Annotated in this window: 49 protein-coding genes (1 of these 49 running past the window's edge); 27 read left to right on the forward strand and 22 right to left on the reverse strand. The window is 70.9% G+C overall.

Features of this window, described 5'->3' with window-relative positions:
• Positions 1-61: 61 nt before the first annotated feature.
• The 3 genes from ACFWBT_RS08335 to ACFWBT_RS08345 all read right to left on the reverse strand — a co-directional run bounded on the left by ACFWBT_RS08335 (position 62) and on the right by ACFWBT_RS08345 (position 2,465).
• Positions 62-280 carry a hypothetical protein gene (locus ACFWBT_RS08335; RefSeq protein ID WP_266757244.1) on the reverse strand — a complete coding sequence of 73 codons (219 nt, stop codon included), beginning with the start codon at positions 278-280 and terminating at the stop codon, positions 62-64.
• A gap of 20 nt (positions 281-300) precedes the next feature.
• The gene (locus tag ACFWBT_RS08340) at positions 301-1,542 is read right to left on the reverse strand and encodes an anion permease (RefSeq protein ID WP_385697334.1); all 1,242 of its coding nucleotides are present in this window, start codon (positions 1,540-1,542) and stop codon (positions 301-303) included.
• 80 nt (positions 1,543-1,622) lie between these two features.
• Entirely contained in the window at positions 1,623-2,465 is an 843-nt protein-coding gene (locus ACFWBT_RS08345; protein ID WP_385697336.1) for a lysozyme, read from the reverse strand.
• Between the two features lie 197 nt (positions 2,466-2,662).
• Here ACFWBT_RS08345 and ACFWBT_RS08350 point away from each other — a divergent pair, with 197 nt between their 5' ends.
• The 3 genes from ACFWBT_RS08350 (at position 2,663) to ACFWBT_RS08360 (ending at position 6,342) form a co-directional block, all read left to right on the forward strand.
• Positions 2,663-3,403 (forward strand): class II aldolase/adducin family protein, encoded by a 741-nt coding sequence (locus ACFWBT_RS08350; RefSeq protein WP_385697337.1) that lies wholly within the window; start codon positions 2,663-2,665, stop codon positions 3,401-3,403.
• A 165-nt stretch (positions 3,404-3,568) separates the two neighbouring features.
• Complete coding sequence (locus tag ACFWBT_RS08355) at positions 3,569-4,696, forward strand: alpha/beta hydrolase family protein (protein WP_385697339.1); 1,128 nt, start codon at positions 3,569-3,571, stop codon at positions 4,694-4,696.
• A 242-nt stretch (positions 4,697-4,938) separates the two neighbouring features.
• Entirely contained in the window at positions 4,939-6,342 is a 1,404-nt protein-coding gene (locus ACFWBT_RS08360; protein WP_385697341.1) for a hypothetical protein, read from the forward strand.
• A gap of 86 nt (positions 6,343-6,428) precedes the next feature.
• On the opposite strand, the gene ACFWBT_RS08365 is transcribed toward ACFWBT_RS08360, so the two are convergent.
• The gene (locus ACFWBT_RS08365) at positions 6,429-6,842 is read right to left on the reverse strand and encodes a VOC family protein (RefSeq protein WP_385697343.1); all 414 of its coding nucleotides are present in this window, start codon (positions 6,840-6,842) and stop codon (positions 6,429-6,431) included.
• 142 nt (positions 6,843-6,984) lie between these two features.
• Positions 6,985-7,875 carry a neutral zinc metallopeptidase gene (locus ACFWBT_RS08370; protein ID WP_385697345.1) on the reverse strand — a complete coding sequence of 297 codons (891 nt, stop codon included), beginning with the start codon at positions 7,873-7,875 and terminating at the stop codon, positions 6,985-6,987.
• A gap of 497 nt (positions 7,876-8,372) precedes the next feature.
• Between ACFWBT_RS08370 and ACFWBT_RS08375 the strand changes: the two genes are divergently transcribed.
• The 3 genes from ACFWBT_RS08375 to ACFWBT_RS08385 all read left to right on the forward strand — a co-directional run bounded on the left by ACFWBT_RS08375 (position 8,373) and on the right by ACFWBT_RS08385 (position 11,515).
• On the forward strand, positions 8,373-9,971 hold the full coding sequence (locus ACFWBT_RS08375) for an ABC-F family ATP-binding cassette domain-containing protein (protein ID WP_385697347.1): 1,599 nt from the start codon (positions 8,373-8,375) through the stop codon (positions 9,969-9,971).
• A gap of 373 nt (positions 9,972-10,344) precedes the next feature.
• On the forward strand, positions 10,345-10,566 hold the full coding sequence (locus ACFWBT_RS08380; protein ID WP_006123601.1) for a helix-turn-helix domain-containing protein: 222 nt from the start codon (positions 10,345-10,347) through the stop codon (positions 10,564-10,566).
• 145 nt (positions 10,567-10,711) lie between these two features.
• A complete protein-coding gene (locus ACFWBT_RS08385) occupies positions 10,712-11,515 on the forward strand; it encodes an enoyl-CoA hydratase/isomerase family protein (protein ID WP_385697349.1) in 804 nt (267 codons plus the stop codon).
• 93 nt (positions 11,516-11,608) lie between these two features.
• Here ACFWBT_RS08385 and ACFWBT_RS08390 read toward each other — a convergent pair whose 3' ends face one another.
• Positions 11,609-12,427, reverse strand: coding sequence for a nucleopolyhedrovirus P10 family protein (locus ACFWBT_RS08390; protein ID WP_385697351.1), 819 nt, complete (start codon positions 12,425-12,427; stop codon positions 11,609-11,611).
• An 87-nt stretch (positions 12,428-12,514) separates the two neighbouring features.
• Here ACFWBT_RS08390 and ACFWBT_RS08395 point away from each other — a divergent pair, with 87 nt between their 5' ends.
• The 5 genes from ACFWBT_RS08395 to amaP all read left to right on the forward strand — a co-directional run bounded on the left by ACFWBT_RS08395 (position 12,515) and on the right by amaP (position 14,942).
• Entirely contained in the window at positions 12,515-12,997 is a 483-nt protein-coding gene (locus ACFWBT_RS08395; RefSeq protein ID WP_385697352.1) for an Asp23/Gls24 family envelope stress response protein, read from the forward strand.
• Positions 12,998-13,072: 75 nt separating this feature from the next.
• On the forward strand, positions 13,073-13,258 hold the full coding sequence (locus ACFWBT_RS08400) for a hypothetical protein (RefSeq protein WP_266757222.1): 186 nt from the start codon (positions 13,073-13,075) through the stop codon (positions 13,256-13,258).
• A 3-nt stretch (positions 13,259-13,261) separates the two neighbouring features.
• Complete coding sequence (locus tag ACFWBT_RS08405) at positions 13,262-13,684, forward strand: hypothetical protein (protein ID WP_385697354.1); 423 nt, start codon at positions 13,262-13,264, stop codon at positions 13,682-13,684.
• Positions 13,681-14,358 (forward strand): DUF6286 domain-containing protein, encoded by a 678-nt coding sequence (locus tag ACFWBT_RS08410; protein ID WP_385697356.1) that lies wholly within the window; start codon positions 13,681-13,683, stop codon positions 14,356-14,358. The genes ACFWBT_RS08405 and ACFWBT_RS08410 overlap by 4 nt, the downstream gene beginning before the upstream one ends.
• Positions 14,355-14,942 carry an alkaline shock response membrane anchor protein AmaP gene (amaP, locus tag ACFWBT_RS08415; protein ID WP_385697358.1) on the forward strand — a complete coding sequence of 196 codons (588 nt, stop codon included), beginning with the start codon at positions 14,355-14,357 and terminating at the stop codon, positions 14,940-14,942. The genes ACFWBT_RS08410 and amaP overlap by 4 nt, the downstream gene beginning before the upstream one ends.
• 85 nt (positions 14,943-15,027) lie before the next feature.
• Here amaP and ACFWBT_RS08420 read toward each other — a convergent pair whose 3' ends face one another.
• The 6 genes from ACFWBT_RS08420 to ACFWBT_RS08445 form a co-directional block, all read right to left on the reverse strand.
• Complete coding sequence (locus ACFWBT_RS08420) at positions 15,028-15,783, reverse strand: SDR family oxidoreductase (RefSeq protein WP_385697360.1); 756 nt, start codon at positions 15,781-15,783, stop codon at positions 15,028-15,030.
• A 15-nt stretch (positions 15,784-15,798) separates the two neighbouring features.
• Positions 15,799-17,613, reverse strand: coding sequence for a glycoside hydrolase family 15 protein (locus ACFWBT_RS08425; protein ID WP_385697362.1), 1,815 nt, complete (start codon positions 17,611-17,613; stop codon positions 15,799-15,801).
• A 102-nt stretch (positions 17,614-17,715) separates the two neighbouring features.
• Positions 17,716-18,507, reverse strand: a complete 792-nt coding sequence (locus ACFWBT_RS08430) for an SURF1 family protein (RefSeq protein ID WP_385697364.1) — start codon at positions 18,505-18,507, stop codon at positions 17,716-17,718.
• A gap of 94 nt (positions 18,508-18,601) precedes the next feature.
• Complete coding sequence (locus ACFWBT_RS08435; RefSeq protein WP_365877592.1) at positions 18,602-18,835, reverse strand: hypothetical protein; 234 nt, start codon at positions 18,833-18,835, stop codon at positions 18,602-18,604.
• Between the two features lie 78 nt (positions 18,836-18,913).
• Entirely contained in the window at positions 18,914-19,915 is a 1,002-nt protein-coding gene (locus tag ACFWBT_RS08440) for a DEDDh family exonuclease (RefSeq protein WP_385697366.1), read from the reverse strand.
• Between the two features lie 227 nt (positions 19,916-20,142).
• Entirely contained in the window at positions 20,143-20,760 is a 618-nt protein-coding gene (locus ACFWBT_RS08445) for a TetR/AcrR family transcriptional regulator (protein WP_385697368.1), read from the reverse strand.
• A 123-nt stretch (positions 20,761-20,883) separates the two neighbouring features.
• On the opposite strand from ACFWBT_RS08445, the gene ACFWBT_RS08450 reads away from it, so the two are divergent.
• The 7 genes from ACFWBT_RS08450 to ACFWBT_RS08480 all read left to right on the forward strand — a co-directional run bounded on the left by ACFWBT_RS08450 (position 20,884) and on the right by ACFWBT_RS08480 (position 28,178).
• Positions 20,884-21,681: an acetoacetate decarboxylase family protein gene (locus tag ACFWBT_RS08450; protein WP_385697370.1), complete on the forward strand. Its 798-nt coding sequence runs from the start codon at positions 20,884-20,886 to the stop codon at positions 21,679-21,681.
• A complete protein-coding gene (locus ACFWBT_RS08455; protein WP_385697372.1) occupies positions 21,681-22,565 on the forward strand; it encodes an SDR family NAD(P)-dependent oxidoreductase in 885 nt (294 codons plus the stop codon). The genes ACFWBT_RS08450 and ACFWBT_RS08455 overlap by 1 nt, the downstream gene beginning before the upstream one ends.
• A 9-nt stretch (positions 22,566-22,574) precedes the next feature.
• Positions 22,575-23,858 carry an amidohydrolase family protein gene (locus ACFWBT_RS08460; protein WP_385697374.1) on the forward strand — a complete coding sequence of 428 codons (1,284 nt, stop codon included), beginning with the start codon at positions 22,575-22,577 and terminating at the stop codon, positions 23,856-23,858.
• The gene (locus ACFWBT_RS08465) at positions 23,855-25,087 is read left to right on the forward strand and encodes an amidohydrolase family protein (protein WP_385697376.1); all 1,233 of its coding nucleotides are present in this window, start codon (positions 23,855-23,857) and stop codon (positions 25,085-25,087) included. Before ACFWBT_RS08460 ends, ACFWBT_RS08465 begins: the two co-directional genes overlap by 4 nt.
• 304 nt (positions 25,088-25,391) lie before the next feature.
• The gene (locus ACFWBT_RS08470; RefSeq protein ID WP_385697377.1) at positions 25,392-26,426 is read left to right on the forward strand and encodes a sterol desaturase family protein; all 1,035 of its coding nucleotides are present in this window, start codon (positions 25,392-25,394) and stop codon (positions 26,424-26,426) included.
• Positions 26,423-27,094 (forward strand): lysoplasmalogenase, encoded by a 672-nt coding sequence (locus ACFWBT_RS08475; protein ID WP_385697379.1) that lies wholly within the window; start codon positions 26,423-26,425, stop codon positions 27,092-27,094. Before ACFWBT_RS08470 ends, ACFWBT_RS08475 begins: the two co-directional genes overlap by 4 nt.
• Positions 27,095-27,134: 40 nt before the next feature.
• Entirely contained in the window at positions 27,135-28,178 is a 1,044-nt protein-coding gene (locus ACFWBT_RS08480; RefSeq protein WP_385697380.1) for a zinc-dependent alcohol dehydrogenase family protein, read from the forward strand.
• 123 nt (positions 28,179-28,301) lie between these two features.
• Here the strand turns inward: ACFWBT_RS08480 and ACFWBT_RS08485 are convergent, their stop codons facing one another.
• From ACFWBT_RS08485 to ACFWBT_RS08495, 3 genes are all read right to left on the reverse strand, one after another.
• Positions 28,302-29,351 (reverse strand): CopD family protein, encoded by a 1,050-nt coding sequence (locus ACFWBT_RS08485; protein ID WP_385697382.1) that lies wholly within the window; start codon positions 29,349-29,351, stop codon positions 28,302-28,304.
• A 252-nt stretch (positions 29,352-29,603) separates the two neighbouring features.
• A complete protein-coding gene (locus tag ACFWBT_RS08490) occupies positions 29,604-31,139 on the reverse strand; it encodes a CoA transferase (RefSeq protein WP_385697384.1) in 1,536 nt (511 codons plus the stop codon).
• 105 nt (positions 31,140-31,244) lie between these two features.
• The gene (locus tag ACFWBT_RS08495) at positions 31,245-32,771 is read right to left on the reverse strand and encodes a S8 family serine peptidase (RefSeq protein WP_385697386.1); all 1,527 of its coding nucleotides are present in this window, start codon (positions 32,769-32,771) and stop codon (positions 31,245-31,247) included.
• Positions 32,772-33,153: 382 nt separating this feature from the next.
• Here ACFWBT_RS08495 and ACFWBT_RS08500 point away from each other — a divergent pair, with 382 nt between their 5' ends.
• The 3 genes from ACFWBT_RS08500 (at position 33,154) to moaA (ending at position 36,306) form a co-directional block, all read left to right on the forward strand.
• Entirely contained in the window at positions 33,154-33,510 is a 357-nt protein-coding gene (locus ACFWBT_RS08500) for a DUF485 domain-containing protein (protein ID WP_266757188.1), read from the forward strand.
• Complete coding sequence (locus ACFWBT_RS08505) at positions 33,507-35,144, forward strand: cation acetate symporter (protein WP_385697388.1); 1,638 nt, start codon at positions 33,507-33,509, stop codon at positions 35,142-35,144. Before ACFWBT_RS08500 ends, ACFWBT_RS08505 begins: the two co-directional genes overlap by 4 nt.
• Positions 35,145-35,316: 172 nt before the next feature.
• Positions 35,317-36,306 carry a GTP 3',8-cyclase MoaA gene (gene moaA, locus ACFWBT_RS08510; protein WP_385697389.1) on the forward strand — a complete coding sequence of 330 codons (990 nt, stop codon included), beginning with the start codon at positions 35,317-35,319 and terminating at the stop codon, positions 36,304-36,306.
• A gap of 13 nt (positions 36,307-36,319) precedes the next feature.
• On the opposite strand, the gene ACFWBT_RS08515 is transcribed toward moaA, so the two are convergent.
• Positions 36,320-36,574: a hypothetical protein gene (locus ACFWBT_RS08515; RefSeq protein WP_356471754.1), complete on the reverse strand. Its 255-nt coding sequence runs from the start codon at positions 36,572-36,574 to the stop codon at positions 36,320-36,322.
• A gap of 336 nt (positions 36,575-36,910) precedes the next feature.
• On the reverse strand, positions 36,911-37,297 hold the full coding sequence (locus ACFWBT_RS08520) for a DUF3099 domain-containing protein (protein WP_385697422.1): 387 nt from the start codon (positions 37,295-37,297) through the stop codon (positions 36,911-36,913).
• A 243-nt stretch (positions 37,298-37,540) separates the two neighbouring features.
• Between ACFWBT_RS08520 and ACFWBT_RS08525 the strand changes: the two genes are divergently transcribed.
• The gene (locus ACFWBT_RS08525; RefSeq protein ID WP_385697391.1) at positions 37,541-37,840 is read left to right on the forward strand and encodes a GlsB/YeaQ/YmgE family stress response membrane protein; all 300 of its coding nucleotides are present in this window, start codon (positions 37,541-37,543) and stop codon (positions 37,838-37,840) included.
• Positions 37,841-37,969: 129 nt separating this feature from the next.
• Here ACFWBT_RS08525 and tyrS read toward each other — a convergent pair whose 3' ends face one another.
• From tyrS to ACFWBT_RS08540, 3 genes are read right to left on the reverse strand one after another with little or no spacing between them, the layout of a single operon-like run.
• On the reverse strand, positions 37,970-39,238 hold the full coding sequence (tyrS, locus tag ACFWBT_RS08530) for a tyrosine--tRNA ligase (RefSeq protein WP_385697393.1): 1,269 nt from the start codon (positions 39,236-39,238) through the stop codon (positions 37,970-37,972).
• 44 nt (positions 39,239-39,282) lie between these two features.
• Complete coding sequence (locus ACFWBT_RS08535) at positions 39,283-40,686, reverse strand: metallopeptidase TldD-related protein (RefSeq protein ID WP_385697395.1); 1,404 nt, start codon at positions 40,684-40,686, stop codon at positions 39,283-39,285.
• Positions 40,683-42,206 (reverse strand): TldD/PmbA family protein, encoded by a 1,524-nt coding sequence (locus tag ACFWBT_RS08540; RefSeq protein ID WP_385697397.1) that lies wholly within the window; start codon positions 42,204-42,206, stop codon positions 40,683-40,685. Before ACFWBT_RS08540 ends, ACFWBT_RS08535 begins: the two co-directional genes overlap by 4 nt.
• Before the next feature lie 244 nt (positions 42,207-42,450).
• Here ACFWBT_RS08540 and ACFWBT_RS08545 point away from each other — a divergent pair, with 244 nt between their 5' ends.
• Genes ACFWBT_RS08545 through ACFWBT_RS08555 form a run of 3 tightly spaced genes read left to right on the forward strand, consistent with a single transcriptional unit; the run spans position 42,451 to position 55,129 of the window.
• Positions 42,451-47,697 carry a DEAD/DEAH box helicase gene (locus ACFWBT_RS08545; protein ID WP_385697398.1) on the forward strand — a complete coding sequence of 1,749 codons (5,247 nt, stop codon included), beginning with the start codon at positions 42,451-42,453 and terminating at the stop codon, positions 47,695-47,697.
• A complete protein-coding gene (locus tag ACFWBT_RS08550) occupies positions 47,694-50,729 on the forward strand; it encodes a helicase-related protein (protein WP_385697400.1) in 3,036 nt (1,011 codons plus the stop codon). The genes ACFWBT_RS08545 and ACFWBT_RS08550 overlap by 4 nt, the downstream gene beginning before the upstream one ends.
• Positions 50,726-55,129, forward strand: a complete 4,404-nt coding sequence (locus ACFWBT_RS08555) for an Eco57I restriction-modification methylase domain-containing protein (RefSeq protein WP_385697402.1) — start codon at positions 50,726-50,728, stop codon at positions 55,127-55,129. The genes ACFWBT_RS08550 and ACFWBT_RS08555 overlap by 4 nt, the downstream gene beginning before the upstream one ends.
• A 77-nt stretch (positions 55,130-55,206) precedes the next feature.
• Here the strand turns inward: ACFWBT_RS08555 and ACFWBT_RS08560 are convergent, their stop codons facing one another.
• On the reverse strand, positions 55,207-55,407 hold the full coding sequence (locus ACFWBT_RS08560) for a DUF397 domain-containing protein (protein ID WP_385697404.1): 201 nt from the start codon (positions 55,405-55,407) through the stop codon (positions 55,207-55,209).
• Positions 55,404-56,252 carry a helix-turn-helix domain-containing protein gene (locus ACFWBT_RS08565; RefSeq protein ID WP_385697405.1) on the reverse strand — a complete coding sequence of 283 codons (849 nt, stop codon included), beginning with the start codon at positions 56,250-56,252 and terminating at the stop codon, positions 55,404-55,406. Before ACFWBT_RS08565 ends, ACFWBT_RS08560 begins: the two co-directional genes overlap by 4 nt.
• Before the next feature lie 168 nt (positions 56,253-56,420).
• Here ACFWBT_RS08565 and ACFWBT_RS08570 point away from each other — a divergent pair, with 168 nt between their 5' ends.
• Both ACFWBT_RS08570 and ACFWBT_RS08575 read left to right on the forward strand, forming a co-directional pair.
• Positions 56,421-56,921, forward strand: coding sequence for an ATP-binding protein (locus tag ACFWBT_RS08570; protein ID WP_385697407.1), 501 nt, complete (start codon positions 56,421-56,423; stop codon positions 56,919-56,921).
• Positions 56,922-57,118: 197 nt separating this feature from the next.
• On the forward strand, positions 57,119-57,671 hold the 5' portion of the coding sequence (locus tag ACFWBT_RS08575) for an McrB family protein (RefSeq protein WP_385697408.1). 1,655 nt of this gene lie beyond the right edge of the window; the window shows 553 of its 2,208 coding nt (coding positions 1-553); its start codon is at positions 57,119-57,121; its stop codon lies off the right edge, out of view.

Raw genomic sequence — 57,671 nt, forward strand, 5'->3', positions numbered from 1 at the left:
GTCCCGCACCCCACGCGAAGTGCAGCCCGCCGCGGCCCTGTTCCGGGCCGCTCGTTCCGGGTTACTTGGTCATGATCAGGGAGATGCCGTACACCACCGCCGCGGCGCAGGCCGCGAAGCAGACGTACGCGCCCGTGGCGGCCGCGACCGCGGAACCGCCCTGGGCCGACTCCTTCTTGGAGAGGCCGGCGACGCCCAGGGTGAAGAGGGCGACGAGGGCCACGGTCACTCCGAGGCTGACCCCGAAGACGGACCCGAGGGCTGACCAGTCGATGTGCATGCTGTTTCTTCCTTCGGTTCTCAGGCCACGGGGGACGGCGCCGACGGGGCCGCCGTGGGCTCGGCGGGAGCCGGGATGGTGGCCGTGAGGTCCTCGGCCACGGTGCCGGCCGGGGGCGGGGTGACGGCGGCGATGGCCGTGGTCACCACACCGGCGGGCTCGTCGTCGTCGTTCACGTTGGTGTGGTCGATCACCTCGCGGCGCGAGCGGCGCCAGATCGCGAAGCTGGACCCGACCAGGAAGACCGCGACGAGCGTGGTGCCCCAGGCGCCGAAACCGGTGACCCACTCGGCGAGCGCGCCGACCAGGGCGGCGGCGGGCAGGGTGAGGACCCAGGCGACGATCATCCGGGTGGCGGTGGACCAGCGGACCACACCGCCCTTGCGGCCGAGACCCGCGCCCATCACGGAACCGGAGACCGAGTGCGTGGTGGAGAGGGAGAAGCCGATGTGCGAGGAGGCCAGGATGACCGTGGCCGCGCTGGTCTGGGCGGCGAAGCCCTGCTGCGGCTGAAGGTCGGTCAGGCCCTTGCCCATCGTGCGGATGATGCGCCAGCCGCCCAGGTAGGTGCCGAGCGCGATGGCGAGACCGGCGCAGAGGATGACCCAGACCGGCGGGTCGGAGTCGGGAGCGACGGCGCCACCGGCGACCAGGGCCAGGGTGATGATGCCCATCGTCTTCTGCGCGTCGTTGGTGCCGTGGGCCAGCGAGACCAGGCCCGCGGAGGCTATCTGGCCGGCGCGGTACCCCTTCTTGGTGGCCTTGGTGTCGGCGTTGCCACTGAGCTTGTACGACAGCCGGGTGGCGAACATCGCGGCCAGACCGGCGACGATCGGGGCCGCGACGGCGGGGAGGAGAACCTTGCCGACCAGGACGTCCCCGTGCACCGCGCCGGTACCGGCGGAGGCGATGGTGGCGCCGACCAGGCCGCCCATGAGGGCGTGCGAGGAGCTGGAGGGGAGTCCGACCAGCCACGTCACCAGGTTCCAGAGGATCGCGCCGACGAGGGCGGCGAAGATCACTTCTGGCTGGATGCCGGATTCATCGACGAGGCCTTTGGAGATCGTGTTGGCGACCTCCACCGAGAGGAAGGCGCCGACAAGGTTCAGAGCGGCGGACATGGCCACCGCGACCTTGGGCTTGAGTGCGCCGGTCGAGATGGTGGTGGCCATCGCGTTGGCGGTGTCGTGGAAACCGTTCGTGAAATCGAACACGAGAGCGGTGACGATCACGATTCCGAGGAGGAGCGTGATGTGTTCCATTTACCCAGGCTTCTGTTGGACGTCAGTGGCAGGGGGACCGTAAGCAACCTGGATGAACGGAAGATGAACTGGGGCGGGCTTCACGGTGACCCGAACGGCGAATCGTTCCTCCGCTTGTGCCGAAGGGGCGATGCCGCGGGTCGAACGGATGCGGAATTCCGGGCTCCGGTCCGGGTCCTACCCCGGGCGAGCCGCTCGAGCTGAGCCCGGGATCCATGGAAGAGATTCTGGTCACCCGGCAGGCTGCCGCCGTTGTCGTACTGCCAGAAGGTCCACACGGACCAGCCGGCGGGCAGTTCGCCGGGGTCCGCCGAGCCGTAACGGGCCAGCCACAGGGCGTGATTCGCGGCAAAAGCCCTGCTGGAGCCGGTGCAGGCGTTCCACCAATGCGTTGTGGTGTAAATCACAGGGCGGCGACCGGTTTCCCGGCGGACCTCGTCGCTGAAAGCCTTGATCCAGTTCACCATCGCGGTCTTGCTCAGGCCGTAGCACGTGCGCTTGCCGTACGGGTTGTACTCGATGTCGAGCGCGGGTGGCAGTGTCCGGCCGTCCGCGCGCCAGGCTCCGCCGTTGTGTACGAAATGGGCGGCCTGGGCGGTGCCGGACGACCTGTCCGGCACCGCGAAGTGATAGGCGCCGTGGAGGATGCCCTCCTTGCGTGCGCCGTCGTACTGCCGGTCGAAGTAGGGGTTGCGGTAGGCGGTGGCCTCGGTCGCCTTCACGTAGACGAACCGCGCGCCCTTCGCCCTCGCGCTCCGCCAGTCCACGTTCTTCTGGTGAGAGGAGACGTCGTGCCCCTGGGTGTTGCCCGCGGCCTCCGCCGGGAGCGCGGCGAGTGGGCTGCCGCCCAGGGCGACCGCCGCCGCGACGGTGATCGCGGCGACGCGGGCGCGACGACGGAACGGTTTGTGGTCACGGGCCATGTATCCCCCCGGAAATGGCTACGTGTGCGACAAATCCCCCAGAGGCTACGGGAAGATCGGGCGCCGTCCGTCGATTCCCGGCCCTTCGTCGCCAGGGGGTGAAGTGGGCGCATATGTGCCCTTTCGGAGGCCTCGCTTCCGCACTACAGTGCGCCCGCCCGAGGTGCGCCACACGGCATGCCTGGCAGGATCGCGGCATGGCTGAGCAGCACCGGGACGCACGGGACGGGCGGGGGGATCCAGGGATGACGGACGAGCACGACGAGCGGGACGCGTCGGCCGCGAGGGACACACGGGACGCGGTCCGGCGGGCCTGGGACGAGCTCGTCGCGACGGCCCGCCGGACCGTGACCGACGGGCTGGTCGTCGGAACGTCGGGCAACGTCTCCGTCCGCGTCGGCGACACCGTCCTGGTGACACCCACGGGCGTGCCCTACGACCGGCTGACGCACGACGACATCGTCGGCGTCGGGCTCGACGGACGGCAGGTGCTCGGTTCGCTCCGTCCGACCAGCGAACTGCCGATGCACCTCGCCGTCTACCGCGAGACCGACGCCCGGGCCGTCGTCCACACCCACGCCCCCCACGCGACGGCCGTCTCGACCCTCGTCCCCGGCCTCCCGCCGATCCACTACATGACCGGCGCCCTCGGCGGCCCGGTCCGCGTCGCCCCCTACGCGACGTACGGCACGCCGGAGTTGGCCGAGAACATGCTGCGCGCGCTGACCGACCGCAGCGCCTGCCTCCTCCAGAACCACGGCACCGTCGCCCACGGGGCCTCACTGGACCAGGCGTACGACCGCACGGCCCAGCTCGAATGGATGTGCCGCGTCTGGCTCCTGGCCTCCTCGGTCCCGGGCCTGACGCCCGCCCTGCTCTCACCGGACCGGCTCCAGGAGGCGGCGGAGAGCCTGCGCGGGTACGGCCAGAAGGGATAGGCCCCGGAAGGGGGTGTGGCCCGGCTGTCGTCGGCTGTCGTGCTCCGGCTGTCGTGCTCCGGCCGCCGGATTCACGCCGCGCCCGCGGGGCCCGGCACACCACGCCCGTCACCCGTTGCGCCCTTCCCACTGGCCGATGGCGGGATCCACCGGGAAACTGGTCGAGTGCGCACCCTAAGAGCCACGGCAGCGGCCGTCACCGTAGCCATAGCCGCGGGCGCGGCCTCCGTGGCGGCAGGCCGGTTCGCCAGCGACGCCGCGCTGAAGACCAGGCCCGGCAAGCCGCTCCCCAGCGAACCCCGCCTCACCGTGCACGCCACGACGGCGGGCGGAATCACCCTGACCCGGGCCCTGGCCTCCCGGCGCCCGGGAACCTACGGCCTCGCGGGCGACGGCTCCCACGCGGTCGTCGGCCCCCTCATGAACTCCGTCCCCCACACGGCCGACACCGTCGTACGCCGGCTGGAAGGCGTCACGCACGGCTCCCTGGAACCCGGCGACAAGGTGTGGCTCACCCCGAACCTGTACGTCGGCGACCCCGGGTCCGCCCTCGGACTCGAACACGCCGACATCGACGTGCCCGGCGAACTCGGTTCCCTGCCCGCCTGGTTCCTGCCCGCGGTCCGCGACACCTGGGTCATCACCGTGCACGGCCTGGGCGCCACCCGGGAACACCCCATGAACGTCATGAGGTTCCTGAACAGCCGGCACTTCCCCGTCCTCGACCTCGCCTACCGGGGCGACCTCGGCGCACCCCGGCCCCCGGACGGGCTGAACCACCTCGGCGAGACCGAGTGGCGCGACCTCGACGCCGCCATCCGGTACGCCGTGCGGTTCGGCGCGGAGCGGGTCGTCCTGTACGGCTGGTCCACCGGCGCCACCATGGCGCTGCGCGCCGCCGCCCACTCCGCGCTGCGCGAGCGGATCTCCGGGCTCGTCCTGGACTCGCCGGTCCTGGACTGGGAGACCACGCTGCGCGCCCTCGCCGGGGCCCGCCACACGCCGCGCGCCCTGCTGCCGCTCGCGGTGCGCGCCGCCCAGGGCCGCACCGGCGTACGCGGAGACCGCATCGCGAGCGCCGCGCATCCCGGCGGGCTCAAGGTGCCGACCCTGCTGGTGCACGGCCCGGACGACACCATCGCTCCCTGGGGACCCTCCCGGCACCTGGCCGCGAGCCGCCCCGACCTGGTCACCCTGCACACCGTCCCGAACGCCCCGCACGGCGCCATGTGGAACGCCGACCCGGCGAGCTACGAAGAAGCCCTCCGCCGTTTCCTCACCCCCCTGATGTAGGCCACCCCCGGAGCGAAGCCGCCGCACGCCCCCGGCGCGGGCGTGGTGGCGGGCGGGCCGGGGCTCGGCGCGAGGCGCCCCGGCGGACGCCAAGGCGCGCTTCCGGTTCGGTCCCGAACAACTCCACGTGCCCCTTTTGCCCGCGTGTCGAGCGCCCCGGAAAGCACCCTCTCGTGCCCCTTCCGCAGCCCGCGACGGCATTCCGTTTGGGTTTTCGGACTGTCAACCGGAAGACTGCACCTGTGACGTCCCGTAACCCGCGCGACTCCAGGCTCCGACTCGTCAGCCCGCGGCCCCTCGCTGCCGCTCCCCGAGCGGTGACCCAGCGCCGCACGCGCCGCCCCGCACCGCGACCGCCGGAGGGCACACCGCCTCCCGCGGAGCTCGCGCGCATGGCGCGCACCGGCCTGTCCGACGCGGCCCGGGTCGCGCGCTGGGCCGACGCCGCCCTGCGCCCGGGGCGCGACGGCGCGGACCCCGGCGGCAAAGGCGCCCTCTCCGACGCCACCGCGGAACGGGCCGCCGCCGACCTCGGGCTGACCCCCGTTCAGGCCCGCGCCGACTGGGACACCGCCCGGCTGGCCGGTCTCATCGAGGTGCACGGCGACAGCGCCCGCCCCGGCTGGCGGCTGCGCGCCTGGAGCCGTGACGACAGCGCCGTCCTGCGCGGCTGGGTCGCCCTCTTCGACGCCTGGTCCCTCGCGTACCCCGAACCCATGGACCGCGAGCCCGCGGCCGTCGCCGAGGTCGTCTCCGCGATGCCCCAGGTGCTCTCCTTCCTCCAGCTCTCCGCCGGGCCCGTCCCCGTGGATCAGCTCCTCGACCTCCTCGGGCAGCGCGTCACCGAACTGCGCACCGAACGCTGCGAGATCTCCTACGGCCCGGACCCCGAGCCCGCCCCGGAGCCCGCCGAGATCCCGGACGCCCCGCTCGCCCCCCTCCTCGACTGGGCCCTGCACGCCCTCGCCTCGGTCGGCGCACTGACCTACGGCGAAGGACAGGCCACCCTCACCCCGCTCGGCAGCTGGGCGGTCTGGGTCAAGCTGGAGCAGATCTGCGTCGCCGCGCAGAGCCCCGCCGGGAACATCGAGCAATCCGCCGAGGACATGCTCCGCGGCTGCGCCCAGCTCCGTCCCAACGCCGCCCGCGCCGAGTACCGCGCCTGGCTCGCCGCCCGCACGGTCGTCAGCGCCGTCACCGAACTCATCGCCGCCGCCCGCGGCGAGGACGCCCTCACCCGCGGCCTCGCCTTCGAGGCGCTGCGCGTGGTCGGCGCTCCCGCCGAGCCCGATGTGCGCGCCGTGGTCGAGGAGACCCCGCTGCGCCCCTACGCCCTGCTGTGGCTCGCCGAGCACGACGGACACGACCCCGAGGACGCCCACGAGGTCCTCACCCGTGCCGAGTCCACCTGGCTGTGGGTCGACACGGCGGCCGCCGTCGCCGACCACGGTGAGGCCCCGCTCCTCGTCCGCCATCTGGAGTCCGCGGTGCAGCCCACCGTGCCCGCGCTCCTCGACGAGGTGCGCGCGGTCGGGCACCCGCGCACGGTGCAGGTGCTGGTCGCGCTCGCCGCCGCCCACCCGGACCCGGCCCTCGCCAAGGCCGTACGCCGGGCCGCGTTCCAGGTGCACACCGGGGGGAGCTGACCGGGGAACGGGCCGGGGGAAGCCGGCCGGGAGCCGCCGCGGGGCCGCCGACCGGCAGGGACCCGCGCCGCCGCCCGGCGGGCGTCCTACGCGCCTATCTCCGGGGCGTAGGTGCCGAAGCTCCAGATGTTGCCCTCGATGTCGCGGGCCATGTAGTCCCGCGAGCCGTAGTCCTGGTCGGTCGGGGCCATCAGGATCTCCGCGCCGTGGTCCACGGCCCGCCGGTGGTGTGCGTCGACGTCGTCCACGACGATGTACACCCCGCTCGGGCCCGCGCTCTTCATCGCCTCGTCGAAGCGGCCGCCGCGGCCTTTGGAGCCGAGCATCACCGCGCCGTTGCCCTGCACCAGCTCGGCGTGCATCACCGAGCCGTCCTCACCCTCGTAGACGGACAGCTCGGTGAAGCCGAAGGCCTCCGTGAGCTGCCTGATCGCCGCCTTCGCGTCCGAGTACAAGAGCGAGGGATAGATGCTCGGGCGCCCGCTGTTCATGCCAGCCATGCCGATCACTCCGTCTCGTCCACTGCCGGATTTCCGATCCGCTGCCCAGTCTGGCACCGGCCACTGACAACGCCCCGGGCACCGGAATCCGGCCCCGTCGCCGGACCGGGCCGGGAGCCGCGGCACTCAGCACGGCCCCCGCTCACCGGAACGTGTTGCACTGCGCCATGTCGCCGCTGCTGAAGCCCTGGTAGAACCACTGCTGCCGCTGCTGGGCCGACCCGTGCGTCCAGGTCTCCGGGGTCACCCGGCCCTGGTACCTCGCCTGGATCCGGTCGTCGCCGACGGCCGCCGCCGCGTCGAGGCCGTCACGGATGTCGGCGTCCGTCAACGAGGTCAGCAGCGGCTTGCCCGTCGACGAGGCCGCCGTGGTGGTCGCGTGGCGCGCCCACACCCCGGCGTAGCAGTCGGCCTGGAGCTCCACCCGCACCGCGTCGCTGTTCGCGCCGGCCACCCCGTCCTGCGACCGGGCCAGCGTGCCCATCAGGTCCTGCACGTGATGCCCGTACTCGTGTGCCACCACGTACGCCTGCGCGAACGGTCCGCCGGAGGCACCGAACTCGGTGCGCAGTTCGTCGAAGAAGCCCAGGTCCAGATACACCTTGCGGTCGCCGGGACAGTAGAAGGGTCCGACGGCGGAGGACGCGGTGCCGCACGCGGTGCCGACCCGGCCGCTGAAGAACACCGTGGGGGAGCGGGTGTAGGTGCCGGCCCTGCGTGAGAACTCCCGGGTCCAGAAGGCCTGGACGCTGTTGACCACCGCCACGACGCGGCAGTCCTCCTGGGCGTTCGCGTCCCGCCCCTTCTTGCAGGTCTGCTGCACCTGCGCGAGGGAGGAGGCGGTCGCCGCGGGCTGGTCGCCGCCGGAGGAGAGACCGAGCTGGTCGGGACCGACCCCGAAGAGCAGCCCGATGACCAGGGCGATCAGCCCCGCGAGGCCGCCGCCGATGGTCGCCCTGCCGCCGGGGATTCGACTGCCGCGCACATCCTGCACCTCGGAGGTGTCCAGGTCGGCGTCGTCGTCGAACTGCATGGGCGCACCACTCTCTGCCGTACGTCGCTCCGTGCCGCCATCCTCGTACGCTCCGTGATCCGCGGCCCCGGCCCGCGGTCCGAACGGGCGACGACGCTGTCCGGCCACCGCGTCCCGGCCATCGCGCCCCGGCCATCGGGTCCCCGCCACCGCGCCCCGGCGTCCCCCCGGTCGGCGTCCCCCCGGCCGGCGGCCCCGCCCTCCGCGCCCGGTCCGTGGGCCGCGGTGCCACGTCGCCGTTCGCGCTGCCCGGGGCCGTGTCCGGCAGCCGGACCGGCGAGATCATCCCCGCGGAGGACCGGGCAGGACCGCCCCGGACCGCGCCCCGTCGGCGGCGCACGGACGGGGCGAGCGTCACAGTGCCGGACCTCCGCGCACCGGAAAAGTGGTTGCACGGCCCCGTTAGACTTGGCCCATGGCCATTCTCCTCGCGCATTAGACGGCGGGAACGTCCTCAGCCGTCCACCCCGCCAACGACCCTGCCCTGGAGTCTGTCCGTGATTTCCGCCTCCGGTATCGAGCTGCGCGCCGGCGCCCGCATCCTCATCGAGTCCGCCACCTTCCGCATCACGAAGGGCGACCGCATCGGTCTGGTCGGCCGCAACGGCGCCGGCAAGACGACCCTCACCAAGGTCCTCGCGGGCGAAGGCCAGCCCGCCGCGGGCACCGTCGCCCGCTCCGGCGAGGTCGGCTACCTGCCGCAGGACCCGCGCACCGGCGACCTCGACGTCCTCGCCCGCGACCGCGTCCTCTCGGCCCGCGGCCTGGACGTCCTGATCCGCAAGATGCGCGAGAACGAACAGCGCATCGCCAACGGCTCGGGCGCCACCCGCGAGAAGGCCATGCGGCAGTACGAGCGCCAGGAGACGGAGTTCCTCACCAAGGGCGGCTACTCCGCCGAGGCCGAGGCCGCCACCATCGCCGCCGCGCTCAACCTGCCCGACCGGGTGCTCGGCCAGCCCCTGCACACGCTCTCCGGTGGTCAGCGCCGCCGTATCGAGCTGGCCCGCATCCTCTTCTCGGACGCCGACACCCTGCTGCTCGACGAGCCGACGAACCACCTCGACGCCGACTCCATCGTGTGGCTGCGCGACTACCTGAAGACGTACCGCGGCGGCTTCATCGTGATCTCCCACGACGTCGACCTCGTCGAGACGGTCGTCAACAAGGTCTTCTACCTGGACGCCAACCGTGCCCAGATCGACGTCTACAACATGGGCTGGAAGCTCTACCAGCAGCAGCGCGAGGCCGACGAGAAGCGCCGCAAGCGTGAGCGGCAGAACGCCGAGAAGAAGGCCGCCGCGCTGAACTCGCAGGCGGACAAGATGCGGGCCAAGGCGACCAAGACGGTGGCGGCGCAGAACATGGCCAAGCGCGCCGACAAACTGCTCGCCGGCCTCGAGGCGGTCCGTGTCTCGGACAAGGTTGCCAAGCTGCGTTTCCCCGAGCCCGCGCCCTGCGGCAAGACCCCGCTCATGGCGGAGGGCCTGTCGAAGTCGTACGGCTCCCTGGAGATCTTCACCGACGTCGACCTGGCCATCGACAAGGGCTCCCGCGTCGTCATCCTCGGCCTGAACGGCGCCGGCAAGACGACCCTCCTGCGTCTGCTCGGCGGCGCCGAGAAGCCCGACACCGGCGAGGTCATCGAGGGCCACGGCCTCAAGCTCGGCTACTACGCGCAGGAGCACGAGACCCTCGACCCCGAGCGCACGGTCCTGGAGAACATGCGCTCCGCCGCCCCCGACCTGGACCTGGTCGAGGTCCGCAAGACGCTCGGCTCGTTCCTGTTCTCCGGCGACGACGTGGACAAGCCGGCGGGCGTGCTCTCCGGCGGTGAGAAGACCCGGCTCGCGCTCGCGACCCTCGTCGTCTCCTCCGCGAACGTCCTGCTGCTCGACGAGCCGACGAACAACCTCGACCCGGCCAGCCGCGAGGAGATCCTCGGCGCGCTGCGCACCTACAAGGGCGCCGTCGTCCTCGTCACCCACGACGAGGGTGCCGTCGAGGCGCTCCAGCCGGAGCGGATCATCCTGCTGCCGGACGGTGTCGAGGACCTGTGGGGCTCCGACTACGCCGACCTGGTGGCCCTCGCCTGACCCGTGCGCGGCCTCCGGGAGGGGGCCGACGCCGCGTGATCGAATGACTGATCCACTGTGTATGGATCATTCGGCCGATCCGTGATCCATCATCTGTGTGAGATCTCCTCGTACCGAGGTGTGTCCTACATCGATTTCACGGCCGAGTCCTCTGTTCCCAAGGGCTCGGCCGTCTTGCGTCGCTGACCAGGCACTTCGCCGAAGAACCCGCTCGGCTGTACGGACGGCGCCACCCGGAACCGCAGATTCCACTCGTGGGGACGGGCTCCTGTCGTCAAAACCTTGTCTTACGGACCTTGCCGAATGGGTGGCCATGACGCCCGGAAGGGGTGATCATGAGAGTCCAGAGCGCACTTCCCATGAGGAGGACCGGGTGGCCGAGACTCTGAAGAAGGGCAGCCGGGTAACCGGCGCCGCGCGCGACAAGCTCGCGGCAGACCTGAAGAAGAAGTACGACTCCGGTGCGAGCATCCGAGCGCTGGCCGAAGAGACCGGCCGCTCGTATGGCTTTGTGCACCGGATGCTCAGTGAGTCGGGAGTCACGCTCCGAGGGCGTGGCGGAGCGACGCGGGGCAAGAAGGCCGCCTCGGCCTGAGGCCGGGCGTCCCCATCGGCTTCGGTGGTGACCACCCGGTCGGTCGGGTGACCGACCGGGTGGTTACTGTGCAGTCACTTAGGTGCGTTCCTCGTGTCTTCGCGAGGTGCGCGTCTGATCCGACCGCACCCATCGGAGGCACCCCATGGCTTCGCTCGACAAGGAACTCGAACCGGTACTCGACAAGGACGGCGTACGGCTCACCGTCGACGAGGCGATCGCCACGGTGACGCTGACCAATCCGGCCAAGCGCAATGCCCAGAGTCCCGCGCTGTGGCGGGCGTTGACGCAGGCCGGCCGGTCACTGCCGGGCTCCGTCCGGGTGGTCGTCCTGAGTGCCGAGGGCCAGTCCTTCTCCGCGGGGCTCGACCGGCAGGCGTTCGCGCCCGAGGGCTTCGACGGGGAACCGTCGTTCATCGACCTCGCGCGCGGCTCCGACGCCGAGCTCGACGCGGCCATCGCCGAGTACCAGGAGGCATTCACCTGGTGGCGGCGCAGCGACATCGTGTCCATCGCCGCCGTGCAGGGGCATGCCATCGGTGCGGGGTTCCAGCTCGCGCTCGCCTGTGACCTGCGCGTCGTCGCGGACGACGTGCAGTTCGCCATGCGCGAGACCAGCCTCGGTCTCGTACCCGACCTCACGGGGACGCACCCGCTGGTGAGCCTCGTGGGCTACGCCCGCGCGCTCGAGATCTGCGCCACGGGCCGCTTCGTCCTGGCCGAGGAGGCCGAGCGCACCGGGCTCGCGAACCTCGCGGTGCCCGCCGGGCAGCTCGACGACGCGGTCCGCGACCTGACCGCCGCGCTGCTGGCCGCGCCGCGGGACGCCGTGATCGAGACGAAGGCCCTGCTGCGCGGCGCGCAGGAGCGGTCCTACGAGGAGCAGCGCTCCGCCGAGCGCGCGTCCCAGGCACGCAGGCTCCGCGACCTCGCCGGCGTGGGGGAGTAGACACCCCCGGGACGGGTGCGGTGACGAGACGCCCCGGGACGGGGGCGGGTGACTGGACACCCTGGGACGGGTGCGGGGACTGGGCACTCCTTTCTAGACGTGGACATCCCGGCTCACGGCGGTCACCAGTACCGCCACGGACGGTGTGTCTCCGGCGGCCCGCGTGATCGCCGTTCTGACCGCCCGTGCCACGTCCACCGCCCGCTGGTCCGGGGACACCGCCAGTTCGACGCGGATGTGGCGGCGCGGCAGGGCCGGTTCCGGGGCGGGCGCGGTCCCGATGTGGACCGGTCGGCCCAGGGCGCCCGTCAGACGGGTGACACCCGGGACGGCCAGGACGGTTGCCGCGATCCGCGCCTCCTCGGGGTCCTTCGGCACCGGAGCCCTCCGTACGTCGTCCGTCGGCGCGTCGGCGGACGCCTCCCGTACGTCGTCCGCCGGGCGCCCGGCGGACACCTCCCGTGCCGCTTCCGCCGGGCGGGCGGCGGAAGCGTCGCCCTCCTCCAGCAGATCCGTCACCTGCAGATCGACCTCGGCCACGTCGAGACCCAGCCGCTGCGTCGCGGCGGTGGCCAGCGTCAGGCGCAGCCGGGCGGCGACGGCCGGGAGGGGCTCGACGCCCGGGGACGTCGGATCCGCCGAGGCCCGGAACTCCGCGGTGACGCGCAGCGGGCCGGGCGGCAGCGCACTGGGCGGGGGCGGTACGGCGGGCGTGCCGGTCCGCTCCGGGTCGGCCGGCGCGATCCGGAGCGCGCCGAGGATTACACCGTGCACAGCCGCCGTCTCGCGCCGCAGCGCCGACTCGGCCGCGTCCTCCGTGATCCACGCGCCGTCGTGCGGGAGGCCCAGAGGCAGGATTCTGCCTAGGCCGAGCTGTTGCCGTACCACTTGCGTCCATCGGTCCGCCGTCATTGCTCCAGCGTGCCCCATCCACGGCGCGCGACGGCGCGACCCGACCTACTGTGAGCAGAGGAGGACGACCGAAAGGGACGTACGGCGATGACCGACATGACCGAGCGGAACCGGACGGACAGCCCCGACCTCGAGAAGGAGAGCCCGCAGACCCGTAAGCCGACCAGGCGCGGCGGTGGAGATCCCGCCACGCGGGGACGGACCACGATCGCCGACGGAGTCGTGGAGAAGATCGCCGGGCTCGCCGCCCGTGACGTGGTCGGTGTCCACACGATGGGCAGCGGGCTGAGCCGGACCTTCGGAGCGGTACGCGACCGGGTGCCGGGCGGGTCCAAATCCGTGACACGGGGTGTGAAGGCCGAGGTCGGCGAAGTGCAGACGGCGCTCGACCTGGAGATCGTCGTCGACTACGGCGTGTCGATCGCCGACGTGGCCCGCGACGTACGCGAGAACGTCGTCGCGGCGGTCGAGCGCATGACAGGCCTCGAAGTTGTGGAAGTCAACATCGCGGTGAGTGATGTGAAGCTTCCCGAGGAAGAAGACGAGGAGCCGGAGTCGCGGCTCCAGTGACCCCCGGGTCACCGGAACGCCCCGGCCGCCGCACCATGAGTGATCACGCGGCCACCGACTGCTGAGGAGCGCACCATGAGCTTGGCCGTGATCGGCATGATCGCCGGAATGGCGCTGGGCTTCGCCGGTTACTTCGGCGGTTTCGGCGCCTTCCTCCTGGTGGCTGCCCTGGGGGCCGTCGGGTTCGTCGTCGGACGGCTCCTGGAGGGAGACCTGGACATCGGCGACTTCTTCCGCGCCCGCGACGACCGGCGGCGGTGACGCGTGCCAGGTCATGTCGACCGGCTCGGTGAGACCCGGCCGGGCCTGACGACGGTCGCGGCCCCCGAGCGGGGTGCCACCCGGATCGCCGACCGCGTCGTCGCGAAGATCGCGTCGCAGGCGGCGCGCGAGGCGCTGCCCGCTCCGCCGTCCGACGCCGTGCCGCCGCACGCGACGGTCGTCGTGCGGCGGCAGACGGCCGGCTCCGGCGGGCCGGGGGACGCGCCGACGCACAGTGCCCAGGTCCGGGTCAGCCTGGAACTCGGCTACCCCTCCGACATCGGTGCCGACTGCAGTGCGGTGCGTCGTCATGTCGCCGAGCGGGTAAGGGCGTTGGCGGGAATGGAAGTACCGGAGGTGGCCGTCCAGGTGGAGCGGCTGCACCTGGCGCACGGGCCCGGCACCGCACAGGGGAGGACGCGATGAGCGAGCCCCAGGGCTCCGACAGCACCCGGAAGCTGCCCGTACTGGAGAAGGCCGACGACGCGGGCGCGCTCGGGCAGTCCGCCTCCGCGGCCGCCTACGAGCCGCTGAACACCGTGGACGAGGAGGACGGCCGCCAGGGGCGGTTCTGGTCCGTTCGCCGTGTCCCGGCGGGCGCCCTGGCGATCCTGCTCCTCGTCGCCGCGGGCGCGTTCCTGTACGACGTCGCCGCCGTGCGCGCCGGCAGGTCCGCCCTGCGCTGGCGCACCTGGCTGGCCCAGCAGCTCGCCGAACGGCCGCTCGACGACACCGCGGTCCTTGTCGGTGCCGGGATCGCCGCCGCGGTGGGACTCTGGCTGGTCGTCCTCGCGGCCACACCCGGACTGCGGGACGTGCTGCCGATGCGGCGCACCCACGCCGATGTCCGGGCCGGGCTGTACCGGACGGCCGCCGCGATGGCGCTCCGCGACCGGGCCATGGAGGTCGCCGGTGTGCAGTCGGTCCGCGTGCGCGTGAAGCGCCGCAAGGTCGACGTCCGGGCGGTGTCGCACTTCCGTGAACTCGACGACGTGCGCGCCGACCTCGACACCACGCTCGCCGACGGCGTCAAGGGGCTGGGGCTGGCCCGCTCGCCCTCCCTGTCGGTGCGTGTCGCGCGTCCCGGACGGAAGGGGTGAGGTCCGTGCTCCGGATCGTCAACCGCGTACTGATCGGCTTCGTCGGGCTCGTGCTGCTCGCCCTCGGCGGCTCCGTGCTCGCCATCGGACTCGGCGCCCGGCCGCCCTCGTGGTGGATCCACGACGGGCGGCACGACGTGCTGCTCAGCAACGCCGAACGGACCCGGTGGCGGGACGAGGGCTGGTGGTGGCCCGCCGTCATCGCCGCGCTCGCGGTGCTCCTGCTGCTCGCCCTGTGGTGGCTGGTCGCGAACGTACGGCGCCGACGGCTCGCCGACGTGCTCGTCGACACCGGCGACGGTGAGGGCGCGCTGCTGCGCGGGCGGGCCCTGGAGAGCGTACTGGCCGCGGAAGTGGCCCGGTTGGGCGGCGTCGACCAGGCGCACGTGCGTCTGACCGGCCGCCGCAGTCTGCCCGAGGCACGCGTACGGCTCCTGCTGGAACCACATGTGGACCCCGGGCACGCGCTGCAGCTGCTGAGCTCGGAGGCGCTCGTCCACGCCCGGGACTCGGCCGGCCTCGCCGCGCTCCCCGCGGAGGTACGACTGCGCGGCGTCAAGCACCACGCGGAACGCGTGACCTGAGCGACCCCACGCCCGGGACAACACCCGCCCCGTACCCGTGTCCTGGGTCACACCTCACCCGGGTGGCCCGGCCCGGCGGGTGGGTCTAGAAGCCGCTCCGCATTCCGCCGTCCACCGGCACCATGATGCCCGTGAGGTACGACGCCGCGGGGGAGAGCAGGAACGCGGCCGTGCGGCCGAACTCCTCCGGGGTGCCGTAGCGGCGCAGCGGGATGCGGGACTCGTTGACCGCCCGGGTGGCCTCGGGGTCGGCCGACAGGCCGTCCAGCTCGCGGACGCGGTCCGTGTCGATACGGGACGGCAGCAGGCCGACGACGCGGATGCCGCGCGGGCCCAGTTCGTCCGCGAGGGACTTGGCGAAGCCCGCGAGCCCGGGGCGCAGACCGTTGGAGATGGTGAGCCCGGGGATCGGCTCGTACACCGAGCCGGAGAGCACGAAGCCGACGACACCGCCCTCGCCGAGCTCCGCGGCGGCCGCGCGGGCCAGCCGTACCGCGCCCAGGAAGACCGACTCGAACGCCGTCGTCCACTGCTCGTCGGTGTTGTCCGCGACGAACCCGGGCGGCGGTCCGCCGACGCTGATCAGGATGCCGTCGAAGCCGCCGAAGTGGTCACGGGCGGCCGCGATCAGCCGGGCCGGGGTCTCGGGGGCGGCGTTGTCGGCCGCGATCCCGACCGCGTTCGCGCCGAGCGCTTCGGCGGCGTCGGCCGCGCTCTTCTCGTCGCGTCCGGTGACGATCACTTTGGCGCCGTCGGCGACGAGTTCACGCGCGGCGGCGTTGCCCAGGCCGCGGGTGGCTCCCGTGACGACGTACACACGATCCTTCAGTCCAAGATCCATGGCTCCCATCCTTCCCTATCCCGGTGGTGTGGCCCCTTCCGTTTCCCCCGCCTCGTCGACGCCGAACAGGCTGAGGGCGGACACCACGAGGCCGATGTGGCTGAAGGCCTGCGGGAAGTTGCCGAGCTGGCGGCCCGCGACGGGGTCGTACTCCTCGGACAGCAGCCCCACGTCGTTGGTGAGGCCGACCAGCCGTTCGAACAGCTCGCGCGCCTCCCGCGTACGGCCCGTCAGGTGCAGCGCGTCCACGAGCCAGAACGAGCAGACGACGAACGTGCCCTCACCGCCCGGGAGCCCGTCGACGCCGGTCGTCGCGGCGCTGTAGCGGCGCACCAGGAAGCCGTCGGGGGCGAGTTCCGCGCGGACCGCGTCGATCGTGCCGACCACCCGGGGGTCGTCGGGGGGCAGGAAACCGACGCGCGGGATGAGCAGCAGGGCGGCGTCGAGACCGGGCGAACCGTAGGACTGCGTAAAGGTGTTCCGGTCGGGGTCGAAGCCGCGCTCGCACACCTCCCGGTGCACCTCGTCGCGCATCGCCCGCCAGCCCTCCAGATCGCCGTCGAGCGACGGGTCGTCCTCCAGGGTGCGCACGGCGCGGTCGGCCGCCACCCAGGCCATCACCTTGGAGTACACGAAGTGCCGGCGTGGGCCGCGCACCTCCCAGATCCCCTCGTCCGGCTGCCGCCACGCGACCCGCAGGAATTCCATCATGGCGCACTGCACCCGCCACATGTGCGGCCTGGACGGCAGGCCCGAACGCCGGGCGAGCGACAGCGAGTCGATGACCTCGCCGTACACGTCGAGCTGCAACTGCTCGACGGCGCTGTTTCCGACCCGGACGGGCGAGGAGTCGGCGTAGCCGGACAGCCACGGGACCTCGTACTCCGGGAGCCGGCGTTCTCCCGAGAGGCCGTACATGATCTGCAGGGCGGCCGGGTCGCCCGCGACCGCGCGCAGCAGCCAGTCGCGCCAGGCCTCGGCCTCCTCGTGGTAGCCGGCCGACAGGAGGGCGCCGAGGGTGAGGGTGGAGTCGCGCAGCCAGCAGTAGCGGTAGTCCCAGTTGCGGACCCCGCCGAGCTCCTCGGGCAGCGAGGTGGTGGGGGCGGCCACGATGCCGCCGGTCGGCGCGTAGGTGAGGGCCTTGAGGGTGATCAGGGAGCGCACGACGGCATCCCGGTGCGGCCCGTCGTAGCGGCAGCGCGCCGCCCACGCCCGCCAGTCCTGGACGCTGGTCTCCAGCGCCTCGAAGGGATCGCACAGGGGCGGCCGGGGCCGGTGCGAGGGGTGCCAGGTCAGGACGAAGGCGACCTTCTCGCCCGCCGCCACGGTGAACTCCGAGTGCGTGCGGAAGTCCTGGCCCCAGGTGTGCACGGGCGGCTCGCTGCGCAGCCACACCGAGTCCGGCCCCGCGACGGCGACCCGGTGGCCGTCCGAGCGGCGCATCCACGGCACGACCGAGCCGTAGTCGAACCGCAGCCGGAGCAGACTGCGCATCCGTACCCGGCCGCTGAGGCCTTCGACGACGCGTACGACATCGGGGGCGTGCTCGCGCTGCGGCATCAGGTCGGTCACCCGGACGGACCCCTCGGGGGTGTCCCACTCGGTGTCGAGCACCAGCGTGTCCGGGCGGTACGAGCGCCGTGTGCACGAGTCGGCCCCCTCGGGCGCGATCCGCCATTGACCGTTGTCCTCGTCGCCCAGCAGGGCCGCGAAACAGGCCGCCGAGTCGAAGCGGGGCAGACACAGCCAGTCGACGGAGCCGTCGCGGCCCACCAGTGCGGCGGTCTGTTCGTCCCCGATGAGCGCGTAGTCCTCGATGTGTCGGTGCACGGTGGACGAGTTCCCGACCTGGGCGACGGCCAATCGGGCCGCCAGGGTGGCGCGAGCGGCGACGGAGCCGGTGCCCCGCGCCCCTGGGGCCCGTGCCCCGGGTCACACGGGCGCGGGTTCCGCCTCCGGCGCGGTCCGCGCGGCCGCGGCCTCCGCCCGGTCGCGGCGCTCGCGACGGACCAGGATCACCCAGCCGACGGGGATGCCCGCGGAGAACAGCCACCACTGGATCGCGTACGCCATGTGGGGGCCGATGTCGCCGTGCTCGGGGTCGGGGATCAGTTCGGGGGAGTCGCCCTTGGACTGCGGCGCGGTCTGCTCGATGTAGCCGCCGAGGACCTGCTTGCCCAGCCGCCGCGCCTGCTGCTCGCTGCTGATCAGCATGACCTGACGGTCGGGCAGGCCCTGGACGTTCTTGATGCCGCTGTCGGCGGTCGTCTGGTCGGCCATCAGCCGGCCGGTGACGGTGATCTCGCCCTGGGCGGGGGCCGGGATCTGAGGGAAGGCGGTCTGCGCCCCGTCGGCCGGCACCCAGCCGCGGTTGACCATGAGCACGCGGCCGTCGGCCAGGGCGAACGGGGTCAGGACGTGGTAGCCGACCTCGCCGTCGGCGTTGGTGCGGCGGCGGACGACCTCTTCGTGCGCGGTGTCGAAGTGCCCCTTCGCGGTCACCCGGCGGTACAGGTCGTCGTGCCGGACGCGCTTTCCCGGCGCGGTGAGCGTCTCCGCGGGTACCGGCTTCGCGGCGAGCGAGGCGGAGATCACCTTGTTCAGGGCGACCTTGTGCTCATGCCGGTGCAGTTGCCAGAAGCCCAGCTCGATCATCGTCGGGATGAGCGCGAGGGCCACGAGGGTGAGGATCACCCACTGCCGGGACAGGAGGAAGCGGTACACCCCATTGACGTTACTCGGCACGATTTCGGCCCTCGACGGGAGGGTCCCGCCGAGGGCCGGAACGATGCCCTGTCCCGGGCCCGGCGGCCGGGACTCAGACCTTGTCGACGATCCCCGCCCTCCCCTCCGCGCGGGCGCAGTGCGCGCCGCAGTACCAGTGGCCCTCGACCTCGACACCCTGGCCGATGACCTGGACGCGACAGTGCTCGCAGATCGGGGCCATCCGGTGGATCGCGCAGGAGAAGCAGTCGAAGACGTGCACCGCGCCCTGCGCGTGCACCTCGAAGGTCATTCCGTAGTCATTGCCGCATACTTCGCATCTCGCCATGCGCCACAGGGTGGGGTGCCGGGGCGGTGCGGGCGAGCGGGTGCCGGGCGAGTCGCCCGTCAATCACCCGTACGTCCGTCACCCTTCCGACGCGGGTTCGACGTCCCGCAGCAGTTGCCCGAACGCGGCCTCGTCGATCACCGGTGTCCCGAACTGCTTGGCCTTGACCACTTTCGATGTGCTGGAGTCCGGGTCGTTCGTCACCAGGAGGCTGGTGAGCCGGGACACGCTCGTCGCGACATGCAGTCCGGCCTCGATGGCCCGGTCCTCCAGCAGTTCGCGATCGACGGACGTGTCGCCGGAGAAGGCGACCCGCATGCCCTGTTTGAGCGGCTTGTCCGAGTCGTACCGGCCTGGATTGGGATGGGGGCATGCGGGGCGCTTGCGGGAGGGGCGCCAACTCCCCGACGGGTAACCGCCGGACGCGTAGCTCCCGGTCGACTGCCGTCCGATCCGTGGCGCCGCGGCGCTGTCGGACCACTCCTTGAGCGGCCGGCACTCGAGGAGCGGCAGGCGCACCCCGTCGCGCGCGGCGGCCCGCAGGCTCGGCCGGAACGCCTCGGCCAGCACGCGTGCGTCGTCCAGCGCGTGGTGCGCCCGCTGCTGCACGACACCGAAGTGCGCGGCCAGCGACTCCAGCTTGTGGTTGGGCAGGGGCAGGCCCAGTTCCTTGGAGAGCGCGATGGTGCACAGGCGCTGGCGCACCGGCGCCTCGCGCTCCGCGCGCGCGTACTCCCGGGCGATCATCGACCAGTCGAAGACCGCGTTGTGCGCGACCAGCACGCGGCCGTCGAGCCGCGCGGCGAACTCCTCGGCGACGTCCTGGAAGAGCGGAGCCCCTTCGAGCATCTCGCTCGTCAGTCCGTGGATCCACACCGGGCCCGGGTCCCGCTCCGGATTGACCATCGTGTACCAGTGGTCCTCGACCTCGCCGCGCGCGTCCAGCCGGTAGACGGCGGCGGAGATTATCCGGTCGTCGCGGGCCAGTCCTGTGGTCTCCACGTCAACGACCGCGTATCCCTGCGGATACGCGGCCGGCCAGGAGGCTGGGGACGCTGCGGTCGTGAGGTCTTCGAGCATGGTCAATGAGGATACGGGCCACGACTGACACTCCCGCTGCCGCCTTCCCGGTTCCGGGAGCCCGTCGGCGCCGCCACCGGGGCACCCTCGCGTGGACGCGCCCAACCGCTCCACCGGTCGCCGAGTTGACGCCGGGGGCGCGCGGACACCGGCCCCCGCTCCCCGTTCCGCCGGTGCGCCCGCTTCCGTCGCGGCGCCGCTGGTGCCCCGAGAGCCGGAGGCCCGGGTCAGGATGCGAGCAGGGCGTCCACCAGAGCCCGCACCGAGGTCGTGAACAGCCTCTCCGGGTCGACCGGCCGGGCCAGCGCCCGCGCGAGGCCCGGATCGTCGTCCGCGGTCCGCGCGTCCCACAGGTCCTCCTCGGCGGGCCGCTGCAGGGGCGATCGCTCCCGGTTGCGTTCGACGAGAACGAAGCCGACGACCTGGAACTGCACCGCGCGGACGACCTCGGCGGCCCGCGCGCCGCGCAGTCCCGCCGCGTGCACCTCGCGCACCAGCGCCTGCTGCGCGGGCAGGAACATGCGCTCGGTCAGCCCGCGTTCGTGGACCATCGCGACGAGATGCGGATGGTCGCGCAGCTGCCGGCGCAGGGCGCGGGCGACCGAGACGACGCGCAGGGCGGGTGTGCGCCCGGTGGGGCGGATCTCGCCGAGGTCGGCGACCGTGCGCTCGACGAGGGCGTCGAGCAGCGACTCCCGGTTGCCGACATGCCAGTAGATCGAGGTGACCGCGGTGCCCAGCTCGGCGGCGAGCCCTCGCATCGTCAGGGCGTCCGGGCCGTGCCGCTTCACCAGTCCGGCGGCGGTCTCCAGGACCTCGTCGCGCGTGAGTGCCGGTCTTCCCATGGTGCTCCCAAGTCCGTGTCCGCAGGCGTATTTACCCTTCGCCGAACCTGCTGTAACTCTGTTACAGGCTCCAGTGACGGACCATCAGAAACCTGTTGTGTCTCCGGTGAAGGGCGGTACGGCATGGCACGAGTGAGGTACGGCGCGCGGACCGAGGCGGAGATCGCCGCCGCGCGTACCGCGAGCTCCAAGCTCCCCGACATCTGGTCCACCGGTGTGGTGGCCGTCTGGGAGAGCGACCCGGACGCGGTCGCGGCGGTCCTGCCGCCCCCGCTGAAACCCACCGCCCGGCCCCTGGTACGGGTCAACATCAGCAAGGTCGATCTGCCCGGATACCCGCTGGGCGCGGGCTCGTTCGCCGTCGCCGCCGCGCACGACGACGTCGAGGGCTGGTATCCGCTGGTCATGCCGATGACCCACGAGCGCGCCCTGATCGGCGGCCGCGAGGTCTTCGGGGAGCCCAAGAAGCTCGGCGAGGTGACGGTCGAGCGCGACGGTCTCGTGGTGCGCGCCGCGCTCGCCCGGCACGGCATCGCCTTCGTCGAGGTGCGCGGCGCGGTGAGCGGGTCCCTGCCGCTGCCCGAGCCCGCGCGGAAGACCGACTTCTACTTCAAGTTCCTTCCCGCGGTGGACGGTTCGGGCTTCGACGCCGACCCGGTCCTCGTGCACTGCGTGCGCGACGAGAAGGTCCGCAAGCTGGAGCGCGTCACCGGGGACGTCGTCCTGCGCGAGTCGATGTACGACCCGGTCGCCGATCTGCCCGTACGCCGGCTGCTGGAGATCACCCTCGGCGAGAAGACCACCGACCAGAAGGGCCGGGTCGCCGAACGCGTCAGTGGCCGGGCCCTGTTGCCGTACATCCACCAGCGCTACGACGACCCGCGGCAGATCCAGGACGGGCCGCCGGAGGGGAGCGTCTGATGGAGCTCCGCGCGGGACAGGTCGCCGTCGTCACCGGCGCGGCGAGCGGTATCGGGCTCGCGATGGCACGCCGGTTCGCGGCGGACGGTCTGAAGGTGGTCCTCGCCGACGTCGAGGAGGGCGCCCTGGAGAAGGCCGCCGGGGAACTGCGCGAGGACGGCGCCGACGTCCACGCGCGCGTGGTGGACGTCGGGGAGCGCTCCGAGGTCGTCGCGCTCGCCGAGGACGTGTACGGCACCTACGGCGCGGTGCACGTCCTGTGCAACAACGCCGGGGTCGGCTCCGGCGCCGAGGGCCGTATGTGGGAGCACGACCCGAACGACTGGAAGTGGGCCTTCGCCGTCAACGTGTGGGGCGTCTTCCACGGCGTCCAGGCGTTCGTGCCCCGGATGATCGCCGGGGGCGAACCGGGCCACGTCGTCAACACCTCGTCCGGCGACGGCGGGATCGCCCCGCTGCCCACCGCCTCCGTGTACGCCGTCACCAAGGCGGCGGTGGTGACGATGACCGAGTCGCTGTACGCGCATCTGAAGGCGGAGCACGCCCGCGTGGGCGCCTCCGTGCTCTTCCCCGGACCCCACATGCTGCGCACGGGCCTGTGGGAGTCGCACCGCAACCGGCCCTCGCGCTACGCGAAGGCACGGCCCCGGAAGACCCCGTACCGCAGCCTCGCCCAGTGGGAGGCCGCGATGGAACAGGCGGGCCACGACGTGCGGTTCACCCCCGTCGAACAGGTCGCCGACCTCGTCGCCGAGGGGATCCGCGAGGACCGCTTCTGGCTGCTGCCCGAGAGCGAGCACAGCGACCGGCAGATCCGTGCGCGGTCGCAGTCGATGCTCGACCGGGCGAATCCGTCGTACCTGGAAAGTTTCATCCTCGACTGAGGGGGCGCGGTGACCGAACAGGACCCGTATCTGATCATCTCCTCCGACTGCCACGCCGGACTCCCCACCGAGGAGTACCGGCCCTATCTGGACCCCCGATTCCACCGGGACTTCGACGAGTTCCTCGCGGGCCGCGACCGGCGCCGCGAGGAGATGACCCGCCTCGGCGTCCGCAACGAGGCGTTCGCGGACAAGTGGTTCCACGACAACGAGGAGGGACTGCGCGGCGGTTGGGACACCGCGCAGCGCCTCAAGGAGCTGGACGGCGACGGTGTGGCGGGCGAGGTCGTCTTCCCCGACGCGGACGCCGTGGACAGCCGGACCGCCGCGCCGTTCGGCGTGGGCCTCGGCCTCTCCGGCGACCAGGACCCGGAACTCGGCATGGCGGGCGCGCAGGCCCACAACCGCTGGCTCGCCGACTTCGTCTCCGTGAACCCCGAACGGCACTGCGGAGTAGCGCTGTTGCCGGTGACCGGCGAGACCGGGCGCGTCGTCGCCGAGGTGTACCGCGCCAAGGAGTCGGGCCTCGGCGCCCTGATGATCCCCTCCATGTGGGTCGACAAGGAGCCCTACCACGACCGCCGTTACGACCCCGTGTGGGCGGCGGCCGCCGAGTGCGGGATGCCCGTCGTCACCCACTCCGGCGCGGCACCGCGGCACGAGTACGGCGATCACCTGGGGATCTACGTCTCCGAAGTCACCTGGTGGCCCGCGCGCCCCCTCTGGTTCCTGCTCTGGTCGGGGGTCTTCGAGCGGCACCCCGGACTCCGGTTCGGCGTCGCGGAGTCCGGCTGCTGGTGGCTGCCCAACCTGCTGTGGTTCATGGACCGGCTCTACCTCGGCGCGCACGGCGGCAAGAAGCTGTCGCCCTTCGCGGAGCTGACACGGCCCCCGCACGAGTACCTCGACCGGCAGGTCTTCATCTGCGCGACCAACACCAAGCGCCGCGAACTCGCCCAGCGCTACGAGATCGGCGTCGACAACATCCTCTGGGGCAGCGACTTCCCGCACCCCGAGGGCACCTGGCCCGACACCCGTGCCTGGCTGGCGAAGACCTTCCACGACATCCCGGTGGCGGAGACGCGCCGCATGCTGGGCCTCGCGGCGGCCGAGGTCTTCGGCTTCGACCTCGGCAAACTGGCCCCGCTCGCCCGGCGGATCGGCCCCACACCGGCCGAACTGGGCCAGCGACAGGACCAGTCGGCGGTCGAGGCGTCCTGGGCCCGCTCGCGCGAGGTCGGCCGTCACTGGCTGACGGACCACGACTTCCCCGTGCTGGGGGTGAACCCGTGACCGCCGAGGACCGCTACACCGTCATCTCCGCCGACTGCCACGCCGGCGCCGATCTCCTCGACTACAAGCCGTACCTGGAGCGCCGGTACCACGACGACTTCGACGCCTGGGCGGCCGACTACGTCAACCCGTACGAGGACCTGCTCGCCGACACCGCCGACCGGAACTGGAACTCCGGGCGGCGCCTCGCGGAGCTGGAGGAGGACGGCATCGTCGCGGAGGTGGTCTTCCCGAACACCATCCCGCCGTTCTTCCCGTCGGCCTCCCTGATGGCACCGGCCCCGACGGCGCAGGAGTTCGAGCGGCGCTGGGCGGGTCTGCGGGCGCACAACCGCTGGCTCGCGGACTTCTGCGCGGCGGCGCCCGGCCGACGCGCGGGCGTCTTCCAGATCCTCCTGAACGACGTCGACGAAGCGGTCGAGGAGATCCGCCGGTCGGTGGACGCCGGCCTCAGAGGCGGTCTGCTGCTGCCCGGCACACCCCCCGGGTCGGGCCTGCCCGAGCTGTACTCGTCGGCGTACGACCCGATCTGGGCGGCCTGCGCCAAGCTGGGCGTCCCGGTGAACCACCACGCGGGCTCGGCCTCGCCGCCGCTCGGGGACGAACCGGCGGCCCGCGCGGTCTTCATGGTGGAGACGACCTGGTTCTCGCACCGGGCGCTGTGGCACCTGGTGTTCGGCGGCGCGTTCCGCCGCCACCCCGGACTGCGGCTGGTGCTGACCGAGCAGGGATCGGGCTGGATCCCCGGCGTGCTCGACATGCTGGACTACTACCACGGGCGTCTGGTCGCGGCGGCCGGCAAGGCGGCCACGGCCGAGTCGAAGTTCGGCGCGGGGCTGGCCGCGGCGATGGGCGAGAGGCCCTCGCGGGTCTGGCGCGACAACTGCTTCGTCGGCGCCAGCTTCATGCGCCCCCACGAGGTACCGCTGCGCGACCGCATCGGCCTGGACAAGATCATGTGGGGCAGCGACTACCCGCACGACGAGGGCACCCACCCCTATACCCGCGAGGGCCTGCGCATCTCGTACGCGGGACTGCCCCGTGCGGAGATCGCGGCCATGGTCGGCGGCAACGCGGCCCGCGTCTACGGCTTCGACCTGGCCTGCCTGGACGAGATCGCCGCGAAGGTCGGCCCCACGGTGGCCGAGATCGCCGAACCGCTGGACACCCCGCCCGCCGACGCGACGAGCCCGGTGTTCGCGAGAGGAGGCTCGGTGCGTGTGTGGTGAGCGCCGGGGCAGCGGCTGCCCCGTGCCTCCCGGGCGGCGCGTGGACCGGCGGCTTCCGGCGCGTGTGGCCCGGGAAACTCCCGGAGGAGTGCGGCGCGGTGGCTTCCGGGCGGACCTGCGGCCGCCCGGCCGACCTTGCGGCCTCCCGGCGGCGTGCGGTCCGGGGGACGCCGGGTCGGTCTGTCGTCGGCCGTGCTCCGGGCGGCCCTTGGCGGAGATCACCAAGAAGCAAGCGCGTACCGGCGGTAATACTTGTCGGTAACAGCCTCTGGTCGCAGCCGACCAGCGCATCTACGGTTCACCCATGCCGAACCTGCCCGACGTCGTGCTGTGGTCGATACCCGCCTTCATCCTGCTCGCCGTGATCGAGACGGTGAGCGTCCGGATCCATCCGGACGACGAAGCCGCGGGATACGAGACGAAGGACGCCGCGACGAGCGTCGGCATGGGACTCGGCAGCCTCGTCTTCGACTTCCTGTGGAAGATCCCGATCGTCGCGGTCTACACGGCGGTCTACGAACTGACGCCCCTGCGGGTCCCCGTCCTGTGGTGGACGATCCCGCTGATGCTGCTCGCGCAGGACTTCTTCTACTACTGGTCCCACCGCGGCCACCACGTGATCCGCGTCCTGTGGGCCTGCCACGTCGTGCACCACTCCAGCAGGAAGTTCAACCTCACGACCGCGCTGCGCCAGCCCTGGACGGGGGGCTGGACGTCCTGGCCCTTCTACGTCCCGATGGTCGCCCTCGGTGTCCACCCGGCCGCCCTCGCGTTCTGCTCGTCGGTGAACCTCGTCTACCAGTTCTGGATCCACACCGAGCGCATCGACAGGATGCCGCGCTGGTTCGAGTCCGTCCTCAACACCCCGTCCCACCACCGCGTCCACCACGCCTCCCAGGGCGGCTACCTGGACCGCAACTTCGGCGGCATCCTCATCCTCTGGGACCGGCTCTTCGGATCGTGGGTCGCCGAGACCGAGCGGCCCGTCTACGGGCTCACCAAGAACATCACCACGTACAACCCCCTGCGCGTGGCCACCCACGAGTACACCGCCATCGCCCGGGACGTGCGGGCGGCGGCGAGCTGGCGCGAGCGCGCCGGGCGGGTCCTCGGCGGCCCCGGCTGGCAGCCCGCCCCACCGGCCGGGGCGCAGATGTTGGTCACGCAGCCCGTCCAACCGGCCGGGGCGCAGCAGACCCCGGCCACAGCGCCCGCCTCGCCGTCCGTCGTGCAGACGCCGGTCACGGAGCTCGCCTCGCCGTCCGTCGTGCAGACCCGGGCAACGGAGCCCGCCTCGCCGTCCGTCACGCAGGCCCCTGCCGCGGAGCCCGTCGCGTGACCCGACGTCTCGCGCGCACCCTGCTCGTCGCCTTCGCTCTCGCGACAGCGGTGGACGTCCTCTCCCTGGCCGCCGGGTACGACGCCGGGCACCTGATCGCCAAACCGCTCCTGATGCCGCTGCTCGCCGTGTACGCGGGTGTGCGCGGCGGACCCCGGCTGCTCGTGGCGGCCCTGCTCCTCGGCTGGTGCGGCGACCTGGCGCTCATGTCCGACGCCGACCTCGCCTTTCTCGTCGGCATGGCCTCCTTCGCGGCGGGGCACGTGTGCTACCTCGTGCTCTTCCGGAGAACGGCACGCGTGCGGAGCGCATGGCTCCTCGGCGCGTACGTCACCGCCCTCGTCGCCCTCGTCCTCCTCCTGTGGCCCGATCTGCCGGCCGGCCTCCGCGTCCCCGTCGCGGGCTACAGCCTGCTGCTGACCGCGATGGCGTACGGCGCCACGCGGCTCGGTCCCGTCGCGGGGCTCGGCGGCGCCCTCTTCATGCTCTCGGACACCCTCATCGCCACCGGCGTCGCCGACTGGCCGCAGCTGCCGAACGCGGACTTCTGGATCATGCTCACCTATGCCGCGGCCCAGTTCCTGCTGGTCCGAGGCGTGCTGAGCCCCCTCGGCGCGCGACGCGCGCCGAGGGCGGCGTACGGTGAGATGCGCTCAACCACCCCCTGAGCGCATCTCACCGACGCTCCGCACGAGAGGGACCCTCGCCATGCGCGCCACCACCATCCACGCCCCGTACGACATGCGCGTGGAGGACGTCCCCGAGCCCATGGTGCAGCTGCCCACCGACGCGGTCGTGCGGGTACTGCGGTCCTGCATCTGCGGCAGCGACCTGTGGGCGTACCGCGGCGAGGCGGCCCGGCAGCCGGGGCAGCGGATCGGGCACGAGTTCCTCGGCATCGTCGAGGAGACGGGCTCCGCGGTGAGCGGCGTCCGGCGTGGTGACCTGGTGGTCGCGCCCTTCATGTGGTCCGACGGCGTGTGCGAGTACTGCCGCGACGGACTCACCACGTCCTGCCGGCACGGCGGCTTCTGGGGCTCCGTCGGCTACGACGGCGGCCAGGGTGAGGCCGTGCGCGTTCCCTTCGCCGACGGCACCCTCGTCCAGCTGCCCAAGGAGGCGGCCTCCGACGAGCACCTGCTGTCCGCGCTGCTGACGCTCTCCGACGTCCTCGGCACCGGCCACCACGCGGCCCTCGGCGCGGGCGTCCGCAAGGGCTCGACCGTCGCCGTCGTCGGCGACGGGGCCGTCGGACTGTGCGCCGTGCTGGCCGCCCAGCGGCTCGGTGCCGAGCGGATCATCGCGCTCGGCCGCCACCAGGTGCGCACCGACATCGCGCGCCGCTTCGGCGCCACGGACGTCGTCGCCGAGCGCGGCGAGGCGGCCGTCGAGGCCGTCCGCGAACTGACCGGGGGCCAGGGCGCGCACTGCGTCGTCGAGGCGGTGGGCACCGAGCAGTCCATGCGTACGGCCGTCAACATCACCCGCGACGGCGGCGCCATCGGCTTCGTCGGAGTGCCTCACGGCAGCGGTACGGGGCTCGACCTGGGTGTCATGTTCGACCGCAACATCGCCCTGCGCGGCGGAGTCGCCCCCGTGCGCGCGTACATCCCCGAGCTGCTGCCCGACGTCCTGGACGGGACCATCGACCCCTCGCCGGTCTTCGACATGACCATCGGCCTGGAGAGCGTGCCCGAGGGCTACAAGGCGATGGACGAGCGGACCGCGCTGAAGGTCCTCGTCACCAACTGACGCCGGGCGCCGGACCCCGCGGGCTCACCGTCCGCGGGGGGACGCCGTCGGCGGCTCACCACGGACGGGCGGCGGACTCACCGCCGGGCGGCCGGGTGACTCATCGCCGGGCGGGCGGGGGACTCACCACCGGATGGGCAGCGGCAGCGCCGTCAGCAGGCCCGACACCGCGACGACCATCCCCAGCGCCACGACCTCCGCGCGCGCGGGGGAGCAGGCGCCGATCGGGTCCCCCGCGCGGCGCAGCCGCAGCCGCGCGGCGAGCGCCAGGGCGGCGACGACGGCCACGAGGAGGACCTTCGCGAGCAGGGCGCGCCCGTACGCCGTCGACGTCAGCTGGCCCACGATCGTGCCGGGCGGCATCCGGCGCAGCGCGCTCCAGACGCCCGTGGCGGTGATCGCCGCGAACAGGACGGCCGCCACGCGCGCGTAGAGCCCGAGCAGCGCGGCACCGGCCGGTGAACTCCCGTCCGCCCCCGGCCCTTTGGTGACGCCCGGCGCGGCCCGCCATCCGCCCAGCACCCGCAGGACGTGCAGCAGACCGCCCGTCCACAGCGCCGCGCACGTCACATGAACGACCGTCAGGGCCGAGCCGACCGGCACACCGTGCTCCGTCGCGGGATGCGCGCGCAGCGCCTCCGCCAGCACCACCGCGGCCAACGGCCACACCTGGGCGGCCGGCCGGCGTGAGCGGGCGCAGAGCCAGGCCACCGCGAACGCGTTGACCTCCAGGAGCGCCAGTCTGCCGTCCCGTGTCTGGTAGAGGCCGCCCACGTCCATGTCGGAGAGACGACGCGGCAGCAGGTTGCCCGTCGCCACGACCGAGGCCAGCCCCAGTGCGACGACGAACCCGGCGGCGGCCGCGTACGCCGCCCAGCTGCGCGGCGCCGCCACCCGCGGCGCACCGGGCACCCGGCGCGCCAGCCGGGCCGCGAACAGTTCCCCCGCGGGGACGCAGAGCGCCGCGAACAGCACCGTCCGCAGCAGGGCGACGCCACCGGTGGCGGGCGCCGCTGCCTCTCCCGTGTCGTTGAGCGCGGCGCTCGGGCCGAGCAGCGGGATCAGGGCCGCGACGGCCACGAGGGCGAGCACGGCGACGGCCCGGCGGGTGGCCTGCCGTCGCGCCGCCCCACTCGCGTCCGCCGCCTCGGCCGTCGGTCGTATCACCGTCACTCCACGATCCTCGCCAGCCGTCACGGATCCGGGCAAGTCACCGTAGCCCGTGCGGCGTTCGAGAACGAGCCTGCGAGGAAAGGGGCTTCGCCGCCTGGGGTGAGAACGGCGCCGCGGCCCCCGCACCCCGACCGGCCCTCACCATGGTCCGACTCGGCGTCCGGGCGGCCTCGTCCGACCCGACCACGCCGCCCCGGCCCCACGGGCGCCCGGTCCGGCGCCGCAGTGCGCGACCGGCCCGGCGCGATCCGCTCATGCCCAGCGTGCCGCGTCCGTCCCCCAAGGTCCGGGCGGGCGTGACCAGTCGGTGGGGCCGCCCGTGAAGGAGACCGGGGGCAGGGCGTGGCGAAGGCGGCCGATCCGGCTGTCCCGCTCGGACAGCCAGGCATCCGGGCGGTCGTACGAGACCCCGGCCACGCGGCGCTCGGACGGCAGCTCCGTCGCAGGGCGGGTGTACGAGACCCCGGCCACGCGGCGCTCGGACGGCAGCTCCGTCGCAGGGCGGGTGTACGGCGGTCCGGCCACGCGGCGCTCGGACGGAACTTCCGCCGCGGGGTCCGTCACCGCGCCGGGCGCCTCCCCCCGCTCGATCCCGTCCGTCAGCCACGCCGCCGTCCGCGCCAGCGCCAGCCGTACGAGGCTCCCGCGGCCGTCCTCCGCCCGCTCGGTCAGCGCGCGCAGCACGGCCGCCGCCAGCAGATACCCGGTGCCGTGGTCGAGGGCCTGCGCGGGCAGCGCACCGGGCCGCTCCGGCGGTCCCTCCGTCACGGCGATCCCGGTGGCCACCTGCACCAGACTGTCGAAGCCCCGCCGCCCGCCCCAGGGCCCGTACGCCCCCCACGCCGACAACTGAGCCACGATCAGGCCGGGTTCGCGCTCGGCCAGCGCCTCGGGGGAGAGCCCGAAGCGGTCCAGGGCACCGGGCCGGTACCCGGTGACGACGACGTCCGCCGCCGCCAGCAGTCCGTCGAAGGTGTGCCGGTCGGCCGCCAGGTCCAGCACCGTCGAGCGCTTCCCGAAGCCCGTGTCCGCGTGCGCGTCCGGGTCCTCAGGCAGCCCCGGGGCGTCCACCCGCAGCACGTCGGCGCCCAGCAGGGCGAGCGTGCGGGTGGCGACCGGGCCCGCGATGACCCGGGTCAGGTCCAGGACGCGAACCCCGGCGGCGGGCAGCAGCGGTCCGCCGTCGAGCGGGGTGAGGACACGCGCGCCCGCCGGGCCCGACCGGCCGCGCTCGATCAACGGCCGCCGAGCCACGGCGACGGCCTGTTCGTGCGCGGCCCACTCCTTCGCCGAGCGCAGCGCGACGGCGAGGCCACCGGCGGCGTACACCGTCTCCTCCACCTCCCGCGCGGACCGCCCGGCGAGCGCACCGGCCACGTCCTCCACGGTCGCGTCGTGCGCCGTGCCCACCGCGTCCAGCAGTCGCGCCCGGTGATGCGGATAGTTGGCGTGCGTCCGCACCCAGCCGTCCGCGGTCCGCCAGAACCGGGACAGCGGCGCGAACGAGACCGGTGCGCGCCCGTCGATCGTCAGATGCCGTTCGCTGACGAACGCCGTGGCGACGGCGCCGTCGTCCACGGTCACCCGCGGCACCTGCGCGAGCCCGGCCCGGCGGGCCCCCAACTCGGCGGCGGCCAGCGCGCACACGCCCACGCAGGCGCGCGCCAACTCGCGTACGGGCAGCCGGGCTTCCAGCGCACCCGCACGCACCACGGTCGAAACCCCGGGGAGCAGCGCGGGGTCTCCGCCCAGCTCCTGCCATGCGGCGGCCATCGGTGAATGCGTCATACCGGCACTATGCAGCGTGGACCCGATCAACACGGGAGGCGCCCGGGGACGACGCGGCCCCGGCCGCCGCGGGGGCGGGCCGGGGCCGTGGAGCATCGGCAGGTGCTACTTGACCGCCCGCAGGGCGTTGACGATGCCGAATCCGTAGAAGCCGTTCACGCGCTTGCCGCCCACGCAGGTCGCGTCGACGACGCCGTCACCGTTCCCGTCGTACGGGTCCGTCGGGCAACCCGGGTTGTCCGCCTGGGCCTTGAGGAGGAGCTGCAGCTGAGCGGGCGTCGCCCAGGGGTACTTGGACTTCAGCAGCGCGGCCACGCCGGCGACGTGCGGCGTCGCCATCGAGGTGCCCTGGAGGTAGGCGTACTGGTTGTTCGGCATCGTGGACAGGATGCGGCCGTTCTGCGACGGCGTGTCCGGGATCTGGTACCGGTCGCCGCCGGGCGCCGCGACGTCGATGACGCCCTTGCCGTAGCTGGAGAAGTACGACTTGGCGCCCTTGACGCCGGTCGAGGAGACCGTGACGACACCGGGCAACTGGGTAGGAATGTCGAAGCATTTGTGCGGGTCGACCGTCCGCGTGGTCGGGGTCGAGTCGTCGGGGCTGGAGGCGTCGGTCAGCGCGTCCGCGTCGAGGTCGTCGTTGGAGTTGCCCGCCGCGGCGACATTCAGGGTGCCCTTCTTCTGGGCGTACAGCTGGGCCCGGTTGACGGCGTCGACGATGGCCTTCTGATCGGGGTCGTCGAGGCAGTTGTACAGCCACGGGTCCACGTAGTAGCTGTTGTTGGTGATCTCGACGCCGTGGTCGGCGGCGAACACGAAGGCGCACACGACGCTCTCCGGGAAGAACAGCTGGGTGGAGTCGGGCTCGGCCACGGTGATGCCGGAGACCTTCACGCCGGGCGCGACACCCGCGACACCGATGCCGTTGCGGGCCGCCGCGATCTCCCCCGCCACATGCGTGCCGTGATAGTGGTCGGCGTCCACCGGCCGCCACGCACCGAACGAGGTGTCCGGCTTACCGCCCACACAGTTCGCGGACTGCGAGGGGGAAAAGTTCGGCGCGATGTCCGGGTGCGTGTCGTCGACGCCGACGTCGATCACGGCGACGGTCACCTTCTTGCTGCCCGGGTTGATCGCGGCCGCCTTGTCGGCGCCTATCGCGCGCAGATCCCACTGGTCGGCCTCCAGGGGCTCCTCGCCGACGTCGGCGGTCTTCGCGACCCTGGCGGCCTCGGCGGCCGACAGTACCTGCGCCGCGCCCTCGTCCGTCGTCGCGGCCGGGGCCAGCGGCGAGGTGCGGGTGGCGCCGGCCGACTGCACCCCGCGCGCCGTCCGGATCTGCCGGCCGAAGTCCGGGTTCGCCGAGTGGACGACGATCACGCCGATCTGCTCGTAGGCGATGACGACGCTGCCGCCGGCCGCGCCGATCGCCTTCTTCACCGACTCGATCGTGCGGTGGTCCGGCTTCGTGTTGACCACGTACGAGAGGTTCGGCCCGTCCGCGGTCGTCGCGGCGGGCGCGGTGTGAGGGGCGGCCGACGCGACACCCGGCAGGAAGCCGAGTGAGGCGGTGAGCGACAGAACGACCGGCACGGCGAGGGCGAGACGGCGTCTGGAACGCAGATGAGCCATGGGATCTCCACATCATCCGGAAAACGGAGCTGCCCGAACACGGATGGCGCTCGGGCAGGTACATGACGGAATGGTGCAGGCCGAAGCTATCCTCCCGCCGCCCGGGCCAGCAATGACTTCCGGCGACGACTTCCGAAAGAAGTCGGGGGAGTTGAACCGGTCCATGCGTGGCGCCGTGACCTTGAGCAGGGAGCCCGTGGACGATCGAGCCCCCTGTTCGGATCACGGAACGGATGCGCGCCGTCGCACCCCGTGACGTGAACCCACGCCACTGTGAGGTCGAAGCCGCATGTCCGTACCCGAACCGCCCCCCCCCCCGTCGGCGAGCCCCGACTCGCCCCCGCCCACCGTCGTATCCGCACCCGCAACGCGAGGAGACACCGTGGCCACCGACGCACCACCACCCTCGAAAACCGGAGCCCCGCTTCCTTCCACCGCGGAGTTCGTCGCGATGCAGGAGAGCGCCGAATTCGGTGAACTCCGCAACTCCCACCGCTCCTTCGCCTTTCCGCTGACCGTCGGATTCATCCTCTGGTACCTGCTGTACGTGCTGCTCTCGAACTACGCGGGCGACTTCATGGGCACCAAGCTGTTCGGCAACGTCAACGTCGCCCTGGTGCTCGGCCTCGCCCAGTTCCTCACCACGTTCCTCATCGCCTGGTGGTACTCGCGGCACGCCGCATCCCAGCTCGACCCCAAGGCCGAGGCCATCAAGTCCCGGATGGAGGGCGGCGCATGAGCTCCGTACAGACGACCGCGCACACGACCCTGCTGGCCGCGGGCGAGGCGAGCGAGCACCGCCCGCTGATCATCACCCTGTTCGCGGTGTTCGTCGCCGCGACCCTCGTCATCACCGTCTGGGCGGGCCGCCAGACCAAGGACGCCGCCGACTTCTACGCGGGCGGCCGCCAGTTCACCGGCTTCCAGAACGGACTCGCCGTCTCCGGCGACTACATGTCCGCCGCGTCCTTCCTCGGCATCGCCGGCGCGATCGCCCTCTTCGGCTACGACGGCTTCCTCTACTCCATCGGCTTCCTGGTCGCCTGGCTGGTGGCCCTGCTCCTGGTCGCCGAACCGCTGCGCAACTCCGGCCGCTACACGATGGGCGACGTCCTCGCCTACCGCATGCGCCAGCGTCCGGTCCGTACGGCGGCGGGCACCTCCACCATCGTCGTGTCGATCTTCTACCTGCTGGCCCAGATGGCGGGCGCCGGCGTCCTCGTCTCGCTGCTCCTCGGCATCACCAGCGACGCCGGAAAGGTCGGCATCGTCGCGCTCGTCGGCGTCCTGATGATCGTGTACGTCACCATCGGCGGCATGAAGGGCACCACCTGGGTGCAGATGGTCAAGGCGGTCCTGCTGATCGCCGGCGCCCTGCTGCTCACCTTCCTGGTGCTGCTGAAGTTCAACTTCAACATCTCCGACCTGCTCGGCAAGGCCGCCGAGAACAGCGGCAAGGGCTCCCCCTTCCTGGAACCGGGCCTCAAGTACGGCGCCACCTCCACCACCAAGCTGGACTTCATCTCCCTCGGCATGGCGCTGGTCCTCGGCACCGCGGGCCTGCCGCACATCCTGATCCGTTTCTACACCGTGCCCACCGCCAAGACCGCGCGGAAGTCGGTCAACTGGGCGATCGGCCTCATCGGCGCCTTCTACCTGATGACCCTCGCGCTCGGCTTCGGCGCCGCCGCGCTGATCAAACCGGACGAGATCATCGCCTCCAACAAGGCGGGCAACACGGCGGCACCCCTGCTCGCCCTGCACCTCGGCGGCGTCGACTCCAGCTGGGGCGCGATCCTGCTCGCCACCATCTCCGCCGTCGCCTTCGCCACGATCCTCGCGGTCGTCGCGGGACTGACGCTGGCCTCGTCCTCGTCGTTCGCGCACGACATCTACGCGAACGTCATCAAGAGGGGGCAGGCGTCGGAGAAGCAGGAGATGAGGGCCGCCCGGTACGCGACGGTCGGCATCGGCGCCGTGTCGATCCTGCTCGGCGCCCTCGCCCGCGACCTCAACGTCGCCGGTCTGGTCGCGCTCGCCTTCGCGGTCGCCGCCTCCGCCAACCTGCCGACGATCCTCTACAGCCTGTTCTGGAAGAAGTTCACCACCCAGGGCGCGCTCTGGTCGATCTACGGCGGTCTGGTCACGGCCGTCGGCCTGGTGCTGTTCTCCCCGGTGGTCTCGGGCAAGCCCACCTCGATGTTCCCGGACGTCGACTTCCACTGGTTCCCGCTGGAGAACCCGGGCCTCATCTCCATCCCGGTCGGCTTCCTGCTCGGCTGGCTGGGCACCTTCCTGTCCAAGGAGGAGCCGGACGCCGGGAAGTACGCCGAACTGGAGGTCCGCTCCCTGACGGGCACCGGAGCGCACTGAGGCACCGGCATCGCGCGGGCTCGTCGTGGGCCACCGGTGGATCACCACTGGTAGGTCCCTACGACGGGCCCGCGCCGCGTCTCGTGGGATCGGGCCCCTGTCGTCGTCAGTCCCGTCACGTAGGCTCACAGGTGTCCGGGAAATGTGATCGGCAACGAGGGAGGGGGCCCACGTGCTCATCGACACCTACGGCCGGGTGGCCACCGACCTGCGCGTCTCACTGACGGACCGGTGCAACCTCCGCTGTACGTACTGCATGCCCGAAGAGGGTCTGCAGTGGCTGGCCAAGCCCGACCTGCTCACGGACGACGAGATCGTCCGCCTGATAGAGATCGCGGTCACCGGCCTCGGCATCGAAGAGGTCCGATTCACCGGAGGCGAGCCCCTGCTGCGCCCCGGCCTCGTCGGCATCGTCGAGCGGGTCGCGGCTCTCGCCCCCCGCCCCCAGATGTCCCTCACGACCAACGGCATCGGCCTCAAGCGCACCGCGGCCGCACTGAAGGCCGCGGGCCTGGACCGGGTGAACGTCTCGCTGGACACCCTGCGCCCCGACGTCTTCAAGACCCTCACCCGCCGGGACCGCCACCAGGACGTCATCGACGGCCTCGAAGCGGCCCGCGACGCCGGCCTGACCCCCGTCAAGGTCAACTCGGTCCTGATGCCGGGCCTGAACGCCGACGAAGCCCCGGACCTGCTGGCCTGGGCCGTGCGGCACGACTACGAACTCCGCTTCATCGAGCAGATGCCCCTGGACGCCCAGCACGGCTGGAAGCGCGACGGCATGGTCACCGCCGGAGACATCCTGGCCTCGCTGCGCACCCGTTTCGAGCTCACCGAGGAAGGTGCCGGCGAGCGGGGTTCCGCACCCGCCGAGCGCTGGATCGTCGACGGCGGCCCGCAGCGCGTCGGCGTGATCGCCTCGGTCACCCGCCCCTTCTGCTCGGCCTGCGACCGCACCCGCCTCACCGCCGACGGACAGGTGCGCACCTGTCTCTTCGCGACCGAGGAGACCGATCTGCGCGCCGCGCTGCGCTCGGGAGCGCCCGACGAGGAGATCGCCCGCATCTGGCGCGTCGCGATGTGGGGCAAGAAGGCGGGGGCGGGCCTGGACGACCCGTCGTTCGTCCAGCCCGACCGCCCCATGTCGGCGATCGGTGGCTGACGGGGTCCGTCGCCTAGTCCTCGCCGCGCTCCACCGACGGGGAAGCCTCCCACTCGTCCAGCTTCACGACGTCCTTGAGGAACCCGCGCACACCGAGGAACTGCGACAGGTGCTCGCGGTGCTCCTCGCACGCGAGCCAGGTCTTCCTGCGCTCGGGCGTGTGCAGCTTCGGGTTGTTCCAGGCGAGCACCCACACGGCATCCGCACGACAGGCCTTGGCCGAGCAGACGGGGGAGGCGGGATCGGAGCCGGGGGCGTTCAGATTCACGCTGCCGACCCTAGCCGAGGCCTCACATCACGCGTTCCGCACGGTCGGCCGGCTGACCGCGGAAGCGACCCCTGCCGCGCATAAAGGCGACGCCGAGCAGCCACGGGGGGAGCTGCCCGGCGTCGGTCCGTCGCTCCGACGGGGGATGCGGAGCGCGTACGAAGTATGTCACGGGTAACCCGCCGCCCGGCACTGGAACAACATGATTGATCTGAGCTTTTCTTGAGCTTGCGGGGCCCCGATATTCCGTTTTCGGAGGATCGTCCGACGCCGTCACAGGGCCGATTCGGCAAGGGTTCGCAGCACGATCGGGGGTGGACCCAGCCCGGCTCGGCCTCAGCTCAGGTCGTGCGGCTCGGTCCGCAACGGCACCCCGGGATCGGCCGCGGCGTCCCGGGGAACCGACTCCCCGGAGTCGTCCGCCCGAGGGGGCGTGATCATCGGACGCGACGGCGCGGCGACGAACGTCGAGGGGAGCGAGGTCGCGTTCTCGCGGCCCGCGTTGGCGATGACCACGGCGATGTACGGCAGGACGAGCCCGAGGACCAGAGCGACGATCGCCACATGGCGTTCGACGTTCCACAGAGTGGCCGCCAGGATCACGGACACCGTACGGACGGACATGGAGATGACATAGCGGCGCTGCCGGCCGCGGACGTCGTCGTCCAGTCCCTGCCTGGCTCCGGTGATCCGGAAGACCTGGACGTTGCTGTGCTTCCTGATCACGCTCCACCACCCGCCTGCGTCGGACGCTCCCCGGTCCGTAACCGGTACGAACCCGTCGAGGAAGCGCGCCCGGACTCTTCCACGGTACGCCGCGCCCGCGCCGCCTTCGAGACCGGGGCATGTGCTGACCGGCTGGACACGGTGCGTCGTCGCGCGTATGGCTCCGCCCGACATGCGCCGTGTGGCGGACGGCAAGAAACTGACGGTACTGCTCACACAGAGCGGCACTAGGAGGCGGACATGGGCTGGTTGTGGGCGATCATCGTCGGGTTCGTGCTGGGCCTGATCGCCAAGGCGATCATTCCCGGCAAGCAGCACAGCCCGCTCTGGCTGACCACCATCTTCGGCATCCTCGGAGCGATCGTCGGCAACGCGATCGCCCGGGGCATCGGCATCGCCGAGACAAGAGGCATCGACTGGGGCCGGCACGCGCTGCAGCTGGCCGCCGCGATCGTCCTCGTGTTCCTCGGCGACATGCTTTACATGGCCGTACGGGGCGACAAGGCGAAGCCTGAGACCGGCGGTCGGGAGAAGGCCTGAGACTGCGCCCGACCGCCGACCGCCGACCGCCGACCGCCGACTGCCCGGGAGTCCGCGGGAAGCACCGCGGTACGGCGAAGGGGGCGGCCCCCGTCAGGGAGCCGCCCCCTTCCTGTGCGCGGCGCGGGCTCAGACGCCCGTGACCTCGACCGCGGCCAGGCTCTTCTTGCCCCGGCGCAGCACCAGCCAGCGTCCGTGCAGCAGGTCCTCCTCGGCGGGGACCGCGTCCTCGGCGGCGACCTTCACGTTGTTCACGTAGGCCCCGCCCTCCTTGACCGTGCGGCGCGCGGCGGACTTGCTGGCCACCAGGCCGACCTCCGCGAAGAGGTCCACGACGAGACCCGCCTCGGCGACCTGGATGTGCGGCACCTCGGACAGGGCCGCGCTGAGCGTCCGCTCGTCGAGCCCGGTCAGCTCGCCCTGCCCGAACAGGGCCTTGGACGCGGCGATCACAGCGGCCGTCTGGCCGGCGCCGTGCACCAGCGTCGTCAGCTCCTCGGCCAGCGCGCGCTGGGCGGCACGGGCCTGGGGACGCTCCTCGGTCTGCTTCTCCAGCTCCTCCAGCTCCTCGGGAGACCTGAAGGACAGGATGCGCATGTACGTCGAGACGTCCCGGTCGTCCACGTTCAGCCAGAACTGGTAGAAGGCGTACGGCGTCGTCATCTCGGGGTCGAGCCAGATGGCGCCGCCCTCGGTCTTGCCGAACTTGGTGCCGTCCGCCTTGACCATCAGCGGCGTCGCCAGCGCGTGCACATGGGCGCCCGGCTCCAGGCGGTGGATCAGATCCAGGCCCGCCGTGAGGTTGCCCCACTGGTCGCTGCCGCCCTGCTGCAACGTACAGCCGTAGCGGCGGTACAGCTCCAGGAAGTCCATGCCCTGCAGCAGCTGGTAGCTGAACTCCGTGTAGCTGATGCCCTCCTCGGACTCCAGGCGACGGGCCACCGAGTCCTTGGTCAGCATCTTGTTGACACGGAAGTGCTTGCCGATGTCCCGCAGGAACTCGATCGCCGACAGACCGGCCGTCCAGTCGAGGTTGTTCACCATGACCGCGGCGTTCTCGCCCTCGAAGGACAGGAACGGCTCGATCTGCGAACGCAGCCGCGTCACCCAGTTCGCGACCGTCTCCGGGTCGTTCAGCGTGCGCTCGGCCGTCGGGCGCGGGTCGCCGATCTGGCCCGTCGCCCCGCCGACCAGGGCGAGCGGACGCAGCCCCGCCTGCTGGAGCCGACGCATGGTGAGCACCTGCACCAAGTGCCCGACGTGCAGGCTGGCCGCGGTCGGGTCGAAGCCGCAATAGAACGTGACGGGACCGTCCGCGAGCGCCTTGCGCAATGCATCTTCGTCAGTGGACAGGGAGAACAGTCCCCGCCACTTCAGCTCGTCGACGATGTCCGTCACGGTTCTCGTATCTCCTTGAGTGGTCTCGTGAATCAGGTACGAGGTTATACGCCCTGGCTGACAGAGCTCATATTGAAGTCGGGCACCCGCAGGGCGGGCATCGCGGCCCTGGTGAACCAGTCGCTCCATTCCCGGGGCAGCGTCTTCTCCGTCCGCCCCGCCTCCACGGCCCGTCCCAGCAGGCCCACGGGCGACTCGTTGAACCGGAAGTTGTTCACCTCGCCCACGACCTGGCCGTTCTCGACGAGGTAGACGCCGTCCCGGGTGAGTCCGGTCAGCAGCAGCGTCGCCGGGTCGACCTCGCGGATGTACCAGAGGCAGGTCAGCAGCAGACCGCGCTCGGTCGCGGCGACCATCTCCTCCAGCGAGCGGTCCTCGCCGCCGTCGAGGACGAGATTCCCGATCGACGGCGTCACCGGCAGCCCGGTCAACTCGGCGCTGTGCCGGGTGGTGGACAGATGCCGCAGCTCGCCCTCGCGGATCCAGTCGGTGGCCTTCAGCGGCAACCCGTTGTCGAACACGGAGGCGTCGTCGCCCGAGGAGTGGGTGAGGACGAAGGGAGCGGACTCCAGGCCCGGCTCGTTCGGGTCGCTGCGGAGCGTCAGCGGCAGCTCGGTGAGCCGCTCGCCGATCCGGGTGCCGCCCCCGGGCTTGCTGAAGACGGTCCGGCCCTCCGCCGCGTCCCGGGCGGCGGCCGACCACATCTGGTAGATCAGCAGGTCCGCCACGGCGGTCGGCGGCAGCAGCGTCTCGTAGCGCCCGGCGGGCAGTTCGACGCGCCGCTGCGCCCAGCCGAGCCGTACGGCCAGTTCCGCGTCCATCGCCGCCGGGTCGACGTCCTTGAAGTCCCGCGTCGAGCGTCCGGCCCACGCCGAACGTGTACGGTCCGGGGACTTCGCGTTGAGCTCCAGCGTGCCGTTCGGCTGGTCGTGCCGCAGCCGCAGCCCCGTCGACGTGCCGAGGTAGCTGGAGACGAGCTCGTGATTGGCGAAGCCGTACAGCTCGCGGCCACCGGCACGCGCGCGTGCGAACGATTCGCCGAGCGCCGGAGCGAAGTCGGCGAAGACGGTGGAGGAGGTCTCCGCCGGCGCGTCCGTGAAGTCGGGGGACTCCGGTACGCCCGTGACCAGCGGTCGGCCGTCCTCGGCGGGACCGGCGCCCCGCGCCGCGGCCTCGGCCGCCCGCACCAGGGGCTCCAGCTCGTCGGCGGTCACCGCCGAGCGCGAGACCACACCGGACGCGGTGCCCTCGCGGCCGTCGACGGTGGCGATCACGGTGAGCGTGCGCCCGCGCGTGACCCCGTTCGTGGTGAGCGCGTTGCCCGCCCAGCGCAGGTTGGCGGTGGACTGCTCGTCGGCGATCACCACACAGCCGTCGGCGCGGGACAGTTCGAGGGCGCGCTCGACGACCTCGTGGGGCTTGCTCTGCTTGTTGGTGCGAGCGCTCATCGACCGGCCTCCTGCGTGGTGTTGAGGATGTTGACACCCTTGAAGAGGGCGGACGGGCAGCCGTGCGACACCGCTGCGACCTGGCCCGGCTGAGCCTTGCCGCAGTTGAAGGCGCCGCCGAGGACATACGTCTGCGGGCCGCCCACCGCGGCCATCGAACCCCAGAAGTCGGTGGTCGTCGCCTGGTACGCGACATCGCGGAGCTGACCCGTGATCCGGCCGTTCTCGATCTTGAAGAAGCGCTGACCGGTGAACTGGAAGTTGTAGCGCTGCATGTCGATGGACCAGGACCGGTCGCCGACGACGTAGATGCCGCGGTCGACGCCCCCGATCAGGTCCTCGGTGGCCAGCCCGCCGGGGTCCGGCTGGAGGGACACGTTGGCCATGCGCTGCACCGGCACATGCCCGGGGGAGTCGGCGTACGCGCATCCGTTGGAACGGTCGAAGCCGGTCAGCTTCGCGATCCGCCGGTCCAGCTGGTAGCCGACGAGCGTGCCGTCCTTCACCAGGTCCCAGGACTGGCCCGCGACGCCCTCGTCGTCGTACCCGACGGTCGCGAGACCGTGCTCGGCGGTGCGGTCGCCGGTCACGTTCATCAGCTCGGAGCCGTACCTGAGCTTGCCGAGCTGGTCGAAGGTGGCGAAGGACGTCCCGGCGTACGCGGCCTCGTAGCCGAGCGCGCGGTCCAGCTCGGTGGCGTGCCCGATGGACTCGTGGATGGTCAGCCACAGGTTGGACGGGTCGACGACGAGGTCGTACAGCCCCGCCTCGACGCTCGGCGCCCGCATCTTCTCCGCGAGCAGCTCGGGAATCCGTTCCAGCTCGGAGTCCCAGTCCCAGCCCGTGCCCCGCAGGTACTCCCAGCCGCGCCCGACCGGCGGCGCGATCGTCCGCATCGAGTCGAACTCGCCGCTGGACTCGTCGACGGCGACCGCGGTGAGCTGCGGATGCAGCCGCACCCGCTGCTGCGTGGTCACGGTCCCCGCGGTGTCGGCATAGAACTTGTTCTCGTGCACGGTCATCAGCGAGGCGTCGACATGGTTGACGCCGTCGGCCGCCAGCAGCCGCGCGCTCCAGTCCGAGAGCAGCCCCGCCTTCTCCTCGTCCGGTACGGAGAAGGGATCGATCTCGTACGAGGAGATCCACGTCCGGTCGGCGTGCACCGGCTCGTCCGCCAGCTCGACGCGCTCGTCGGAGCCGGCCGCCTTGATCACCTGGGCCGACAGCTTCGCCATCGCCACGGCCTGCGAGGCGACCTTCGCGGCCGCGTCCATCGTCAGGTCCACGCCCGACGCGAACCCCCAGGTGCCGCCGTGCACGACCCGTACCGCGTACCCCAGGTCGGTGGTGTCCGACGATCCGGCCGGCTTGGCGTCGCGCAGCCGCAAGGACGCGCTGCGCACCCGCTCGAACCGGAAGTCCGCGTGGTCGGCGCCCAGCGCCCGCGCCCGCGCGAGCGCGGCGTCGGCGAGTGCGCGCAGCGGTAGCGCCAGGAATGACTGATCGACTTCGTGGGGCACGGGTCGGTTTCCCTTCGGGGTGCTCTCCTGTGATGACCGTCGCTGGCAGTGAATCACGCCTCACTACGTGGATTCTCCGGAAATATGTACGGTCCTCCGAGGTCTATCGCAAGACGTGAAAGCCTCAGCAGAAGGGGTCTGGAGGGACAGTAGGCTGGCTCGGTTGCGTCCGTCGTCCGCGACACATGGTCATCAGTTCGGGGCACGACGCGTGAGTAAACGGATTCAAGGGGGCCAGTCGACCATGGATGTCTTCGGTGTCCATCACGACCTCATCGCCGAGTACGAGGCTTTCACCAGCTCGCTGGTCGCCGTGAGGGACTCGAAGATCGAGAACCACCTCGCCGAAGAGAAGAAGCGCAAGACTCGCTGGCCCGACCCCAAACTCGCTCTGAACCCCACCTTCCGCAGTGGTGGCACGGTCGCCGAGTTGTGCGAGGCTGGCCTTCTCCACGAGCTGTGCCGGGACTACTTCCGGCACAAGGAACACGAGGACGACCCGGGCAGCCGCACTCTCTCCCTTCATCAGCACCAGCGCGAGGCCATCGCGGCAGCCAACAGCCGAGACTCCTACGTGCTGACCACGGGCACGGGCTCGGGCAAGAGCCTGACCTATATCGTGCCGATCGTCGACCACGTGCTGAAGAACTCGAACCCCGACGGGATCTCGGCGATCGTCGTCTACCCCATGAACGCGCTGGCCAACAGCCAGGTCGACGAGCTGGAGCGTTATCTCCAGTGGGGTGTTCCCGAAGACCGCCGCAAGGTGACGTTCGCCCGCTACACCGGTCAGGAAAACAGCGAGCGCAAACTCCAGGTCCTGCGGAACAAGCCGGACATCCTGCTTACCAACTACGTGATGCTGGAGTACCTCCTCACTCGCCCCGACGAGCGGCGAGAGCTGATCGGCGCGGCCCGTGGCCTCCGTTTCCTCGCTCTCGATGAACTGCACACCTACCGAGGTCGCCAGGGAGCCGACGTCGCTCTCCTCGTCCGCCGGCTGCGAGACGCCTGCGAGGCGCCGGACCTCCAGTGCATCGGCACCTCGGCGACCATGGCCACGGCCGACACGTTCGCCGAGGCCCAAGAAGACATCTCTGAGGTCGCCACCCGCCTTTTCGGTACGAAGATCCGTCCTGATCGCGTCATCGGCGAGACCCTGGAGCGTTCGACCGACCCCGGTTCCGACGCGGAGCCCGGAATCCACCCCCGCTCGCCCCTCGCCGACGCCGTGCGGCGTGCAGCCGCCACTCCTGCCGAACTCCCCGCCGACTACGACACCCTGCGCCGCGATCCTCTCGCCGTCTGGGTGGAGGACACCGTCGGTCTCGACGTGGAGAAGACCGGCGGGCGGCTCATCCGCCGCCCCCCTCTCACCATTCCCCAGGCCGGGGACCTGCTGGCCGAGGCGAGCAGGGAGTCCGCCGAGGTCTGCCGCCGGGCCATTGAGGCGGTACTGCGTGCCGGAGCGAACGCCAGGCACCCCGAACTCGGCAGGCCGCTGTTCGCCTTCCGGCTGCATCAGTTCCTGTCAAAGGGCGACACCGTCTATGTCAGCTTCGAACCGCCGGGCGGCCGTCACCTGACCAGCCAGTACCAGACCCGTGTCCCCGACCACCCGGACAAGCCGCTCGTTCCCCTGCACTTCTGCCGTGACTGCGGCAAGGAGTACCTGGTGGTCACCCGCCCCGACGAACACGAAGGCAAACTCTTCGAGGCCCGTGAGGACCCGGACGCGCCCGCCTCCGAAGGTGACGGCTTTCTGTATGTCAGCGATGACCGGCCGTGGCCCGACGAGCACGATCAGGACGCCGTGTTCCGGCGCCTCCCCGCCAGCTGGGTCGAGACGGACGACGACGGTCGGTCATCGGTGCTCAAGGCCCGAACCGGAGACCTGCCTGAGGAGATGTGGATCGGCCCGGACGGCCGGATGACCGAACCTGGTACTGGCCTGCGCGCCTGGTGGGTCGGTGCGCCGTTCCGCTTCTGCTTGCACTGCCGTACCTCGTATGAGCAGTTGCGGCTCAAGGATCTTGCCAAGCTGGGTACCTTCTCAGCGGAGGGCCGCAGCTCCGCGGTCTCGCTGATCAGCTCTCGTGTCGTGCGTTCCTTGCGTGCCCAGCCGGAGCTGAAGAAGAAGGCGCGCAAGCTTCTCACCTTCGTCGACAACCGGCAGGACGCCAGCCTTCAGGCCGGGCACTTCAACGACTTCGCCCTTGTCACACAGGTCCGCGGCGCCCTGTACCGCGCGCTGGACACGGCGGGGGAGCGCGGGTTGGCCTTCGATCGCCTGCCCCAGGCCGTGTTCGACGCCTTGAGCCTCCCGATGGAGACCTATGCCAGGGTTCCGGGAGCCAAGTTCCACCAGCGCGATCTCGCCCACTCCGCCCTGCGTGAACTGCTCGCTTACCGCGTCTACGCCGACCTGGAGCGCGGCTGGCGTGTCACCATGCCCAACCTGTCCCAGACAGGTCTCCTGCGCTTCGAGTACACCGACCTGCCCGAGATCGCCGCCACCGCCGAGTGCTGGGAGGGCTGCCACCCTCTGCTCACCGGCGACACGGCCGCCCACCGCGAGCAGTTGGCTCGCGACCTCCTCGACGAAGTGCGCCGTTCTCTCGCGGTGGAGGTGGAGTGCCTCACTCAGGAGGGCTTCGATCGTCTTGGCAGCATCAGCGAGGCCCATCTCGTCAACCCCTGGGCACTGTCCAGGCGTGAGCCGCGTGTCCGCTCGCGTCTGGCCTACGCGGGCCGAGGACAGACCGGCACGGCGGCAGACGCGGTGCATTTCAGCGGTCTCGGCGGCTACGGCCGCTATTTGCGCCGCATCGGCCAGTTCGCCGCCTTGCCTGGTCAGGCTGGCAAGCGGATCCCGGTCGCCGATGCCGACACGGTCATCCGTGACCTGATGCGGGTGCTGCGTGAATGCGGTCTGCTCGTCGCTGTCCAGGAGGAGCGCGACGGTTCCCTCGCCCATCAGCTGCGTGCGTCCGCGCTACGTTGGCTGCGGGGCGACGGCACCAGACCCGAGCCCGACCCGGTGCGCAAGGTGACCGACGCGGACGCCGACGTCCGGGTCAATCCGTATTTCCGCGACCTCTACCGCGACGGAGCCGCCGGGCTCACCGGTATCAAGGCGCACGAGCACACCGCGCAGGTCGACGCCCAGACCCGTCTCGTCCGCGAGAAGGCGTTCCGCAATGGCGACCTGGACATCCTCTACTGTTCTCCGACCATGGAACTGGGCGTCGACATCGCCGAGTTGAACGCGGTCGGCATGCGTAATGTCCCGCCGACCCCGGCCAACTATGCGCAGCGCTCCGGCCGCGCGGGCCGCAGCGGACAGCCCGCACTCGTCACCACCTATTGCTCCACGGGCTCCCCGCATGACCAGTACTACTTCCGGCGCCCCGGACTCATGGTGTCCGGCAGTGTCACTCCACCGCGCCTCGACCTCGCCAACGAGGAACTGATCCGCTCCCACGTTCACTCGATCTGGCTCGCCGAGACGGGCGTTCACCTGGGCAGCCGTCTCACCGACGTGCTGGACGCCGAGACCGCGGGCGAGTCGGGCCGGTGGCCGCTGGATCTGCTGTCGCAGGTGCGGGGTGCCTTGGACAGCGAGCCCGTCCGGTTGCGCGCCATCAGCCGGGCAACCGGAGTCCTTGCCCCCCTCCACGACGAACTCTCGAACGCCTCCTGGTGGTACGAGGGGTGGGTCGAGCGCACGGTACGCCAAGCGCTGGGAAGCATCGACGCTGCGTGCGAGCGTTGGCGCCGCCTCTACCGCACAGCCCGTACCGAGGTCGAGCAGCAGCACCGCCGTGCCAACGACCTCTCGCTCAGCCGCAGGGACCGCGACCGTGCGGCCGGCCGGCGCGCAGAGGCCGAGAACCAACTGAAGTTGCTGCGCAACGAGGCCGACAGCGAGTCGTACAGCGACTTCTACACCTACCGCTACTTCGCCTCTGAGGGTTTCCTGCCGGGCTACTCCTTCCCTCGGCTGCCGCTCGCTGCGTACGTGCCCGGAGAGCGTTCGGCCGGCAAGTACGGGCAGCGCAACGGCACGTACATCCAGCGCCCGCGTTTCATCGCCGTCGGTGAGTTCGGACCGGGTGCGCTGATCTACCACGAAGGCAACCGCTACACCATCGATCGTGTGACCGTCCCGATGGGTGACCGTCCAGGACAGGTCGCGACCAGCGACATACGGCTCTGCGAGGCGTGCGGCTACTGGCACGACCGGGCCGAGGGTGCCGACCGCTGCGAGAACTGTGACGTCCCGCTCCACCGCACCCTGCCGAAGCTGATGCAGCTCACCCAGGTGCACGCCGAGCCGCGCCGCCGTATCTCGTCGGATGAGGAGGAACGCCTCAAGCGCGGCTTCCATCTGCGGACCGTCTACCGGTATGCCCCGGGCGGTGCGTACGAGGCCCCGGTATGCAGCGCCGAGGGAGCCCCACTCGCCGAGGTGGCCTACGGCGACTCGGCGAGCGTGCGCGTCCTCAACCTCGGCTACCGCAAGCGCGACGGCAAGGACCGTTCAGGTCAGGGCTTCTGGCTCGATCCGGTCAGTGGCAGATGGCTTTCGGAGGGCAAGGCGGCCCGTATGGACGAGGAGTCGGCGGAGGAGGAGTCCCTGGCCTCCTTCGACCGGGCCCAGCGCACCCTCCAGGTCATCCCCTATGCCCAGGACACCAAGAACATCGCCGTGCTGCGGTTGGCCGAGCCGGTGGACGACATCACCGCCGTGTCGCTGCGTTACGCCCTGGAGCGCGGCATCGAGGCGCATTTCCAGCTGGAGGACTCCGAGTTGGAGAGCGAGAACCTCCCGGACGCCGAGAGGCACGGGCGGACGCTGTTCGTCGAGAGCGCCGAGGGCGGCGCGGGCGTGCTGCGCCGCCTGTACGACGACGAGCGCGCCCTGGCACGGGTGGCGCAGGAAGCCCTGCGGATCATTCACTACGATGAGGACGGCAAGGACCTCGACCGAGCTGAGGGCGCGGCTGAGCGCTGCGAACTGGGCTGCTACGACTGCTTGTTGTCCTACTCCAACCAGGGATTCCACAAGCAGATCGATCGCCATCGTGCCGCGCCGTTGCTGGTCGCGCTCGCCGCGTCCCGTACGGGCGACGGCTCCCGTCCGCGGGCCTCGACGGCGCCCGTACCGCTTGCAGAACTGCAGGAACGGGCCACGCCGGACACGCCCGTCGAGGCGTTCCTGCGCCTCCTTGCCGACAACGGCCACCGCCTCCCCGACGAGACGGCCACCCCTGTCGCGGACGTGGTCTATCACCTCGCCGGTGCCGAAGTCGCCGTGTTCCTGGAGCACGACGGAGCTCGTCAGCTCACCAAACAGGACGAGTACCGCATGATGGACGACGGCTGGCTGGTGATCAGAGCCGGAGCCGAACCCGACTGGAAGGACACCGTGCGCGCATACCCGGACGTCTTCGGTATCGGCCGCGACCACAGGGGAGGCGACCGATGAGCACTGCCACCGGGCGCGCCCCCGGCACACTCATCCGCGCCCGGGACCGGGACTGGGTCGTGCTGCCCGGCACCACCGAAGAGCTGGTCCTCGCCCAACCTCTCGACGGAGACCGCGAGTTCGTCGCGGCGCTCTTCCCAGGAGAGGTCGGCGAGCCGGGCTTCGGCCGTCCACAACCCCAGTCCGGTGAGGCCGGCGACTTCGCCTCCGCCTCGCTGCTGCGCACAGCCCTACGGATCGCCTCCACGGCCGGCGCGGGCCCCTTCCGCTCACTGGCCTCGGTCGCGGTACAGCCCCGCCAGTACCAGCTGGTCCCGCTGATGATGGCCCTGCGCATGGACCCCGTACGTCTCCTCATCGGCGACGACGTTGGTATCGGTAAGACCATCGAGTCCGCGCTGATCGCCAGGGAACTCATGGAACAGGGTTCCGCACGGAACATGACCGTGCTGTGCTCGCCCTCGCTCGCCGAGCAGTGGCAGCGCGAGCTGCGCGACAAGTTCGGCATGGAGGCGGAGTTGGTGCTGCCGTCCACCGCCGCGCGTCTGCAGAAAGCGATCGACGATCCCAATCGGTCGATCTTCGACCACTATCCGGTGACGGTCGTGTCCACCGACTTCATCAAGCAGGACGAGCGCCGTGACGCGTTCAGCCGCCACTGCCCCGACCTGCTCATCGTCGACGAGGCCCACACCTGCGTCGGCGCCGGCAGTGGCGACGAGCCGCAGAAACGCTACGAACTGTTGTCGGCACTCGCCGACCGCAAGGAGCGCGACCGCCACCTGATCCTGGTCACCGCGACCCCGCACAGCGGAGACCCCCAGGCATTCTCCAAGCTCACGGGCCTCCTTGACCCCTCGCTGCGCACTCTGGACACCAGCCGATCCGCGGACCGCGACCGGTTGGCCCGCCATTTCGTGCAGCGCCGCCGTCACGACATCAAGCGGTACGTCGGTCAGGACACGCCCTTCCCCGAGGACCGGGACACCCAGGACGCGCTCTACCGGCTCGACACCGACTACGCCCGCTTCGTCGCCGACATCATCGCCTACACGCGCCAGCAGGTACGTCACCCCGGCGGGGACCAGCAGCAGCACATGTCCTGGTGGACGGCGCTCACCCTGCTGCGCTGCGTCCTGTCCTCGCCTGCCGCGGCCGCCGCGACCCTGCGCACCCGTTCGATCGTCGCCGGCACCCGCAGCAAGGCCGAGGCCGTGAAACTGGGTCAGGCCGCCGCCTTCGAGCTCTCCGACGACGAGACCGCCGAGGGCATGGACTTGGTCCCCGGATCCCTCTCGGACGAGCCGGAGACGACGCGGGAGCCCCAGCACGTTCGTGCAGATGAGGTCAAGCGCCGCAAGGTAGAAGCCAAGGCCCTCGCCGCCTTCGCCGAGCGGGCGGACGCCCTCGTCGGACCCGAGACCGACGCCAAGCTGCGCATACTCGTCGACCGGGTCAAGCGGCAGCTGGTCGACGGCTACGACCCGATCGTCTTCTGCCACTACATTCCGACCGCCGAGTACGTCGCCAAGTATCTCAAGGAGGAGCTGGGACGCAGCGCGAGCGTCGAGGCGGTCACCGGCACCCTCCACCCCGACGCTCGCCAGGCGCGGGTGGACGCACTCACCGCCCGGCGCGGCCGGCACGTGCTGGTCGCCACCGACTGCCTCTCCGAAGGCGTCAACCTCCAGGACCACTTCGGCGCTGTCATCCACTACGACCTGTCGTGGAACCCGACCCGCCATCTCCAGCGCGCGGGCCGCGTCGACCGCTTCGGCCAGCCGCGCCGCCGCGTCCGCGAGATCACCGTCTACGACACCGACACCGGCATCGACGGCCTCGTCCTGAAGGTTCTCATCCAGAAGCACAAGGACATCGCCGACCAGACCGGCGTGGCCGTCCTCGTCCCCGACCAGGGCCGGGGCGTCCTCGAAGCCCTCGCCAGCGCAGTGCTGCTGCGCGGCAAGCAGCCCGAGGGCCAGCTCACTCTGGACTTCGAGGAGGACCCCGACTTCGGCCGCGCCCGCGAAGCCCTGCACAAGGAGTGGGAGTCGGCGGCCGAGCGCGAGTCGAAAGTGCTCACCAAGTTCGCCCACACCGGGCTGCGCCCGGAGGAGGTGGAGGCCGAACTCGACGCACTGCGACAGGCGTTGGGCGACCCCGGCGACATTGTCACGTTCACCCGCGAGGCCCTGGCCCAGCTGGGCGCCCAGCCGATCGGTGACCCCCGCGACCGCGGCTTCAAGGCTCCGGTTGACCCGTTGCCAACCGGCCTCAAGCACGCCCTCGGCTTCTACGAGGACGTCGATCAGACCGCCGCGCCGGGCGGGGCTCCCAAGGCCAAGGCCAAGGGACGCTCCCGATCGGTTCCCCGCGACCTTGTCTTCCGGGAGGACCTCCCGGTCGCCCGCGGCGAGCACGCCCTCTTCCGCACCGATCCGGCCGTACGCGCCCTCGCCCGCTACCTCCTCGACGCGGCCGTCGACACCAGCCTGCCGGCCGAGGAGCGCCCAGCCCGACGCCTCGGCGTGATCCGCACTGCGGCCGTGGACCGCCGTACCGTCCTGCTGCTCGCCCGCTATCGCTTCCGCCTCACTCTGCCCCCGCGCGAGGCAGGAGAAGATCCGCGGGTTCTGGTCGCCGACGACGCCCAGATCGTCGCCTGGCGCACCGGCGATGACGGCGAACGCGTCTGGCTGTCCGACGAGGAGACTGCCGCCCTGCTCACCGCCACACCCGACAGCAACACCCTGCCCGCTTTGCGCGATCAGCAGGCCGCCCGCGCCACCGCGGAACTCGACGACGACGAGGTGCGCGACCACCTTTCCGCGCGTGGCCGACTCCTCGCCGACAGGCTGCGTGAAGCCCACCAGAGGGTCCGCGAGGCCGCCGGTCAGCGGGGCCGCGAGCGTGGCGCCGCCGCCGTACGCCGTATCGGCGTCGAGCCGTCCGGTGAGCCCGACCAGCTCGGCGTGTACGTGTACCTGAACGCCCCAGCCGCCCAGCAGACCGCCCCCGGAGGAGACCGGTGACCGCCCTCGCACCCGACCGCCTCCCCGCCTCACCTGCCGTACGCGTCGAGGGCGGCCTGCTCTCAGCCGACCTCCTCGGCAAGATCCGCTCCGGCGACCCCGAACTGCCCGGCAGCGCCCCCGCCGACTATGGACTCGGGCGCGGCGTACGCATCGAGGATGCCGCCAGCCGCAAGTGGAACGCGCTGCGCGCCGCGTACACCTCCCTCCAGGAGGAGCTGAAGGAACTCGACGGCAAGGTCGACCCCACGAAGGCGACCCGTGTCTGGCTCCTGACAATTCTGGAGGAGCTGGGCTACGGCCGCCTCGCCGCTCGACGCGGCGGCATCACGCTGCCTGGACGGGACCCATACCAGGTCAGCCACGACTGGCAGGATCACGTCCCCATCCACCTCCTCGGCTGGACCACCCCGCTCGACCGCTTGTCGGCGGGCAGTTCCCGTGCTCCCCAGTCGATGATGCAGGAGCTGCTCAACGCCTCTCCCGACCACCTGTGGGGCATCCTCTCCAACGGTCGGGTCCTGCGCCTGCTGCGCGACTCCACCGCGCTCGTCGGTTCGGCGTACGTCGAGTTCGACCTCGAAGCGATCTTCGGAGGCGGCGACTTCTCCGACTTCCTGCTGATGTACGCGCTGCTGCACGCCTCCCGCCTGGAACTGGTGCCCAAACCGGAGAAGAAGCGCCGAGGGGCGACCACTGCCGAGGACGAGGAGGAAGACGAGGAGCTGGCGGGCGAGGAAGACGCCGACGCCACGACGGCCGACGAGGCCCCGCTCACTCCGGCGGACTGCCGCCTGGAGTGGTGGCGCAACTTCGCCGTCGAGACCGGCATCCGCTCCCGCAACCTGCTGCGTGACCAGGTTGCGAAGGCACTGACCATCCTCGGTACGGGATTCCTCCAGAACAACCCGGACCTCACCGACGCGATCACCGTGGGCGGGCGCCGCGCCCTCGACGACTTCCACCATGAACTGCTGCGCCTTGCCTACCAGTTGATTTTCCTCTTCGTCGCCGAGGACCGCGACGCCCTCCTTGAACGACCCGGCCCCAAGGCCACCAAGGCCGAGGTGAAGGCAAATCAGGCGGCCCGCGAGCGCTACACGCTTTACTTCTCGACCGCCCGCTTGCGCCGCATCGCCTCCCGCCGCAAGGGCGACCACAATATCGACCTGTGGGAAGGGCTCAAGCATGTCCTGAACGCCCTCGGCCGCGATGGCGGAGAACCCACGCTGGCGCTCCCAGGACTCGGCGGCCTCTACTACCTCCCCGACCCGAGCGAGGTCGACCAGGACGCCCGTCCCACCCGTCTGCCCGGCGGAGCCGAGCCGCTGCGCGCGGCGAAGCTGCCCAACGAGCGACTTCTGGAGGCCGTGCGCCTGCTCTCCCGGATCAAGGAGAAGGGCCGCACCACCCGCGTCGACTACCGCCACCTCGGTGCCGAGGAGCTGGGCAGCGTCTACGAGTCCCTCCTGGAGCTCGTACCGGCCCGCGAGGCCGACAATGAGATCTTCGAGCTCAAGGACCTCGTCGCGGGCAATAAGCGGAAACTGACCGGCTCGTACTACACCCCGGCCGTCCTGATCGAGAAGCTCCTCGACAACGCCCTCGACCCGGTCATAAAGCAGTACGAGGCCTCGGGTATCCCCGACCACCTGCTCCAGATCAACTTCGTGGATCCGTCCTGTGGTTCGGGCCACGTCCTGGTCGCCGCGGCCCGGCGTATCGCGCTGCGGTATGCGCAGATGGTGCACGGCGAGTCCCAGCCCGCCCCCGAACGTGTTCGCGAGGCGATGGCCAGGGTTGTACGCCACTGTGTCCACGGCGTCGACCTCAACCCCCTCGCCGCCGAACTCGCCAAGGTGTCACTGTGGTTGGAGTCCCTCACCCCCGGTGAGCCGCTCGCCTACCTCGACGACCGCATCAAGACCGGCAACGCGCTGCTGGGGGCGACGCCGGCCCGGCTGGAGGCGGGCATCCCGGACGGGGCCTTCGAGAAGCTGGAGGGTGACGAGCAGTCGGTCGTCACGTCACTGCGCCAGCAGAACGAAAAAGAATACGGTCGTCAACAGAAACTCGAACTGGGCAGGGCAGCTGTCGTCCGTACCAGCACGGCTACCGTGCGTGAAGAGGCCGAGAAGGTCGCCAAGGTCAGGGATCACAGCCTCGCCGAGGTACGCCAGCACGCCCGGTTGCACCGGCAGTTCGAGAACCGGCCCGAGCTGCGGCACATGAAGAGGGTCGCGGACGTGTGGTGCGCGTCTTTCCTCTGGCCCAAGCGCAAGGACACGCCCGCCGCCATCACGACGGACGTACTCCGTGCTGTTGAGAAGGGCGGCAAGTTCGACGACGAGGACGCCGAGCTGATGCTCGCCGACATCGTCCGCCGTAACCAGTTTTTCCACTGGCACCTGGAGTTCCCCCGCGTCTTCCGCGTGGAGGACCTGGACGCCGACAACGCCAATCCGGACGCCGGCTGGCAGGGCGGCTTCGATGCGGTCCTCGGGAACCCGCCGTGGGAGCGCGTCAAAATCCAGAAGAAGGAGTGGTTCGCGGCGCGGGACGAGCGCATCGCCGCGGCGGACACGGCCAGCATCCGCGACCGCATGATCGAGGATCTCGCGCACAGCGTGTACGAGGACGGTGAGCCCAACGAGGGCGACCGTCAGCTGTACGTGGAGTATCAGTTCGACCAGCGGGAGTCCAAGGGGCAGGTCATCATGTACCGGAAGTCGGGCCTGTTCCCGAAGACCGGCTTCGGCGACGTGAACACGTACGCGGTCTTCGCGGAGAAGGCACGGCAGCTGATCGGACCGAAGGGGATGGCGGGGCTGGTTCTGCCCACGGGCATCGCTACGGACAAGACCACGGCGGGGTTCTTCTCGGACTTGGTCGAGCGGCATCAGATGGTGGCGGTGCTGGACATGGAGAACGAGGAGAAGCTGTTTCCGGCGGTTACCAACCGGATGGCATTCTGCCTGTTCACCATGGCGGGTCGCGATCTTGCCGAGCGCTATCAGGTTGTGCGCTTGGCTTTCCGGGCCCGTCGCCCGGATCAGCTGGATGCGCGGGAGTTCACACTGGACGAGGAGGGGTTCAAGCAGATCAACCCGAACACTCGGACGGCGCCTGCTTGCGAGAGTGATGAGCATCTGCGGGTATTGGAATCTGTTCACGAATCGGTGCCACTGCTGCGACGGCACGTCAGTGGTGGGCCTGCAGACCCATGGCGACTGGGATCGGCGCCTTTCATGCGTATGTGCGAAGACACTAAGAGCTACCGCAAGTCGGAGTCTCTAGTTGGCGATCACTCGCGTTCGGGCACGGTGTTCACGGATGGCACGGCCCGCTACCTCCCGCTGTATGAGGGGCGGATGCTTCACCACTACGACAGCCGCTTCGCCACGTACGAGAACGCGACTCAGGCGCAAATCAATAAGGGAACTCTGCCCCGACTCGACTCCGAAGCTCACCAAGACCCCACGGCCGTGCCTCTGCCTCGGCGCTGGGTCGCTGAAAGCGAGGTCGAGGACAGTCTTGCCGAAGACCTGACCAAGCCGCGCCAGGCCTGGACGCATGGCTGGCTGATGGGCTGGCGTGACGTCTGCCGATGGTCGGACGAGCGAACGGTGATCGCGTCGGTGCTACCGAGGACAGCAGTAGGTCACAAGTTTCCGTTGATGTTCCCTTCAAGGGCGCCGGAACAGTTGCTGGCTAACCTGAATAGCAGAGTGCTGGACTTCATGGCCAAGCAGAAGTACACAGGTGCATCCCTGGTGTATTTCGTGCTTGAACAGCTTCCCGTCCTGCCGCCCGCCACATACGATCTCTCGGTTCCTTGGAGCTCAGAGATCTCCCTAGCCGACTGGATCCGTCCCCGAGTTCTTGAACTTACCTACACCTCCTATGAAATGGCCCCCTGGGCGAAGTACCTCGGTGATGACGGGCCGCCCTTCGTCTGGAATGATCAGCGGCGTTTCCTGATTCGCGCAGAGCTGGACGCTGCATACTTCCACCTGTATGGGATCAAGCGCGCGGATGTGGATCTCGTTCTGGACAGCTTCCGAGCGTTCAAGAATAATCAGCCTGGGCTTTTCGAGGCCACGAACAGGGAGATCGTCCGCGTCTACGAGGCGATGGCCGAGGGCCGTCCCTTCGCGCACGAGTCCCTTACCCCGCTGCCCGCGAACGGCCCGCGTCATCCCTCAGGCGCGAGCCCGCTTACCCGCGTCACCCCCGCCGGAGGCCCGCCGAAGCGCCGGGCGGATCCGGCCAAGAAGAAGGGGCGCCGCAAGGCCACCCCTGATCAGCTGGGCGGGGGCCTGTTCGGCCTGGACGAGGTCGAGGGCGTCGACATACAGCTGGACCTGCTCGGCATGTTTGACGAGAACGAGAAGGAGTAACGAGCGGGGCACAAGCAACCGGGCGGGTGCGGAAGCCACTTCCGCACCCGCCCGCGTACATCCCGTACGGCTCGGACTCAGCTGTCCAGCGACGATTTCGCCGCCAGGGCAGTGAACGCTGACCAGGGGCCCGGCGCGACGACGATCGTGCGGATCCCTATGTCCTTGGAGTCGCGGATATGGACACTCTCGGGGCGCAGAGCGACCTCGACGCAGTTGTCGCCCTCGCTGCCGCTGAAGCTGCTCTTGAACCAGCTCAGCTGATCGGTAGTGCTCATAGCGCTCCTCGCATCTGTTCCAGCAGGCTCACCGTAGCCCGGCAGTCCAGGGCCTGTGAACGCAGCTTGCCATAGCGCTGGAGCAGCACGCTCACGTCTTTGGGCGCAGAGATCAGAGTGCTCGACCGCTGCCCTTCGGTGTAGCCGACCCACTGGTGACTGGGAGTCTCAGCCAGGTACATCTGACCGTCGATTCCGCTGTGATCCTCCTGCAGGATGGGCATGATCTGGATCTCGACGTTGCGCCTAGTGCCGACCGCCAGGAAGTGCTCGACGACCCGCCTGGTCACAACGGCGCCGCCCATCCGCCGCTCCAGGATGCTCTGTTCGATGATGAAGCTGAAGGCTGTGTTCGGCATCTGGGTGAGGAGCTGCTGGCGGTCCAACCGAGCCGCGACCTCGCGTTCGAGTTGTTCCTCCGTCACCGGTGGCAACCGCCGGTCAAAGGCCGCCCGGATGTAAGCCTCCGGCTGCAACAACCCCGGAACCGCCCGACACTCATACGCGTACAAGGAGATCGCCTCCTCCTCGATCCCCGCCCACTGCCGGAACCAGGAAGCCAGCCCCGCCCTCCGTGTCAGGCTCCTCGCCGCCGCCGTGAGGACCTTGACTGAGACCGTCCCGAGCACATCCTCGACTCGTGAGGGCAGATCGGTTGGCGGGAACCGCTTGCCCTGCTCGATCTTGGCGATGTACGCGGTCGAGTACCGCACCCGCACAGCGAACTCCTCCTGTGTGAGACCGGATTCCTCCCGTAGGGCCTTGAGGACCGCGCCGAAGGTCTTGAGACTGTCGGAGAGTTCGGGTTCACTGCTCGTGCCGCCTCCGTTGTCGTCCACTGCCATCGCGCGCGCCTCCCGTGCTCACGTTCCCACCGAGCCCTGCCCGATCTGCCTAATCCGCTCATGGTCACGGTGCGTTACTCGCCCAGTCCAGAGTGTGCACTGATACAGCAGCATCTGTATGGGTGTCGTGCCTGTTGGCGAGGTGCGAAGAGCCGGAACGCTGGACGCATGCCAGCACCACAGGCCCAAGAGGCCGTTACCGTAAGTGTGTTCGTTCAACGGTTCTCCGCCACACGGCGCGGGGCGCGGCTCGCGCGCCGACTGACCACGCTCCTGCTCGACCTGTGGGGCGTGCCGTACGGCGGCCCGGCCTCCGACACCGTGACCCTCCTCGTCGCCGAACTCGCCTCGAATGCCGCCCTGCACGGGCAGGTCCCCGGGCGGGACTTCGAGCTCCGCCTTCATTACGACGTCGCCACCGGTGTCGTACGCGTCGAGGTGTTGGACACTCACCCAGGGCGACCGAATCCATCCAGGCCCGAAGGCGGGGCCCTCGACGGCAGCCGGGGCCTGCTCCTCGTAGGGGCCCTGGCCGCGCGCTGGGGCGTGGATGAACGACAGGGGCCGGGCAAGACCGTATGGGCGGAGTATGTCCTGCGACGGGAAGCGGTGCGGGGGCCGGAGCCGGAGTCGACGCCGGGCGGACTGCTCAACAATCCACCGGGATAGGCAGGTTGGAAGCTTCGGCATATGTCAGGGGTACGGGGTAGGGTTGCAAGGTCACGCCGTGTTGACGGGAGTGAACGCCCTGTCATCACGGGGGACGTCGGTCGGCCTCGGCTGATCGGCATCCGGTCTGGAGCCGCCCGGTCCCACGCTCGTACGGACGGCGACGTCATGCCCGTACCCTGCGAGGAATGGACGCCGTGCCCAGTATCACCACCGTCGTGGCCCGTGCCCTGCACACCGCCGCCACGATCCTTGAGCGGGACGCACTCCAAGACGGCATGCGGTTCGGGCCGCTGTGGGAACGGGTTCTCGCGGAGGACCCGCGGTTGACGACGGACTGGCGTGACGCTCTCGACGAGTCTCCTCAGCAGAACAGCACGCCCTTCAAGGACTATGTGAACCGGTACGCGATCAACCTGGGCAAGGTGGGTTGGCTGTACCGGGGCGGGCGCCGCTGGCAGCTGACAGGAATTGGTCAGGACGCCCTCCGCCGGTGGCCGGACCCGGTGGACTACAACCTTGAGATGCGCAGTCGGTACCGGCAGTGGGAGCGTCAGCCTGCGTGTGCTGCGGCCGCGACCGCTTTGGAGCAGCTCGTCGACAGTGGCTCCTGGACGGTGCTGGAGGAGGTGGCCCATGAGTTCGCTGTGGACTTCAACGTCCTGGGGCCGGCGCTGTTGGGAACCCGTCCGCTGGGCTGGCACCTCGCTCTTGGAAAGGACGGGGAAGCCGGCGCCGGTCTACCCCTGC

Source organism: Streptomyces sp. NPDC060027, assembly GCF_042737005.1.
Lineage (GTDB): Bacteria > Actinomycetota > Actinomycetes > Streptomycetales > Streptomycetaceae > Streptomyces.

Excerpts from the sequence above, each read along its gene's own strand:
- ACFWBT_RS08335 (WP_266757244.1), bottom strand. The coding sequence starts at position 280 with ATGCACATCGACTGGTCAGCCCTCGGGTCCGTCTTCGGGGTCAGCCTC.
- ACFWBT_RS08340 (WP_385697334.1), bottom strand. The coding sequence starts at position 1,542 with ATGGAACACATCACGCTCCTCCTCGGAATCGTGATCGTCACCGCTCTC.
- ACFWBT_RS08345 (WP_385697336.1), bottom strand. The coding sequence starts at position 2,465 with ATGGCCCGTGACCACAAACCGTTCCGTCGTCGCGCCCGCGTCGCCGCG.
- ACFWBT_RS08350 (WP_385697337.1), top strand. The coding sequence starts at position 2,663 with ATGGCTGAGCAGCACCGGGACGCACGGGACGGGCGGGGGGATCCAGGG.
- ACFWBT_RS08365 (WP_385697343.1), bottom strand. The coding sequence starts at position 6,842 with ATGGCTGGCATGAACAGCGGGCGCCCGAGCATCTATCCCTCGCTCTTG.
- ACFWBT_RS08370 (WP_385697345.1), bottom strand. The coding sequence starts at position 7,875 with ATGCAGTTCGACGACGACGCCGACCTGGACACCTCCGAGGTGCAGGAT.
- ACFWBT_RS08385 (WP_385697349.1), top strand. The coding sequence starts at position 10,712 with ATGGCTTCGCTCGACAAGGAACTCGAACCGGTACTCGACAAGGACGGC.
- ACFWBT_RS08390 (WP_385697351.1), bottom strand. The coding sequence starts at position 12,427 with ATGACGGCGGACCGATGGACGCAAGTGGTACGGCAACAGCTCGGCCTA.
- ACFWBT_RS08395 (WP_385697352.1), top strand. The coding sequence starts at position 12,515 with ATGACCGACATGACCGAGCGGAACCGGACGGACAGCCCCGACCTCGAG.
- ACFWBT_RS08400 (WP_266757222.1), top strand. The coding sequence starts at position 13,073 with ATGAGCTTGGCCGTGATCGGCATGATCGCCGGAATGGCGCTGGGCTTC.
- ACFWBT_RS08410 (WP_385697356.1), top strand. The coding sequence starts at position 13,681 with ATGAGCGAGCCCCAGGGCTCCGACAGCACCCGGAAGCTGCCCGTACTG.
- ACFWBT_RS08420 (WP_385697360.1), bottom strand. The coding sequence starts at position 15,783 with ATGGATCTTGGACTGAAGGATCGTGTGTACGTCGTCACGGGAGCCACC.
- ACFWBT_RS08435 (WP_365877592.1), bottom strand. The coding sequence starts at position 18,835 with ATGGCGAGATGCGAAGTATGCGGCAATGACTACGGAATGACCTTCGAG.
- ACFWBT_RS08440 (WP_385697366.1), bottom strand. The coding sequence starts at position 19,915 with ATGCTCGAAGACCTCACGACCGCAGCGTCCCCAGCCTCCTGGCCGGCC.
- ACFWBT_RS08445 (WP_385697368.1), bottom strand. The coding sequence starts at position 20,760 with ATGGGAAGACCGGCACTCACGCGCGACGAGGTCCTGGAGACCGCCGCC.
- ACFWBT_RS08450 (WP_385697370.1), top strand. The coding sequence starts at position 20,884 with ATGGCACGAGTGAGGTACGGCGCGCGGACCGAGGCGGAGATCGCCGCC.
- ACFWBT_RS08455 (WP_385697372.1), top strand. The coding sequence starts at position 21,681 with ATGGAGCTCCGCGCGGGACAGGTCGCCGTCGTCACCGGCGCGGCGAGC.
- ACFWBT_RS08470 (WP_385697377.1), top strand. The coding sequence starts at position 25,392 with ATGCCGAACCTGCCCGACGTCGTGCTGTGGTCGATACCCGCCTTCATC.
- ACFWBT_RS08480 (WP_385697380.1), top strand. The coding sequence starts at position 27,135 with ATGCGCGCCACCACCATCCACGCCCCGTACGACATGCGCGTGGAGGAC.
- ACFWBT_RS08490 (WP_385697384.1), bottom strand. The coding sequence starts at position 31,139 with ATGACGCATTCACCGATGGCCGCCGCATGGCAGGAGCTGGGCGGAGAC.
- ACFWBT_RS08495 (WP_385697386.1), bottom strand. The coding sequence starts at position 32,771 with ATGGCTCATCTGCGTTCCAGACGCCGTCTCGCCCTCGCCGTGCCGGTC.
- ACFWBT_RS08505 (WP_385697388.1), top strand. The coding sequence starts at position 33,507 with ATGAGCTCCGTACAGACGACCGCGCACACGACCCTGCTGGCCGCGGGC.
- ACFWBT_RS08525 (WP_385697391.1), top strand. The coding sequence starts at position 37,541 with ATGGGCTGGTTGTGGGCGATCATCGTCGGGTTCGTGCTGGGCCTGATC.
- ACFWBT_RS08535 (WP_385697395.1), bottom strand. The coding sequence starts at position 40,686 with ATGAGCGCTCGCACCAACAAGCAGAGCAAGCCCCACGAGGTCGTCGAG.
- ACFWBT_RS08545 (WP_385697398.1), top strand. The coding sequence starts at position 42,451 with ATGGATGTCTTCGGTGTCCATCACGACCTCATCGCCGAGTACGAGGCT.
- ACFWBT_RS08550 (WP_385697400.1), top strand. The coding sequence starts at position 47,694 with ATGAGCACTGCCACCGGGCGCGCCCCCGGCACACTCATCCGCGCCCGG.
- ACFWBT_RS08560 (WP_385697404.1), bottom strand. The coding sequence starts at position 55,407 with ATGAGCACTACCGATCAGCTGAGCTGGTTCAAGAGCAGCTTCAGCGGC.
- ACFWBT_RS08565 (WP_385697405.1), bottom strand. The coding sequence starts at position 56,252 with ATGGCAGTGGACGACAACGGAGGCGGCACGAGCAGTGAACCCGAACTC.
- ACFWBT_RS08570 (WP_385697407.1), top strand. The coding sequence starts at position 56,421 with ATGCCAGCACCACAGGCCCAAGAGGCCGTTACCGTAAGTGTGTTCGTT.